Raw genomic sequence first — 56871 nt, 5'->3', positions numbered from 1 at the left:
GGCGGCGGGTTCCGGAGTCCTGCTGAACAGGCCGACACCACCGTGCGACAGCCGCTGCGGGCCGTCGAGCTTGCCGTTGCGCAGCGCCCAGGACTCGAACAGCCAGGTGAACAGCGGCGGGATGCTGGAGAGCAGCGCGAGGATCAGGGTCTTCGGGCGCCAGCCGAGCGGCTTCGCCACGGACAGGGAGACCAGCACGTAGAGGACGAACACGACGCCGTGCACCATGCCGAGGACGGGAACGCCGCCCTCGCCGAGCTTGACGGCGTATTTGAGGAACATCCCGACCAGCAGCCCGGCCCAGGAGAGGGCTTCGGCTACCGCGGCCACGCGGAATACTAGAGCGGCCTTGCTGGACACTTCTCCTCCTGTGGGGTCTCACCACTACGTGTGTGCATATGACTACGTCCGACGAGCACTGTCCAAGGCGGACTCGCCAAGAACGTCAACAGCGCTGTCGGACGTGGTAATACCAGTGTGAGGCGTGACCGCCCTCACCGGAACACCGGGGGCCGTGATGCTCCTCACGACCCCCGGCATGAACCGGTCTAAACCACTCGGATCACCCGGCGCAGGGCGATTTCGGCGCTCCTTCGGGGCCGGTCGCCCACGTCGCCTTCGCGGCGGCAGCGTTGTCCAAATCTGCGAGCCTGAAGTCCAAAGTGGTCCCGCGAGTCAACTGCTCCAATCCGACATAAGCCCGCTGCGAGCCGGATCCCAGTCCCTGGACGTACTGGAGTTTCGACGGGTCGGCACCGTCGGCCTTGATCGTGATGTCGCGGCCGTTCTCCAGATGCACCACCGACTTCCCGAACCGCGGCGCGTTGAGCACGAACTGCCCGGTGCCCGGCACCGCCGGATACAGGCCGAGCGCGCTGAAGACGTACCAGGCGGACATGGTCCCGAGGTCGTCGTTGCCGGTCACACCGTTGGGCGCGTTGGTGAACAACGTATGCGCCGCGCGCACCACGGCCGAGGTCTTCCACGGCTGCCCGGTCAGCGTGTACATCCATGGCGCATGCAGATCCGGCTCGTTGTTCGGGTTGTAGCGGAACTGGTTGTAATAGTTGTACGGGCCGACGACCCATTCCTCGCGCACGGTCTTGGCCGGATCCTTCAGCAGATCCCCGTAGGCGAAGAAGTCGTCGAGCCGCTTGCCGACGTTGTCCTTGCCGCCCATGCGCTCGACCAGACCGGGGACATCCTGCTGGGTCAGCCACTGGTACTGCCATGAGGTGCCTTCGTGGAACCCGTCCTGGCTCTGCGGGTTGAACGGCTTGCCCGCCGGGCTGAACCATTCGCCCCCTTCGAGCTTGGGCCGGTAGAACCCGGTGAAGCCGCGGTCTGTCACCGACGGGTCCCACAGCGTGCGGTAGCTGCGTCCCTTGTCGGCCAAGGCTTTCGCGTCCGCCTTCTTACCGAGGGCATCGGCCATGATGGACAGTGAGCAGTCTGCGAGCGCGTATTCCAAAGTGGCCGAAGCACCGTGGTTCGGGTCGGTGTCCTGTCCCTTCTTCGGGAAGTCCTTGTCGTACTGGACGAACCCGTCCTTCTGATAGCTCGCGTTGCCCGAACGACCCTGGAACGGCGAAGACGCGGGCGGGATCTCCCGCGAGTTCTGCAGAAGTGCCTGATAGGCCTTGAATTCCTGACCGGACAGCGCACCGAAGCGCCACAGGTCGACCAGGAACGGCGTGACCGGGTCGCCGGTCATCGTGTTCGTCTCCTGGTTCGCATACGCCCAGCGCGGCAGCCAACCACCCTGGTCGTGGATCGCGAGCACGGACTTCGCGACATCTTTCGCCCGTGACGGGCGCAGCAGCGCGAGCAACTGATTCTGCGTGCGATACGTGTCCCACAACGAAAAGAACTCGTAGTAAGTCCAGCCCAGCGCACGATGGATCTTGTCGTCGAAGCCGCGATAGCGGCCATCGGCGTCGTTGCCGGTCAACGGTTGCAGCAGCGCGTGATAGAGCGAGGTGTAGAACACCGTGCGGTCGTCCTTCGCCCCGCCCTTGATGTCCACTGAGGACAGTTCCTTGCGCCAGGCGCGCTGGGCGCCGTCGCGGACCGCGTCGAACGAACGCGCCTTCTCCGAGGCCAGGTTGAGCTTGGCACCGAAAGCGTCCACATGGGAGATCGCCGTCGTCGCGGCGACCTGCCCGCCGCCGAAGGTCAGCCAGGCGCCGCGCAGTCCCTCACCACCGGCGGATTCCTTCGAGCCCGGGGTCCCACCGGTGGGCGACCAGGTGCCGAAAGACTTGAAGGGCTTGTCGAACGTCGTGGTGAACCAGGTCTTGTACGGCTTCCCGCCGCAGAACGCCTGCGACTCCACCATTCCTTCGACCGTCCGGTCTCCGACGACGCGGATCTGGCTGGCCGTCACGGGTTCCTTGTCGTTGGCCTGCCCGACGTTGACGAAAACGTTTGCGTCACCCGGTTTCGCGAAGGTGTACCGCTCGACACCGGTCCGCGTGGTCGCGGTGGTCTCCGCGTCGACGCCGCCGTAGCCGGTGAGCCGCACCTTGTAGTAGCCGGGCTTCCCGACCTCGCCCTCGTGCGTGTACGGCGAGGCGTACTTCTTGTGGTCGAAGGTGTCGGCCTTGGTCGTGTCGAACGCCGCGCCGGGACCGACCGCGCCGGTGGTGGGCAAGGACGACACGAGACCGCCCTGCTCCCAGCAGCCCGCGCCGGACAGGAAGAAATGCCCGAAGCCGCGGATCGCGGTGTCGTCGTAGCGGTACCCGGCGTAATGCGACGAGATCGGGCTGACCTGCGTCATCCCAAAAGGTGCAGAAGCGCCGGGGAAGGTGTTTCCGTCGTCCTTGGTGCCGATGAAGGTGTTGACCGCGTCCACGGGGTCGCCACCGGGTGCCGCCGCCGCGACGGGGGTGAAGAGCCCAGCGGGCACAGTGAACACAGTGAACGCGGTGAGCAACCCGGCGACGCGGGTCGAAGTGCGTGCAGGCATGGGAAAGGCCGCCTCCTGACAACGTTGTCGCTGCCTGCTCACCTTCGACAAGAACAGACCACCTGGTCAAGAGGTCCGCCAAACCCTGTCCGATTCAAGACAGCGGCAGCACGAAGGCGGCGACACGGACCGTCCCCGCCCCCGACTGCCTCAGCCCCTCCAGGACGATCTCGGTCGGCTCCTCCTCGGCGTCCAGTTCGACGACCTCGCGCGAGACAGCCGCGGTCGCGCCCAGTTCGGTCGCCAGGGAATCGCCGTCGACCAGTAACCGGACCCGGCCGACGGTCCCCGCGCCCGCGACGGTCTCGATGATCAACCGCACGCGCCCCGCGGTGACAAAGGCGCGGAGCAGCGGTTCCCACCTCGTCGATTCCGTGCCGGGCCAGTCCTCCGGCCGGGCAGGCGCGAACGGCTCGCCGAGTGACGGCCCCGCGGGCACCGGCCGGTAGAACTCGCTCATCCCCCCAGTATCGCGGCCATCCGGCAGTAACGGTTCGAACTCGGAATGCGTCTTCTCGGCAAACCGGGCATTGACATCATCGCGTCGCTCGCGTTCAATTCCCGCCACTATGACAACGTTGTCTTCCAGCGGACCGGACAACGGCCACCGCACCACCAGCCGACGGGCCACGATGAGCGACGTGGCCCGGCTCGCGGGCGTGAGCATCAAGACCGTCTCGCGGGTAGTGAACGACGAGCCCGCCGTCCATCCGGACACCGCGGAGCGCGTCATGGCGGCGATCGAGCAGCTCGGGTTCCGGCGCAACCTCGGCGCCCGGAACCTGCGGCGCGGCTCGACGACCGGGACGATCGGCCTGATCGTCGAAGACGTCGGGAACCCCTTCTACTCGGAGCTCAACCGGGCGGTCGAACGCATCGCGACCTCGTTCGGGCGCCAGGTGCTGACCGGTTCGTCGGAGGAGAACTCCGACCGCGAACGCGAACTGGTCCTCGAGTTCTGTTCCCGCCGCGTCGACGGGATCCTCGTCGTCCCGGCCGGGATGCAGCACGGCTACCTGGTCCCCGAGATGCGCGCGGGCACGCCCGTCGTGTTCCTCGACCGGCCCGCCGGCGACATCGTGGCCGACACGGTGCTGGTCGACAACATCGGCGGCACCGTCGAAGCGGTCGCCCACCTCGCCAGACACGGTCACCGCCGGATCGCGTTCCTCGCCGACAGCCCGGACATCTTCACCGCGGGCGAACGTCTGCGCGGGTTCCGGGAAGGCTGTGTCCGCAACGGGATCCCCTACGACGAGAGCCTCGTCGTGCTGCGGACGCCGACGGCCGAGAGCGTCGGGGACGCCGTGAAGCGGCTGCTCACCGGGCCGAACCCGGCCACCGCCGTGATCGCGGGCAACAACCGCGTCGCCGTGCACCTGCTGCGCGCGCTGGCGCACGCCGACCGGCGGCCCGCGATGATCAGCTTCGACGACTTCGAACTGGCGGATCTGCTGGATCCGCCGGTCTCCGTGATCGCGCACGACGTGAGCGCACTGGGCAGGGCGGCGGCGGAACTGCTGTTCGCCAGGGTCCAGGGAGATCAATCCGCACCGAGAAAGGTAGTTCTGCCCGTGCATCTCGTAGCCCGTGGTTCCGGGGAGGTCGCGCCTTCATGAGCGGTCACCTCGAACCGATCCGCCTGCCGGCGAACCAGCCGCCGCAGTTCTACCGCGGCGGCGACGCCATCGCCGCGCTGCGGGGCGCCTCCTCGGAGTCCAAGTACGGCCCGGAGGACTGGGTCGGCTCGGCCACCACGATGTTCGGCCAGGAGACCAACGGCCTGACCAAGCTGCCGAGTGGGGCTTGGCTGCGCGACGCCGTCCGCGAGAACCCCGGCGCCTGGCTCGGCGCCAAGCACGTCGAGGCGCTCGGCGATTCGACCGGCCTGCTGGTGAAGCTGCTCGACGCGGGTCAGCGCCTGCCCGTGCACTTCCACCCGTCGGACTCGTTCGCGAAGCGGCACTTCGACTCGCACTTCGGCAAGACCGAAGCGTGGATCGTGGTCGGCACCTACGGCGACGATCCGCGTGTCTACCCGGGCTTCAAGGAGACTGTCGACAAAGCGACGGTCAACGAATGGGCCCGTTCCCAGGACGCGCCCGCCATGCTCGGCGCACTGAACAGCGTCGCGGTCACCCCCGGCGACACGGTCTACATCCCGGCCGGGCTCCCGCACGCGATCGGCGAAGGCGTGTTCGTCGTCGAACTCCAGCAGCCGACCGACTTCTCGCTGACCCTGGAATGGCGCGACTTCCTGGCGGACCCGGAGAAGGCGCACCTCGGGATCGGCTTCGAAACCGCCATCGAAACGCTCGACACCTCGGGCTGGGACGAAGAACGGCTCGGCTCGATCGTCAAGCGCACCGCGGGCGACGAAGCGTCCACTGTGGATCTTCTCGCCGACGGCAGTGACGCGTTCTTCCGCGCCGACCAGCTCCGTCCCGCTGTTTCCGGTAGGTCGACAACGTTGTCACTCGACCCGTCGTTCGCGGTGCTGGTCGTCATGGACGGTTCGGGCACGCTCCACACCGAACACGGCGGCGAGTACGCACTGCGCAAGGGCGAGACCTACGTGGTCCCGCACGACGCGGGCCAGTCCACTGTGGACGGCGACGTCACGGTCATCCGCTGCCGTCCACCGGCACCCGAGAAGAGGGAGCGATCGTGAGCGAACTCCTGCTCGACGCACAGGACCTGGTCAAACGCTACGGTTCGGTGGAAGCACTGCGCGGCGCGTCGTTCCAGGCGCGCGCCGGCGAGGTCACCGCGCTGATCGGTGACAACGGCGCCGGGAAGTCCACTTTGGTCAAATGCCTGTCCGGCGCGGAGCAGCCGACGTCGGGCAAGATCCTGCTCGACGGCGAGGAAACGCACCTCGACTCCCCCACCACCGCCCGGCGAATGGGGATCGAGACGGTGTACCAGGACCTCGCGGTCGCGCCGGAACTCGACCCGGCCGCGAACCTGTTCCTGGGCAGGGAAATCCACCGCAAGGGGATCCTCGGCAAGCTCGGCATGCTGGACAAGGCCGAGATGCGGCGTCAGGCCGTGGAAGAGTTCCAGCGGCTCGGCGTGACCTTGCAGAGCACCGATGTGCCGATCGGCTCGCTCTCCGGTGGGCAGCGGCAGAGTGTCGCGGTGGCGCGGTCGGTCGTCTGGGCGTCGAAGGTCGTGTTCATGGACGAGCCGACCGCCGCGCTCGGCGTCGTGCAGCGCGAACGCGTGCTCGACGTGATCAAGAAGGTGCGGGACAAGGGCATCGCCGTCGTGCTGATCAGCCACAACATGCCAGAGGTGCTGTCGGTGTCCGACCGCATCGAGGTGCTGCGGCTCGGCAAACGCGTCGCCCGGTTCGCCGGTGCCGACACGAAACTCGAAGACCTGGTCGCCGCGATGACCGGAGCACTGGTGCAAGAGGAGGCGGCGTGACCGTGTCTACTCCGATGAAGAAGGACCCCGAGATCCAGACCACAGTGGACGGTGGCTTCGGCAAGCGGTCGATCGGCCAGCGGCTGATCGGGGCCAACACGTTCTGGATCGCGCTGGTGCTGCTGGCGCTCGTCATCGTGTTCACCGCGATCGCGCCCGCCGAGTTCGCGACGGTGTTCACCTTCCAGACCTTGCTCATCGAGACCTCGGTGCTGCTGGTGCTCTCGGTCGGCATGACGTTCGTGATCATCACGTCCGGCATCGACCTGTCGGTCGGCTCCGTGCTGATCTTCGCCGGCATGGTGGCCGGTAAGACGATGGAGGCGCTGAGCCCGGACGGTGACGCGACCAAGGCGGGTTGGGGCATCATCCTTCTGGGTCTGCTCGCGGCGGTGGTCGCGGGCACGATCTGGGGCCTCATCAACGGTTTCCTGATCGCGGTGGCCAACATCCCGCCGCTGATCGTCACGCTCGGCACGATGGGTGCCGCGCTCGGCGCCGCGTACCTGCTGAACAACGGGTCCGACGTGCGCAGCGTGCCGACCGAGCTCAACAAGACGCTCGGCTACGGGACGTCGTTCGGCGGTGTGCCGAACCTGGTGCTGGTGGCCGTGGTCATCACGCTGATCGGCGCTTGGCTGTTGCACACCACCAAATTCGGCCGCTACACGTTCGCCGTCGGCTCCAACGCCGAGGGCGCGCGCCGGGCGGGTATCGGGGTGACCGCGCATCTGCTGAAGGTGTACACGCTCACCGGTTTCCTCGCCGGTGTCGCCGGATTCCTGTCGCTGGCGTACTACGCGTCGACGACGATTTCGGCGCACACCACCGACAACCTCAACGCCATCGCCGCCACGGTGATGGGCGGCACGAGCCTCTTCGGCGGTGTCGGTTCGGTGCTGGGCACGGTGATCGGCGTGTTCATCCCGGCCGTGCTGAAGAAGGGCTTCAACATCACGCAGGTCCAGGACTTCTGGCAGATGATCGCGGTCGGCGCGGTGCTGATCGCCGCGGTCTGGTTCGACCAGCGGCGCCGTCGTCGCCGCAACTCTCGCTGAATCCCTACGCACAAAGAGGTGCTACTCCCATGAAGAAAACCCTGCTCGTTACCGGTGCCGCCGTTTCCGCGGCGCTCCTGCTGACCGCCTGCGGTGGCGGCACGGTCGGCGGATCGTCCTCCGGTGACACCGCCACCAAGACCAACAACAAGAAGCTGTCGCTGATCCCGGGCGTGCAGGCCGAGCCGTTCTACATCTCGATGCAGTGCGGCGCCGAGGCCGAGGCCAAGAAGTCCGGCTACGAGATCACCACGCAGGCGCCGCAGAAGTTCGACGCGGCCATGCAGACCCAGCTCGTCAACGCGCTGGGCTCCAACCCGCCAGCCGCGCTGCTGATCGCGCCGACCGACGCGCAGGCGATGCTCGCGCCGATCCAGCAGGTCAAGACCCGCGGCGCGAAGATCATCGAGGTCGACACCGCGCTGAAGGACACCAGCGTGGCGGAGTCGTCCATCTCCTCGGACAACGCCGAGGGCGGCAAGCTCGCCGCCAAGACGATGTCGGAACTGGCCGCGGGCAAGACCGGTTCGGTGCTGGTGCTCGACACCATCGCGGGCACCTCGACCACGAACACCCGCGCGAAGGGCTTCGAGGACGAGCTGAAGAACTACCCGAACCTGAAATCGGCGGGCGTGCAGTTCACCCAGAACGAGCCCGACCAGGCCGCGTCCAAGGTGACCGCCGCGCTGGCGTCCACTCCGGACCTGATCGGCATCTTCGCGACCAACCTCAACACCGGCGAGGGCGCCGCGACCGGCCTGCGGAACGCGGGCAAGATCGGCGCCGTCAACCTGATCGGCTTCGACGCGTCGCCGTCGGAGATCGAGGGCCTGAAGAAGGGCGAGTACCAGGGCCTCATCGCGCAGGACCCGGCCGCCATCGGGCAGCAGGGCGTGCAGCAGGCCATCGCGGCGCTGGAGGGCAAGCCGGTCACGCGCAACCTGACCGCTTCGCTGCACTCCATCACGAAGGCGAACATGGACGCTAACGCGCAGTACTTCTACAAGCAGAGCTGCTGACGCGCCACTCTCAGTGCTATGAACGGCCCGTTACTTGCAAATTTTGCAAGTAACGGGCCGTTCATAGCATCCGGGACCTGCTCACTCCCGCAGCTTCCCCGCGTGAGATGAAGGGGCTGGGCCCGTGCTCATGTCGCGAAAGCCACTTTCGGGACATCAGACGCCGCGAAAGTGGCTTTCGCGACATGACACCTTTGCCTTCCCCCTCAAGAGAACCCGAAACGCCACTCACGACCCTCGACCCGCCGCGGCCCAGCTCACTCCGCCAGCTCAACCACCCCAGCAGGAGCGAAGCGCGCCAGCGCCGCGTACAGCGCAGCGCCCCCACCCAGGTGCCCCAACGCGTACACGTACTCACCGTCTTCAAGCAGCACCTCGGGCCCCGAGCCGGACCACGAGAGCCGGTAGTGCCACCAGTGCATCCACCGCCCCACTCGCCGCTTCTCCCGCCACACCCGCAGCCTCGTCACCTCGGTCCACCGGACCTCGAAAACGCCCGGCACCGAGAACCCCGAAGCGGAAATCACCAGAGAAGCGGCCGAACGCCGGAGAGCCAGCAGGATCAGCCCCGCGAAAGCCAGGCTGAGCAGCCCGAACACCACCTGCGAGAACAGCCACACGACGCCGCCCACGCCGAAGACCACGAAACCCGCCCACGCGAGCCGTCGCATCACGACGTCCAGCCGGAGCAGCACGGCATCCTCACTGACCATGCCCGGAGCGTAACCGCCGAAACCGCGCTCCGACGTTAGGATCTAGCCCTCGACGTCGCGGAGGAGGCCGGATGACCACCCGTCTGCCCTGGCGTCCCGCCGTGAGCGCGGATCCGGTGCCGGTGCTCGCCGCCGCCCAGCGCGTTTCCGACGATCTCATGGACGGCCTCGCCGGGCCCCGCGTCCGTCACGCGACGCACGGGCTCCGACGGCTGTTCGGCGTCCCCGGTCTCGGGCTCACCGACCTCTCCGGTTCGCTCATCTGGTCCGGCCGCCCGGCAGCCGACGACGTCGTGGTCTCGGCGCTCGACGAGGTCCTCCACTCCGAGACACCGGTGTCCGAACCCGGGCTGCTGGCGCTGCCGCTCCACGTGCACGACGAACTGGCCGGGGTACTCCTGATCACCGAAGGAAAACACACCGTTGCCCGCCAGGCCGCCGAACTCGTCGTCCACGCGCTCGAACGCGGGCGGCTGGAGGCATCCGCCGAGCAGGCCGCGGAGGCCGAACTGCGCGCGCTGCGCGCCGAGATCTCGCCGCATTTCGTCTACAACGCGCTCACCGTGATCTCCTCGCTGGTCCGCTCCGACCCGGACCGCGCCCGCGACCTGATGCTCGACTTCGCCGAGTACACCCGCTACAGCCTCGCGCGGCACGGCGAGTACACGATGGTCGCCGAGGAGTTCCGCGCCATCGAGACGTATTTGGCGCTGCAACGCGCGGTGCTCGGCGAGCGGCTTCGGGTGCAGGTACGGGTGGCGCCGGAGGTGCTGGCCGTCGCGGTGCCGTATCTCGTGCTGGAACCGTTGGTGGAGAACGCGATCCGGCACGGGATCGAGCCGCGCTCCGAGGCTGGGTTCATCCAGGTGCAGGGAATGGCGGAAGGGAACGACTGCGTGATCAGCGTCGAGGACGACGGTCTCGGCATGGACCCCGCGCGGGCGGCGGCGATCCTGGCCGGGCGCGTGGACGACGGCGGTGTCGGACTGGCCAATGTGGACAGAAGGCTGCGCAGCGTCTACGGGCCCTGGTACGGCCTGACGGTCGAGACCGAGGTCGGCGCGGGCACCAGGGTCGTGGTGCGCGTGCCCCGATTCCAGCCGGGGGTGCTGCCGTGACGAACGGACTGCGGGTGCTGGCGGTCGACGACGTCCCGCCCGCCCTCGACGAACTGTGCAGCCTGCTGCGCGAGGCACCGGAAGTCGCCGAGGTGGTCGCGGCCGGTGACGCGCTCAACGCACTGAAGATGTTGCAGGGCAGTCATTTCGACGCCGTCTTCCTCGACATCTCCATGCCCGGCCTCGACGGGCTCGAACTCGCCTCGCTGCTGGCGCGGCTCAACGAACCGCCGGTGATCGTGTTCGTCACCGCGCACGACGGCCACGCCGTCGCCGCGTACGGCATCGGCGCTGTCGACTACCTGCTCAAACCGGTCCGCGCGGAACGGCTGTCCGCCGCACTGTCCAAAGTGGTCCGGATGGCGGGCAACCATGCCGACGAACCGAAACCCGCGCCGGACGCGATGTCGGCGCTGCCGGTGGAATCCGGCGGGCGCACGCGATACGTCCGGCGCGATGACGTTCAGTTCGTCGAGGCGCATGGCGACTACGTCCGGCTGCACACGAAATCCGGCGTCCATGTCACGCGGATGCCCATCTCCCGGCTCGAAGAGTATTGGGAGGGAACGGGTTTCACCCGAGTGCACCGGGGCTTCCTGCTCGCCGTGGACGCGGTTCTCGAACTGCGCAGCGACACCACCGGCGGACTGCTGGCACATACCGAAGCGGGCGATGTCCCGGTGAGCCGTCGTCACGCGCGCGACCTGCGCGACAGGCTCCTCGCCGCCGCGCAACGCGGCGAACTGGGCCGAGGGAGTCGCGCGTGAGCCGCGTCAAACGGGTCGCCGTCACGAGCCCACAGACGCGGCTCGCGCATTCGCGGCGCCGGGCGCGCGGACGCTGGCGTGTCCCCCGGCTGGCGGCGAGCGACGCCGAACGCGCGGACCTGCTCTACCGTGCCCAGCGCCGTCGCGGGCTCCCCGCGCTGGCCGGGATGTTCGGGCTGGTGTTCGGTCTCCCGCTGGTGTTCGGGCTCTTCCCCGGGCTGGATTCGGTCCGGCTGCTGGGTATCCCGCTGTCGTGGCTGATGATCGCGGTCCTCCCGTACCCGGCCATGGCCCTGCTGTCGTGGTGGCAGCTGCGCCGGGCGGAAAAGATCGAGGACGACTAGTGGTCGCGGCTTTCGCGGTGGCTCCCGTCGTGCTGATCACCTTGCTGATCGGGCTGCGCGGTGTCGCCGCCATGCGTACGACGTCGGACTTCCTCGTCGCCTCGCGCCGGATCTCGCCGCTGGTCAACTCCGCCGCGGTCTCGGGCGAATACCTGTCCGCGGCGTCGTTCCTCGGGGTCGCCGGGCTGGTGGTGAAGGACGGCATCGGCGCGCTCTGGTATCCGGTCGGGTTCACCGCGGGATACATCGCGATGCTGGTGCTCGTCGCGGCACCGATGCGGCGCTCCGGCGCGCTCACCGTCCCGGACTTCGCCGAGGCCCGGCTCGCCTCCCCCGCGCTGCGCCGTCTCGCCGCGATCGTGGTCCTCGTGATCGGAACCCTTTACCTGGTACCACAGTTCCGCACCGCGGGGCTCGTGCTGACCGCCGTGGGCGGGACACCGTACTGGGTCGGCGTCGTCATCGCGGGCACCGCCGTCAGCGCGACACTGGCGCTCGGCGGGATGCGCGCGGCGACCTACGTCCAGGCGTTCCAGTTCGTGTTGAAACTGCTGCTGTTCCTCATCCCCGCGATCTGGCTGGTCTCCCAGGTCTCCCCGGAGGAGCGGTCGGCTTCGGTGCATCCGGTGGAATTCACCCACTTCGCGCGTGACACCCAGCTGTCCTTCGAGATCGACGTGACGCTGACCCTGCGCGAGCCGACCACCCTGCTCACCCCGGAAAAGCACGTCGTACCGCCGGGAGAACTGGTGGCCAGGAGCGGGGAAACGCTGGTATTCGCCAACGGCACACCGGTTCCCGCCGTCCGGGGCGGTGCCCCGCTGGGCGGGCCGGACTGGCAGCGGCCGCTGCTGGACCTCGGCGACCACGGCTACCCGCTGCTCGGCACCTGGGCGATCCTGATCGCGACCATGCTCGGCACCATGGGCCTGCCGCATGTCCTGATGCGCTTCCACACCAGCCCGGATGGCCGCGCCGCCCGCCGGACCGCGGCGATCACCGTCGCCCTGCTCGGCGTCTTCTACCTGTTCCCAGGGGTTTACGGCGTCCTCGGCCGGGTGCTGGTGCCCGAACTGTACGTCTCGGGCGCGACGGACACCGTCGTCGTCGCGCTGCCGGCGCAGGTCGACGACGGCTGGGCGGGGTCACTGTTCACCGGGCTGCTGACGGCGGGGGCGTTCGCCGCGTTCCTGGCGACGTCGCTCGGGCTGCTGCTGGTGATCTCCGGCGCGATCGCGCACGACCTGGCGCCCGGTGGCCTGCGGAGACTGCGGTGGTCGGTGCTCGGGGCGGCCGCGGTGATGGTCCTGCTCGCGCTGCCATCGGCCAGATTGGACGCCGGCGTCCTCGTCACCTGGGGCTTCACCGTGGCCGCGTCGACGTTCTGTCCCTTGCTGGTGCTCGGCATCTGGTGGAACCGGCTCACCGCGGCGGGCGCGATCAGCGGTGTCCTCACCGGACTCGTCGCGTCGTCGGGGTCGATCCTGGTGGCCCTGTTCGCCCCCACGCTGAGCGGTCTGCCCGCGATCCTGGTGTCGCAGCCCGCGCCGTGGTCGGTTCCGCTGGCATTCGGCGTAATGATCGTGGTTTCCTTACGGGGCAGGCCTCCGGCCTGGTCAACGGCCGCCATGCTGCGGCTGCATTTGGACGATCGCGAAGCAGAGGCCCCTTCGTCGTGGTCCGAGTACCGTTCGTCGACCGTTCGTCGTCTCGGCAGACGTTTGAACCGCTGAAGGTTCCGGTCCCCCAGCCCTCTCCCTAACGTGTCGCGGAACACATTCGCGGCGCAAGGAGAGCACCATGAGCACCGAAACGGACGCTCCGAGTCCGCCTGAAACGGACTGGGACAAAGCCCACGACAGCCCCGAGTTCAAGGAGCTGCGCAGGCGGCTGCGCCGGTTCGTGTTCCCCGTGTCGGCGCTGTTCCTCGTCTGGTACCTGCTCTACGTGCTGCTCGCCGACTACGCGCACGGCTTCATGAGCACGAAGCTGGTCGGCAACATCAACGTCGGCCTCGTTTTCGGTCTGCTGCAGTTCGTTTCGACCTTCGTGATCACCGGGCTCTACGTCCGCTACGCGAACAAGAAACTCGACCCCATCGCGGAGAAGATCCGCACGGACATCGAGAGTGAGACCAAATGACGCTCGCCGCCGGAGTCGAGGGAAGCAACCCCGCACTCAACATCACCATCTTCGGCCTCTTCGTGGTGGTCACGCTGTTCGTCGTGTTCCGGGCCAGCCGCAACACGAAGACGGCGTCGGACTACTACGCCGCGGGCCGCGCGTTCACCGGTCCGCAGAACGGCGTCGCCATCGCGGGTGACTACCTGTCCGCCGCGTCGTTCCTCGGGATCGCGGGCGCGATCGCCATCTACGGGTACGACGGTTTCCTTTACTCCATCGGCTTCCTGGTGGCTTGGCTGGTGGCGTTGCTGCTGGTCGCGGAGCTGCTGCGCAACACCGGCAAGTTCACCATGGGCGACGTGTTGGCGTTCCGGATGAAGCAGCGCCCGGTCCGCGCCGCCGCGGCGACGTCCACCCTTGCCGTCTCGTTCTTCTACCTGCTGGCGCAGATGGCGGGCGCCGGTGGCCTCGTCGCGCTGCTGCTCGGGATCGAGAGCAAGGCTGGGCAGGCCGCGATCATCGTGATCGTCGGCATCATCATGATCGCCTACGTGCTCATCGGCGGGATGAAGGGCACCACGTGGGTGCAGATCATCAAGGCGGCGCTGCTCATCGTCGGCGCGCTGGCGATGACGCTCTGGGTACTCGGCATGTACGGCTTCAACCTTTCCGCGCTGCTGCAGGGCGCCGTGGACAAGGCGGGCAAGGCCGGGGAAGCGCTGCTCGGCCCGGGTAACCAGTACGGCAAGACCGGTACGACCAAGCTGGACTTCCTGTCGCTGGGCATCGCGCTGGTGCTGGGCACCGCGGGTCTGCCGCACGTGCTGATGCGCTTCTACACCGTGCCGACCGCGAAGGAAGCTCGTCGTTCGGTGGTGTGGGCGATCGGCCTGATCGGTGTGTTCTACCTGTTCACGCTGGTGCTCGGCTACGGCGCGGGCGCGCTGGTCGGCGCGGACAAGATCAAGGCCGCGCCGGGTGGCGTGAACTCGGCGGCGCCGCTGCTGGCGCTGGAACTCGGTGGCCCGATCCTGCTCGGCCTGATCGCGGCGATCGCCTTCGCGACGATCCTCGCGGTGGTCGCGGGCCTGACGATCACGGCGTCGGCGTCGTTCGCCCATGACGTCTACGCCAGCGTGATCAAGAAGGGCAAGGCGTCGCCTGCTTCGGAGGTGAAGGTCGCCCGGATCACCGCGCTGGTGATCGGCGCGGTCGCGATCCTCGGTGGCATCCTCGCCAACGGGCAGAACATCGCCTTCCTGGTGGCGCTGGCGTTCGCGGTGGCGGCGTCGGCGAACCTGCCGACGATCCTGTACTCGCTGTTCTGGAAACGCTTCAACACCCAAGGCGCGCTGTGGAGCATCTACGGCGGCCTCGCGGTCTGCGTCGTCCTGATCGTCTTCTCACCCGCGGTCTCCGGCAAGCCCATCGATCCGAAGACCGGGAAGAGCGCCTCGATGATCCAAGGCGTCGACTTCCACTGGTTCCCGCTCGACAACCCCGGCATCGTCTCGATCCCCGTCGCGTTCTTCCTCGGCTGGCTCGGCACCGTGCTCTCCAAAGAACACAACCAGAAGAAGTACGCCGAGATGGAGGTCCGCTCCCTCACCGGTGTGGGCGCCGAAAAGGCGGTCTCCCACTAAGTCGCCGGGACGGTGCGGCCGGCATCCAACGCCCCCGGCCGCACCGTCCCGGTTCCCATTTCAGTACGGCAGCTTCCCCGCTGCCAGCCCGGCCAGTTTCGCCTCGACGTCGGCGCGAACCGACTTCCACAGCCCGGTGCCCAGCGAGATCCGCGCCACCCCCAGTGCGGCGAGCGCGGAGAGATCGGGGCCTCCCGGCAGCGGCGCGACGTTGACCGCGCCGGGCGCGACCGCCTTCACGAACTCGCCCAGCACCTCCGGCGACTTCACGAAGATCGGGTAGACGCAGTCCGCCCCCGCCTCGAGATACGCGTTGGCCCGCGCGACCGCGTCGCCGAGAACCGCCCGCTCGTCGGACGCGCCGAGGAAGACGTCGACACGCGCGTTGATCACCAGCGCGTCCCCGGCGGCCTTGCGCAGCTGCGCGACCCGTTCCGCCTGCGCCTCCAGCGGGCGGATCCCGCCGTTCGCGTGGTCGGTGTCCTCGTAGTTGCAGCCGACGGCGCCGGCCTCGGCCAGTCTCTCGGCGAGCACCCCCGCTTCGAGGCCGTAGCCGGATTCCGCGTCGACGGTCACCGGCACCGAGACCGCCCGCGCGATCCTCGCGGCCGCGGCGAACATCTCGGCGGCGGGCGCGGCTTCACCGTCCTCGTAGCCGAGCACCTTGGCGATGGCGAAGGAACTCGTTGCCACCACGGGGAATCCGGCCGCCTCCACCAGACGCGCGCTGTCGGCGTCCCACTCGTTGGGCAGAAGCAGCGGTGTGCCCGCGACGTGCAGTTCCCGCAGCCGCGCCGCGGTCATTCGGCGCGCTCGGGCAGCGGCGCGTGGCTGATCACGCACATGCGGTTCCAGCTGTTGATCGCGATGGCCTCCCAGACGATGGTGCGGTACTGCTCCTCGGTGAAGACGCGGGTGGCCTCTTCGTAGACGTCGTCCGGGACCTCGTGCAGGGCCGCCAGGTTCGTGATCGCTTCGGTGAGCGCGAGCGCGGCGCGCTCCTGCTCGGTGAACAGTTCCGTCTCGCGCCAGCCCTGCAGCACGAACAGCCGCCGAGGCGACTCGCCCATCTGCAGCGCGTCGTGCGAGTGCATATCGAGGCAGAACGCGCAGTGGTTGATCTGCGACGACCGCATCTTCACCAGTTCGAGGATCTTCTGGTCGACACCGGCGTTGGCGGCGGCCTTCTCGACTTCGGCCTGCAATTTCGCCATCGCCTGGTAGATCTCGGGCACTCGTTTGCCCACGTGGATTCGTTCGGTCATACGGTCGAATCTAGCGACAACTGGCCCACGAGTATGGTCCAGTCACATGGCAGAATCATGGTCCAGTTCAGGTATGGACGTCCACCTGGACTGGCGTCCCGAAAGCGGCAGGACCGGGCTCGCCGCCGCGATCCGCGCCGCGATCCGGGAAGGCCGCTGGCAGGCGGGCGCGGCCGTGCCGTCCACCCGGGCATTGGCACAGGACCTCGGCGTCGCCAGGGGAACGGTCACCCGCGTCTACTCCGATCTCGCCGCCGAGGGGTACCTGCGGACCGCGCAGGGCGCACCGACCCGCGTCGCGACGGCGGGCGCGCTGCCCGCGTCGCCACCGAGGCCCGTCCCCCGCGACCCGGCGCCACGCTGGGACCTGCGGCCCGGCAGGCCGAACCTGTCCGCGTTCCCCCGGTCGGCCTGGCTCGCGGCGACCCGGCGGGCACTGCACCAGGCGCCGATGTCGGCTTTCGACTACACGGCCGAGTCGGGCGCCGCGGAACTGCGGGAGACGCTCGCCGCGTATCTGGCCAGGAGCCGCGGCGTGGTCGCCGATCCCGAGCGCATCCTGGTGTGCGCCGGGTTCTCGCACGCGATCGCGATCCTGGCACGGGTCCTGCGCGCACGCGGCGCGGAAGAGATCGCGTTCGAGAACCCGTCGCTGGACATCTACCGGAACATCGCCGCGGCGAACGGGGCACGGGTGGTCGGCGTCCCCGTCGACGACCACGGGATCACGGTGTCCGCTTTGGACAGTCCGGCGGTGGTGGTCACCCCGGCCCACCAGTACCCACTGGGCGTCACCCTCGCCGCCGCGCGACGGGCGGAACTCACCCGTTGGGCGGCGGAAACCGGCGCCATCGTCATCGAAGACGACTACGACGGCGAGTTCCGGTTCGACCACCAGCAGGTCGGCGCGTTGCAGGCGCTGGCACCCGAACGGGTCGTGTACGTGGGGACGACGAGCAAGACGCTCGCGCCGTCGCTGCGCCTGGGCTGGATGGTGCTGCCGCGGTTCCTGGTCGAACCGGTGCGCGCGGAGATGTACACGAGTGGGGCGCGGCCCGCCATGCTGGACCAGCTGGCGATGGCCGAACTGATCGAATCGGGCGCCTACGACCAGCACATCCGCCGCTGCCGCACCGAGTACCGCTCCCGGCGCGACCGGCTGCTCGCCGCCCTGCCGGATTCCGTGCTGCCGCAAGGCATCTCGGCGGGGCTGCATCTGGTGCTCCAGTTCCCCGGCGAAGTTCCCGGGGAGATGGAGGTGCTAGCCTCCTGCCGCCGTCGCGCGATCGGGCTCGAAGGGCTCAGCGGCTACTGGATCGGCGAGCCACAGCGCGAAGGGCTCATCATCGGGTACGGCGCCGCCGCGAAACACGCTTTCGGCGGCGCCACCCAAGCCCTGCGCGAAGCCATCTTCGAAGTCACCTGATACCCCGCAATTCGGCACCTAGTTGCGATGGTTCGTGATGTGAACTACCGCAAGCAGGTGCCGAATCGCGACGGGGGGGTCAGCAGTACCAGGGGCGGGCGCGGAGGATGTCGGTCTTCCGGACGGGGGCGCCGTCGACCGGCGCGGGGTTCTCCGGCGTCGGCTTGATGCCGCCCGCGGCGACGTCGTCGAGGGTTTCGAGGCCTTCGTGGCCGACGGTGCCGAAGATCGTGTAGTTCGGGCGCAGCGCGGAGTCGCCGTACACGACGAAGAACTGGCTGCCGTTCGTCGCCGGGCCCGCGTTCGCCATCGCGAGGACGCCGCGCGAGTACACCTTTCGCTCGCCGGTCGGGTCGGTCGGCGCGGGCGGCAGGCCGACGGGCAGTTCGTCCTTGTACTTGTAGCCGGGACCGCCCTCACCGGTGCCGCTCGGGTCGCCGCACTGAAGCACCTTCAACGTCGGGTACGCCGTCAGCCGGTGACACGTCGTGCGGTCGTAGAACCGGTGCATCGCCAGGTGCAGGAAGCTCTGCACCGTGCAGGGCGCCTTCGCCCGATCGAGGGTCAGGTCGATCTTGCCCTGGTTCGTCTTCAGCTGCACCGGCACCTTGCCCCGGTTCGGCGTACGACGGGGGTCCGGCGGCAGCGGAACCGGCCGCGCGGCGGGCTCGTCCGGTGTCTGCGTGTACTGGCAGGGCCCCTTCGTGACCTTCGGCGGAACGGCCTCGGCCGACGCCGTTCCGGTACCGGCCGCGAGCATCAGCCCGGCCCCCAGCACAGCCACAAAGACTTTCGCGATCCTCTGCACGGTTCCTGCCTCCCAGCCGTGGACGAAGAAGAGAGCATAGGGTGAATCCCCACCGCTTACACAGGTCCGGAAGTAGGTCCGCGGTTAGGGTCGAAGTCGTGGAGATCGCCGAACGACACCAATGGCAGCTGAACGCGCTGACCTTCCTGTACGCGTACACGCAGTACGTCCTGGTGCACGAACGCGTCATGGCGGGCCTGCCGCCGGACAAGCCGGCCGAACTCGACAAACCGCGCGTCCTCAAACTCGCCAAGGTCGTCGACGACATGATCCTCGACTTCCGCAAGGAGGACGGCCTGACCGATCTCGAACGCCGCCGGGTCGTCCGGCTCGCCAGGGAGATCAAGTCGCACGTCCGGGACAAGTGGCCGCGCGGTGACGCGTCGCTGACCGAGTGGATCGCCTCGGCCGCGGCGCACTTCTACTGCGAGGAGCATGTCAACAACGGCTACGTCCGGATGGGCCGCGTCTTCGATCCCGACATGGCGGACAGGTTCCTGGAGCGCGTCGAGTTCTGCCGGGGGCAGACCGTCACGATCACGAACTACGCCAACAAGGTCGCCGACGGCGAAGAACTCACCTACGGCGAGGCCAACCAGCTCGAGGTCTGGAAAGAGGACGCCGTCAGCCATTTGGACAATCTCGACAGCGACTTCGGCGACATCAAAATGTACGTCGAATTCTGACCGCTGCACGGATGGACAAACTTGGTTGTCCGTCCTTACCCGTGAAACAGCGGGCAATTGACAACCGTCGCCGGCGATCGGGATGCTCGGTGGTGAAGCTCCTTTTTCGGCTTTCTACCGAAGGAGAACCTGTGATTTCGAGCAAGAAGAAGGATCGGCGCATCCTGGCCGTGGCGGCCGCCGCTGCCGCCACGTTCAGCATGCTCGTGCCGACCGGAACCTCGTTCGCCATCGACCACATTCCTTGCAAGGACGGGGAGAACTACCTGAAGATCTGGTCACACCTCGGCGGGGGAAGCAGTGTCGACTGCTACGCCAACGGCGGGAGGATCAGCTTCGGGGGTTGGTGGATCGACCGGATCTACACCGGCAACAACGACCTGGTGTACTACGACAGCAATGGTTCCGACGTGAGAATCAACCGCTGGACGGATATCAGTTTCCCGAATCGCCCGCCGAAGGTCCGCGTCATCGAAATCCTCTGAATAGCTCGCGGGGCCCTACCGCAAGTAGAGGACTACTTGCGGTAGGACCATTCACGAGCGGAGGTCGGCGATCAGTTCCGCGGCCGCCGCGAACGGGTCGATCTTCCGCGCCACCACGCGTTCGGCCAGGTCGGCGAGCTGGTCGCCGTGCCGCAGGTCGACGATCTCCGCGCGCAGCCGCTGGACGGCGATCGCCTCGACTTCGTCGCGAGCCCGCGCCGCCCGCCGCCGCGGCAGTTCGTCCCGCTGGACCAGCCAGTCGTGATGTTCGCCCAGCGCGCGGACGACGTCATCGACGCCCTCGCCGCGCGAGGCCACCGTTCGCACGATCGGCTGACGCCAGCTCGGACCGCGGATCTCCCGGCGTACCAGGGAGATCATCTGCTTGAGGTCGTGCACGCATCCGTCCGCGCCCTCGCGGTCGGCCTTGTTGACCACGAACACGTCCGCGATCTCCAGCACCCCGGCCTTGGCCGCCTGGATACCGTCGCCCATCCCGGGCGCGAGCAGGACCACCGTGGTGTCGGCCAGTTTCACGACGTCCACTTCGGACTGACCGACGCCGACGGTCTCGATCAGCACGACGTCGAACCCGGCCGCGTCGAGGACGCGGACCGCCTGCGGGGTCGCCCACGACAGCCCGCCGAGATGCCCGCGGGTGGCCATCGAGCGGATGAACACACCGGGATCGGTGGCGTGCTCGGTCATCCGGATCCGGTCGCCGAGCAGCGCCCCACCGGAGAACGGCGACGACGGGTCGATCGCCAGCACGCCGACCCGCAGGCCCTGCGCCCGCAAGGCCGTGAGCAGTGCGGACGTCGATGTCGACTTGCCGACACCGGGCGGTCCGGTCAGCCCGATGACGCGCGCGTTGCCGGTGTGCGGCGTCAGTTTCGCCGCGACCTCGGGCAACCGCGGATGGGCGTCCTCGACCAGCGACAGCAACCGGGCGATCGCGCGGGGAACGCCGTCCCGCGCGCGACCGACCAGTTCGTCGATGTTCAGATTTACCGGCAAGGGCTTTACGGAACGCGAAGCAGCAGCGCGTCGCCCTGGCCGCCGCCACCGCAGAGGGCGGCCGCGCCGAGGCCGCCGCCGCGACGGCGGAGCTCGTGGATCAGGTGCACGGCCAGCCGCGCGCCGGAAGCGCCGATCGGGTGGCCGAGAGCGATGGCGCCGCCGTCGACGTTGACCTTGTCGATGCCGACGCCGAGCTTGTCGCTGGAGACCAGGCCGACGGCGGCGAACGCCTCGTTGATCTCGATGAGGTCGAGCGCGTCCGCGGTCAGCTTCTCCTTGGCCAGTGCGGCCAGGATCGCGTTCGACGGCTGCTCGTGCAGGCTGGCGTCCGGGCCGGAGACCACGCCGTGCGCGCCGATCTCGGCGAGCGCGGTGAGGCCCAGTTCCTCGGCCTTGGCCTTGCTGGCCACGACGACCGCGGCCGCGCCGTCGGAGATCTGCGACGCCGAACCGGCGGTGATCGTGCCGTCGGAGGCGAACGCCGGACGCAGCTTCGCGAGGCTCTCGGCGGTGGTGTCGGCGCGGACGCCTTCGTCCTTGGAGAAGACCACCGGGTCACCCTTGCGCTGCGGGATCGACACCGGCGCGATTTCGACGTTGAAGCGACCCTCCGCGATGGCGGCGGCGGCGCGCTGGTGCGAACGCGCGGAGAACTCGTCCTGCTGCTCACGGGTGATTCCGTAGCGGGTGTTGTATTTCTCCGTCGAGGCGCCCATCGCGACCTGGTCGAAGGCGCAGAAGAGGCCGTCGTAAGCCATGTGGTCGACGAGCGTGGTGTCGCCGTACTTGAAGCCGGCGCGCGACTTCGGCAGCAGATGCGGCGCCTGGGTCATCGACTCCTGGCCGCCCGCGACGATCAGGTCGAACTCACCCGCGCGGATGAGCTGGTCGGCGAGCGCGATGGCGTCGAGACCGGAGAGGCAGACCTTGTTGATGGTCAGCGCCGGGACGGTCATCGGGATGCCGGCGGCGACCGCGGCCTGGCGGGCCGGGATCTGACCGGCGCCGGCGGTGAGCACCTGGCCCATGATCGTGTACTGGATCGCGTCCGGTGAGACACCGGCCTGTTCGAGCGCCGCCTTGATCGCGAATCCGCCCAGTTGAGCACCCGAGAAGTCCTTCAGGGAACCGAGCAATCGCCCGATCGGTGTACGGGCGGCACCCAGGATCACGGAACCGGACACGGCGTCCTCCAAGCATCGGCGCAAGGGCAAAGGCGGTCTTCGCGACCATACCCGGGGCACGGGCCTCTTGATGGAGCCAGTGTGAGGCGGCGCACGCCGGTTCGCCCGCTCGCGGACCTATCCTGCTCTGCATGAACCAGGCGCTGAAACCGTTCGTGACCGCCATCGACCACGTCGGCATCGCGGTACCCGACCTCGACGCCGCGATCGCCTTCCACGCCGAGCATTTCGGCCTGGAGGTGGCGCACGAGGAGGTCAACGAGGAGCAGGGCGTCCGCGAGGCGATGCTGCGCGCACCGGGCGCCGCCGGGACCGAGACCGCGATCCAGCTCCTCGCGCCGCTGCGTGACGACTCGGCGATCGGCAAGTTCCTCGCGAAGAGCGGCCCCGGCTTGCAGCAGCTGGCGTATCGAGTGTCCGATGTGGACGCCGCCGCGGCCGCGCTGCGCGCGCAGGGACTCCGGCTGCTCTACGACGAGGCGAAGCGCGGCACGTCCAACAGCCGGGTGAACTTCGTCCACCCCAAGGACGCCGGCGGCGTACTCGTCGAGTTGGTCGAACCCGCGAAGAGCTGAACGGGACCATCCCCGCATGCGACGCGGTGAAGGACGCTTTCAGCTCCCGTCAGCGCGCGACCTAGAACACAGCGCCTCGGCGATGAAGGCGACCTCGCGGTCGATCTCGGCGGGGTCCCCGTCTTCGTTGTGCCGCGCCGTCGCGTGGCGATGGCTGACCGCCCGCGCGAGCAGCCCGGACGCCGAGTCGACGTCGGCGATCGCGAGTTTGCCGCCGGTCGCGGCGACGATCACCGCCTTCACCTGGCGGACGAGCTGCTGGAACCGTTCGGCCAGCGCGTCGCGGACCGCGCGATGCGTGTCGGCCTCGCGCCACAACAGGTGTGACAGGGCCAGCGACCGGTTGAACCGCCGGTCGAGTTCGCCGACGAGGCCGCGCAGGCTGCCCGCGAGGTCGCCGGGGACCACCACGACGGCCGGTTCGATCCGGGCGTCCGGCAGTTCGGCGACCAGGGCGGCCAGCAGGTCCGACTTACGCCGGAAGTAGTAGTGCACCAGGCCTTTGGGCACACCTGCCTGTTCGGCGATCCGGGACGTGGGGGTGGCGTCGAAACCGGATTCGGCGAAAAGCGCCTCCGCTGCCCGCAGGATGCGCTGTTTCGCCGAATCCTCTTTCACGTGGTCTCCTTGCGCGTCAGTGCTGCCCCGCCGTCTTGTGTGTCGCCTGGGCGATCGGCATCGCCGCCGCCCCGGCCACCACGGTCAGGACGCCGCCGATCCAGGCGGTCCAGGACGCGCCCATGAAGTCGGCGTAGCCCATCACCCATGGCGAAATGAACAGCAGCGCGCCCAGGACGATCTGGACGCCTTCGCCGTAAACCATGCCAGGCATCGCAAGCGACGCGAGGCCGTCGAGGGCGATCAGCACGCCGAGGACGACGAGCGTCCACATCGCGGTGTTGTCCGTGGTCATCCAGAGGGGTGAAAGCGCGACCACGACACCGATGGCCACCTCCGCCCAGTCATGGGGACGGCTCCAAGGGCGCGTCGTGGGTTCATTCATGCGTGCTCACCTCCGAAAATCGGCTGAACCTGCAGGTCGGAGAGATCTCCACCGCCCATGCTCCGCTTGATTGGCCGGCCGGTCAAGACCGGTCGGTAACACTTCGGGATGTGTACGTGCTCCACGTCTCGTACAGTTGTGGACCGGGTTACCCGTGAGTAATTTGTTGCGCCTACGCCGTCACCCCAATCGCGGAGGTTCCGATGACGCAGCTCGGCGAAATCCAGCAGGCCATTCTGAACGATGACCTCGGCGCCGTGGCGTCGCTCGACGTGCCGGAGACTTACCGCGGCGTCACCGTGCACAAGGACGAGGCCGACATGTTCCAGGGCCTCGAAAGCCGGGACAAGGATCCGCGCAAGTCGCTGCACGTGGACGACGTCCCCACGCCCGAACTGGGCCCGGGCGAGGCGCTGGTCGCGGTCATGGCGAGCGCGATCAACTACAACACCGTCTGGACCTCGATCTTCGAGCCGGTCTCGACCTTCAAGTTCCTGGAGCGCTACGGGCGGCTCTCGCCGCTGTCGAAGCGCCACGACCTGCCGTATCACGTCGTCGGCTCGGACCTGTCCGGCGTCGTGCTGCGCACAGGCGCCGGCGTGCACAACTGGAAGCCGGGCGACGAGGTCGTCGCGCACTGCCTCAACGTGGAACTCGAGGGTCCGGACGGGCACAACGACACGATGCTCGACACCGAGCAGCGGATCTGGGGCTTCGAAACGAACTTCGGCGGACTCGCCGAGATCGCGCTGGTCAAGGCGAACCAGCTGATGCCGAAGCCGGACCACCTCACCTGGGAAGAGGCCGCGTCCCCCGGTCTGGTGAATTCCACGGCCTACCGCCAGCTCGTTTCGCGCAACGGCGCCGACATGAAGCAGGGCGACGTCGTGCTGATCTGGGGCGCTTCGGGCGGTCTCGGCTCCTACGCGACGCAGTACGCGCTCAACGGCGGCGCGATCCCGGTGTGCGTGGTCTCCAGCCCCGAGAAGGCGGAGATCTGCCGCAAGCTCGGCGCGGAGCTGATCATCGACCGCAACGCCGAGGGCTACAAGTTCTGGAAGGACGAGAACAACCAGGACCCGAAGGAGTGGCAGCGGTTCGGCAAGAAGATCCGCGAGCTGACCGGCGGCGAGGACCCGGACATCGTCTTCGAGCACCCCGGCCGCGAAACCTTCGGCGCTTCGGTCTACGCCGCGCGCAAGGGCGGGACGATCGTCACGTGCGCTTCGACGTCCGGGTTCATGCACCAGTACGACAACCGCTATCTGTGGATGAACCTGAAGCGGATCATCGGCAGCCACTTCGCCAACTACCGCGAATCGTGGGAGGCGAACCGGCTGATCTCGAAAGGTCTGGTCCACCCGACGCTGTCGAAGACCTACGCGCTGGAAGACACCGGCCAGGCCGCGCTTGACGTGCACCGCAACGCTCACCAGGGCAAGGTCGGCGTGCTCGCCCTTGCGCCGGAAGAAGGTCTGGGCGTCCGGAACCACGAATTGCGGGCGAAGCACATCGACGGGATCAACGCGTTCAGGAACGTTTAGCGCGCCAGAACGCACTTTCGCCGCGCGTTGCGTGGGTGCTCACCCTTCCGTGACTCCAGCTCGACTACGGTAGAAGGATGAGCCTTGGCGAGGAACGGGAGCTAGTGCCGCTGGGAGCCGGCTTCGACGTGGCGAAGCGCGGTTACAGCCGTGCGCAGGTCGACGAACATCTGGAACGGCTGGACGCCGATCTGAAGATGCTCACCGCCGATCGCGATGCCGCCATCGGACAGGCGGGCGACCTGGCACGGCAGCTGGAGACCGCGCGCGGCGAGATCGCGGACCTGCGCGGTCAGGTCGACAGGCTGGCCCAGCCGCCGACGAGCGTCGAAGGCCTTTCCGAGCGCTTGCAGCGCATGCTGCGGCTCGCGCAGGACGAGTCCGCCGACACCAAAGCGCGCGCGGAAGCCGAAGCCGGGCACATCCGTGCCAAGGCGGAGACCGACGCGAGCGCCATGCGTGCCCGCTACGAGCAGCTGCTCAACGAGCTCGACCTCCGCCGCAAGGAGATGGAGGCCGAGCACCGCCGTGTGCTCGAGACCGCGCGCGCCGAGGCGAAGGACATCACCGACAAGGCGAAGGCCGAGCGAGACAAGCTCGACGCCGAGTCGCAGCAACGCCGCACGCAGGTCGAAGAGGACTTCGAAATCGCGATGGCGTCGCGGCGCACCGAAGCCATGCACGCGCTGGCCGAGCAGGAGGCCGCGAGCAAGGCCGAGGCCGCCCGCCGCGTCCGCGAGGCCACCGAGGACGCCGCCGCCATCCGCGCGAAGGTGCTCGATGAGGAGACAGCGGCCAAGGCCGACATCGAGCGCCGTCAGCGGGAGTCCGTCGCGGACGCCAACAAGCGCAAGCAGGACTCGATCACCGAGGCCAACGCCCGGCTCGCCGAGGCGGCCGACGAGGCTCGCCGCCGCGTCCGGCAGGCCACCGAGGAGTCCAACCGGCGCATCACGCAGGCCACCGAACGGGTCGAAGCACTCCGCAAGGTGCGCTCCAGCCTTGCCGAGCAGGTCCGCACCGCGCGGACCGCGCTCGCCGAGGCGACGCACGTGCTCGGCGACGAACCGCACGTCCCGGCGGATCTCAAGGCGAAGCCGTCGCCCGACTCGGAAGCCACCGTGCAGATCCGGACAGCCGATGTGCCGAAGGCCACATCCGGCGCGAAGCCTTCACCTCGACCTGCGGCAGCGCAGAAACCGACTGGCGAGTAACCTTCTCATCCGACCGAGCTCACGACACCCTGCGGGACCGTCGGCGAGCGGTTATCGTCGCTGCTCGCACGCGGGTGCGGCAGACAGATCGGTGGAGGTTGCGGATGGCTGCATATCGGACCGTGGTCGTGGGCACGGACGGCTCGGATTCCTCGTTCGCCGCGGTAGACCGGGCGGCGGGCGTCGCCGGGGACTCCGGAGCGACCCTGGTCGTCGTGTGCGCCTACTACCCCGCCAACAAGGGTGACGTGGAGAAGGCACAGGACGTCCTCGGCGACGAGGCGTACCAGGTCGTGGGCTCGGCACCGGCCGAGGACACCCTGCTGTCTGCCCGTGACCGGGCCGCCAAGGCCGGCGCGAAGAACATCGAGACCACCGCCGTCGTCGGCGACCCCGTCGACGCGCTGCGCAAGGTCGTCGCGGACCGTTCCGCGGACCTGCTGGTGGTCGGCAACCGCGGACTGAACACCCTCGCGGGCCGCATCCTCGGTTCCGTGCCGTCCGAGGTGGCGCGGAAGTCCGGGGTGGACGTGCTCATCGTTCACACCACGTAGTGGCCGATTCCGGCGAGCCCGCGCCCGACGCGCTTCAGCAGCGTCTCGAACGGATCCTGCTCGGCGGCAGACGCAAGTACACCCGGCTCGAAGTCGCCGAGAAGGCGGGCGTTCCCGAAGAGCGTTCTCGGCGGCTTTGGCGTGCGCTGGGCTTCGCGACCGTCGATGACGACGAGGTCGTCTTCACCGACGCCGATATCGACGCTATCCGCACCGCGGACCAGCTGATGAACTCGGGCCTGATCGACCCTGGCATCGAGCTGGCGGTGACGCGCGCGCTGGGCCAGCACCTTTCGCGGCTCGCGGAATGGCAGGTCCACATGCTGTGGACGATGATCACCGAGAACAAGGACGTCGGCACCAGCGAACGCCAGATCGCGCGACTCGTCGACAGGTTGCTCCCCGAGCTGGAGAAAGTGCAGAACTTCGTCTGGCGACGGCACCTCGCGGCCTACGCCGGGCGGGCGTTCGCGTCCCCGGACGAGGATTTGGAGGCCAGGACCGAGGTCGTCGGATTCGTCGACATGGTCGGCTACACCCGCCTGACCAGGCAGATCGGCGAAGACGAGCTGAGCGCCGTCCTCGACCGGTTCGAATCCGTCGCCACCGAGGTCGTCGCCGAGCACCACGGCCGGATCGTGAAGATGATCGGCGACGAGGTGCTGTTCGTCGCCGATTCCGCCGTCGACGGCGCCGAGATCGCGCTCGCGCTGTCCGAACGCGCCGACGCCGACGAAACCCTGCCCGCCGTGCGCGCCGGCCTGGCGTCGGGCCGGATCCTCCTCCGGTTCGGCGACGTCTACGGCTCGGTCGTGAACCTCGCCGCCCGCCTCACCTCGACCGCGCGGCCGGGCACCATCCTGGTGGACAAGGAACTCGCCACCGAACTCCTCGAGTTCCCGGAGTACGAGGTGCGGACCCGGAGGCCCGTTTCGGTGCGGGGGTACAACCGGCTGCGGCCTTCGTCCTTGCGGCGGGCGCGGGATCGGCCTTCGGGCATGTTCGCCACTTCGCAGCAGCTCGCCGCGGAGATGCTGGGGCTGGCGCCCGGGGTCGCTCCGGATTCAGAACCGGCAGCCGTCGCCGATGAGGTCGAGGACGCTACGGCGGACTCGTTGCCGCCCCGACCTCGGTCTCGGTCGAAGCGCCGACGGCGCTGACCCCTGTTGGTGAGAGCAAGGGACCTTTGCTATCGCGCCCGCTTCGGGTTGGCAGGCTGTGTGGAAATAGGGACGTTGAGTGTCCCTATTTCCACACAGCTCCGCCCTCCGACGCGGCGGGGTCGAACTCAGCGTCGCTCGTAACCAGGACTGTGTGGATTTTGGGACATCTGACGTCCCAAAATCCACACGGCCAGGTCGCCAGACCCCGTCGCGGGAGCAAGGGACCATCCGCGAAGGAGCGCCCGCGGTCAGGCGGGCAGGACGGCGTACTGCCGCACGTAGAGGTCGGTGTAGGTGACCGGGCCGCGCGGGCCCGGGACCTTGTCCAGGTTGATGCCGGTCTCGGGGACGGCCAGGAGCTTGAAGCCGTCGAGCAGCCGGGTGGGGGCGTTCCAGAAGACGCCGGTGCCGGTGTAGGCGTCGAAGAACGCGTCGGCGGCTTCGCTGCTTTCGGTGGCGATGCCTGCGGCCAGGCCTGAGGTCTGCTCGTTCGCGATCTCCGCTGCCTCGGGCAGGCTCGCGACCTTCGCGACAGTGACGGTGGCTTCGCGATCGGAGTCGAGCGCCCATTCGTAGCCGATGGCGTGGTCGTGCGGGGCGAGCGACGGCGTGACACCGCGTTCGGCCAGCGCGCCGGAGATGCCGGGCCAGACGCGGTCGTGGGCGCCCTCGTGGATCAGCAGCAGGTTCAGCCGGTTGCAGACGCCGAGCCGGTCGAGGCTGTTGAAGACCAGGTCGCGCGCCTTGTCGGTGTCGACGGCCTCGTCGATGTACAGCACGCCGCCGCCGTCGGCGTGGGCCAGCGTGCGGACGCCGTGGACGGCCGCCTCGGTGGCGAGCGCCCGGGTGCTGTCACCGCTGCCGCGCAGGATGACCAGCGGCACGAGCGCGGGGAAACGCACCAGCGCGGAAGCCGCTTCGCGTTCGGCGCGCGGCACGAGCTGGATGACGTCCGGGTCGATGCCCGCCTCGGCGAGCGCGGGCGCGATCACGGTCTCGCGCAGGCGCTGGGCCGAGCCGAGCGCGGCGGAACCCGTGCGGAGCACACCACCGTTACGCGACTTCACCAGCTGCGAGGCGACGTCGACCGTGACGTTCGGGCGCGCCTCGTAGTTCGCGCCGATCACGCCGACCGGACGGCGGCGTTCCACCAGCCGCAACCCTCCGTCCAAAGTGGACACGTCGACGGAGCGTTCCTGGTGCGGCGCACCGGCAAGCAGACGGAGCTGCTCGGCCATGCCGGTCAGCCGCTCGGGTGTGATGGTGAGCCGGTCAAGGAGCCCGGCGCTCATCCCGTCCTCGCGTGCCTTGGCGATGTCGGCCTGGTTCGCCTCCAGCACCGCGTCGGCGTGCTCGACCAGCTTGCCCGCCATGGCGTTCAGCGCGGCGTCGATCGCCTCCGCGGAGGCTGCGGCCAGTGACGGCGCGGCCCGTTTCGCCGATCGAGCGCATTCCTCGACGGCCTTGGCGACCTCGTCCATCTGCTGACTCCTTCCACGCGGAACGAGCCATCAGTCTGCCGTACCACCCCGGTCAGGCGACGGTCGGCTCCAGCAGCCACAACCCGCCCGCGAAGAGACAGCTCACCGTCAGCACGGCCATCACCAGCACCCACAGCACCGCGGGCATCCCGGTGAGCCTGCCGAGCTGATCGGCGTCGGAATCCCTCGCCGAGCCCCGTCGCCGCTTGATCTGCAGCTCGATCACCGGCCGGACGCCGCCGAACAGGAGGAACCAGGTCAGCAGGTAGACGAAGATCGCCTGGAACCACGACGGCGCCACCAACGCGACCAGCCCGAGCACCACCGAGCTGGCGATCACGGTGAACACGCCGTAGGTGTTGCGCACCATCACCAGCACACCCAGCAGCATCAGGGCCATCACGATCAGCACGACGGTGATCAGATCCGACGAGAGGAACCCGGCGAACACCAGTCCGAGCACCGCGGCCGCCGGATACCCGGCCAGCGCGGTGAACGCCATCCCCGGCCCCTCCGGTTTCCCGCGCGAGACGGTGACGCCTGAGGTGTCCGAGTGCAGCTTGATGCCCTGCAGCCGACGGCCGACCAGCACGGCAGCCAGCGCGTGGCCCGCCTCGTGGACGAGCGTGATCAGGTTGCGGGCGATCCGCCATGGCCTGCCCGACAGCACCACGAGCAGTGCGAGACCACCGGTGACCAGGGTGATCGTGCCGGGCGGGGTGGACTGGGCGATGTCGGAAACCGTTTCGGCGGGAGACGAGCTCACCGCACCAGCTCACCACAAGCCGGATACGTCCCGTGTCAGGCGGTCATCGAACCCCCGATCTCGCGCGTGCGAAACTCCCGGTCGTTCCGCAGGGCGAAGGCCACCCAGCTGCGGAACGGCCGCCACACCGCGGACAGTTCCTCCAGTTCCTCGGGCGGCGCCAGCGGGAGGTCGTACGCGACCCGCATGGCCTCCTGCAACCGAGGCTCGTCCCCGGGGAAGACGTCCGGGTGCCCGGCGCCGCGGATCAGGATCAGCTGCGCCGAGAACGGCCCGATCCCCGGCAGCAGCTGTAGCCAGCGCAACGCGTCCGGGACCGGCATCGCACGCAGGTACGCGGCGTCGAGCAGTCCGTCCTTGGCGGCGTTGGCCACCGCGCGCAACCGCTCGGCCTTCACCTCCGGTAGACCGCGCACGGCTTCCGGCCCGGCCAAGACGTCCGGCGCGGGGAACGACATGAGGATCTTCCCGCCGACGTCCACCGGCCGGCCGAAATCCTCGGCGAGCCGTCGTTTCACCGTGGCGGCCTGCGACATCCGGGTCCGGTGACTCAGGATCGCCCAGCAGGCCGCTTCGTAGGGCGAATGGAACAGCACGGGCCGCAGACCGGGGAACGCCTGCTGAAGGCGGCGCACCACGGGATCGGCGGTGCCGACCTTCGCGAAACCGACGCCGTCGACGTCCACCGAAAGGATCCGCCGCACCTGGGCGCCGACCTCGACGGCGAGCCCTTCGTCGGCGAAGACCTCCACCTCGATCGTGCCGGGCGATCTCTGTCTGACGGCCGCACCGACGTGCTCCCAGCCCGCTTCGGCGGGGAAGGCGAGGCGCAGGGTGCCGGGTTCGACGTCGGCGTCCGTGCGGCACGCGGGCGGGAAATCGGTCAGGAACCGGATGGACTTGTCGAGGTCGAACGGGCCGCGCACCGGGATGCGAAGCGTGGTCGTGGCGGTGTGCTGCAAGATCGAGCCGGTCATTTTCGGGCTCCTTCGGCTGGGGAACGGCGACTCCCTCCGACGTTAGAGATGGCCACCGACAGTTTCGGGTCGCGGTGGCGGGAATGTCGCGAACGGGCCGGTCATGGCAGATTCTCGGGTGACCACCGTGAAGGGAGCAGTCATGCCGGACCATCGCGAACGTCTCTTGGGCCTGCTGCGGCCGGGCACCACACCCACCGGGGCAACGGAAGGTTTTCTCGATCTGCTGGGCGAAATCCCGCAGGCGGGGCCGCCGACCGGGCTCGCGCAGCGGCTGATGCGCACCTCCGCCGTGCCGATGATCTACGAGCGGTACTGGCGTCCGACCCTGGGCAGGGTCGCGAAAGGACTCAACGGGCCGACCATGGCGGACGAGGTCCGGATCGCGATCGAGGCGCTCGGCCTCCGCCCCGGCCAGGTCGCGTTGGACGTCGCCTGTGGCACCGGCCGCTTCACCCGCGCGTTCGGCGAAGCGGTCGGCCCGGACGGGCTGTCGATCGGACTCGACGGTTCGGTCACCATGCTGGAGAAGGCACTCACCGCGCCCAACCCGGCTTCGGTGGCCTATCTGCGCGCCGACGCCGTCGACCTGCCGCTCGATGATTCCACTGTGGACGCCGTCTGTTGTTTCGCCGCGCTGCACATGTTCGCCGACCCGGACGCCGCACTGGATTCGTTCGCCAGGGTGCTGAAACCCGGCGGCTCACTGGTGATGCTGACCAGCGCCCGGCACAGCGACCAGCCGATGCGGCTGGCCGACACCGTCCTCGGCAGGCTGAGCGGACAGCGGATGTTCGATCGCGGCGAGATCGCGGCGAAACTGTTCCGGCGCGGCTTCGACCACGTGGACGAGCGGTACTCCGGTGTCACGCAGATCGTCACGGGCGAGCTACCGGTTAACATCCGGAAATGATCCACTCTGAGCACGCTTCGCCGACTCCCCCAGACGACAGCTACCTCCGTTCGCTGGTCGAAGCGACCGCGGACGCCGTCGCCGCGGCCGAGCCCCTCGGCTCGCCGCACGAGGGCGCGGATTCCGCCACGCGGGACGCCGTCGGCGCCGAGATCCGCGCGCTGACGGCGGAACTGGTGGAACTGAGCCGAGACCTGCACGCGCATCCCGAAGAGGGTTTCGCCGAACACCGCTCGGTTCGCGCGCTCGGGGACCTGCTCCAGCGGCACGGCCACGAGGTGACCATCGGCGCGGGCGGGCTGGACACCGCCTTGGTCGCGAGCACCCCTGGAAGCGGCCCGCACATCGCGGTCCTTTCCGAGTACGACGCTCTTCCCGGGCTCGGCCACGGCTGTGGGCACAACGTCATCTGCACGGCGGGCGCGGGCGGTTTTCTCGGCGCGGCGGCGGTCGCCGAACGGCTGGGCGGCCGGGTGTCGCTGATCGGCACACCGGCGGAGGAAGGCGGCGGTGGCAAGGAAACCATGGCCCGCGCGGGTGTTTTCGACGACGTCGACGCCGTGATCATGCTGCACCCATTCAGCCACGACATCGCCATGCACCCGTTCCTCGGCAGGCGACAGCTGGAGATGGTGTTCCACGGCGTCGGCGCGCACGCCTCGGCTCAGCCGTTCATGGGACGCAACGCGCTCGACGCCGCCGTCGCCGCGTACCAGGGCGTCGCGGCGCTTCGGCAGCATCTGCCGTCCAGTGATCGCGTCCACGGTGTCTTCAGCGACGGTGGCGCGCGGCCGAACGTCGTTCCCGAACGGGCGGCGCTGCTGTTCTACCTCCGCTCCGCGCAACCGGACACGCTGCGCGACCTGGCCGAGCGGGTTTCGGCGATCGCGCGTGGCGCGGCGGAGATGACCGGCTGCGGCGTCGAACTGTTGTGGGACGGGCAGCCCGCGTACCTGCCGATCCGGTTCAACACCACCCTCGCCGGACGCTGGTCGGCGCATCAGGTCGACGCCGGCCGCAAACCGCTGCCGCCGGGGATCGTGCCCGAATTCCTCACCGGCTCGACCGATCTCGGCAACCTCTCCTACCGGATGCCGGCGATCCACCCGATGATCGCCATCGCCGGGCCGACGACCGCCTTGCACACCAAGGAGTTCGCGGCCGCGGCCGGTTCGCCGGACGGCGATCGCGCGGTCGTCGACGGCGCGTTGGGGCTGGCGATGACCGCCGTCGACTACCTCGCCGACGCGGAACTCCGCGCCGCGGTGCACGAAGAGTTCGAGGCTTCGGGTGGGGCGTTGGACGTGCCCGCGTTCTTTGACTGAGCTTTCTCAGGTAATTCTTCTTAGGAAAGCACAGGGGTTTTCCACAGGCGGTTCACAAGTACGGGCGCGAATCTTGTTCCATGACCGAGAACGAGAGTCGGCCCGGCCCCGCCTCCACCGGTGGGCACCAGCCGCCGCACCAGCAGCAGCACCCCGGTTACACCCCTTGGCAGGCCGCGCCGAATCCGCTCTTCACCCCGCAGCCCGCCCAGACGCCGGTCCCGCCGCCTCGCAAGAAGGGCGGCCGGGTCGCCGTCCTCGTCAGTGCGACGGCGCTCGCCGCCGCACTCGTCGGCGGTGTCGGCGGAGCGGCGCTCATGGGCATCGGCTCCGCGTCGTCGGGGTCCGGCACGGGTTCGTCCGCGGTCGCCAACGGGCAATTGGTCGGGAACAACACTTCGGGTGACGTCAGCGGGGTCGCCGCGAAGGTGACGCCGAGCGTCGTCCAGGTGAACGTGGCCACCGCGCAAGGTGACGCTGTCGGCTCCGGCGTCATCCTGACGGCGGACGGGCGCATCCTCACCAACGCCCACGTGGTCAACGACGCCCAGGGCGACGTGACCGTCACGCTTTCGGACGGCAAGCAGTACAAGGCGAGCGTGGTCGGCGCCGACACGAAGGCCGACATCGCCGTGCTCCAGGCGAAGGACGCGAGCGGGCTGACCCCGGCCTCGCTCGGCGACTCGAGCAAGCTCGTCGCGGGACAGCAGGTCGTCGCGATCGGCTCGCCCGGCGGCTTGCAGAACACCGTGACCACCGGGATCGTGAGCGCGCTGAACCGCAAGCTCGACGAATTGGGCGGCGGCCAGGACCGTCGCTCGCCCTACAGCAGGACCACGAACGAAAGCGGGCCGAGCTACACCGCGATCCAGACCGACGCCCCGATCAACCAGGGCAACTCGGGCGGGGCGCTGGTGGACGCGCAGGGGAACGTCATCGGCATCAACTCGGCGCTGTACAACCCGGCTTCGACCGGAAGCATCGGCATCGGCTTCGCGATCCCCATCAACGACGCGAAGAAGATCGTCGAGCAGATCGTCGGCTGACCCGGCCGTCTGGACCGCTGTCAGGGGGCGGCCCAGCAGGCACCGTCCGTGAGGGCCTCCTTCGCCGAAGGAGGCCCTCACGAACTTTCAGAGTTCGTAGGTGAGGGTGAAGGTGTGGTTGCCTTCGTCGTCCTGGACGATCTCCGCCGTTCCGGTGATGCCCGCCAGTTCGCCGTGACCAGAGCCCGGCAAGACGATCAGGTGATGCCCGTTCTCCCCCGCCGAGTGATGCAGGACAAAGCCGCCCTTCCGTCCATCGACGGACACGGCCAGCCGCTCGAAGGCGACGTACGCCGAGGACGTCTCGTTCACCGCCGTGAGCATCTCGACGGCGCTGGTCCCCTCGACGGCACCGGTGAATGTCTTGGTCAGCCACACCCGCGAGAACTCGGTGTCTTCGGGCTTGTCGGTGTTTTGCGGATCCCAGCCGTCCACGGTGAACGACGCAGTCGCGGTGTTGGTCATGGCGTCAAGCCTGCCGTACATACCTGACAGAACGCGTCAGGTATTCCTCACCGCCTCCGGTTCCCGAACAGGCCGCGCGTGATCTCCCGTCCGAGCGCGCTCGCCGCGGAGCGGAAGAACGACTTCACCGCCGGGTTCTTCATCGCCTGCTCCACCATCCCCGGCCCTTCTTTCTCCGGTTTCGGCGCCGGGAGCGCTTCCGGCGGAGCCTCACCGGCCGGAGGCGCGGCCACCTTCGCGGCGAGCTTCTCGTAAGCCGACTCACGGTCGATCGTCTCGGCGTACTTCGCGTGCAGATCCGAAGACGTCGTCGCCGCGGAGATGGCTTCGGCCCCGATGGACCCCATCTTCGACCGCGGCGCGCGAAGGCGCGTCCACGCGACCGGCGTCGGCGCGCCCCGCTCGGAAAGCACGGTCACGATCGCTTCGCCGATGCCGAGCGACGTCAGCGCCGAGTCCAGTTCGTAGTGCTTCGTCTTCGGGTACGTCTTCACCGTCTTCGTCAGCGCTGCCTGGTCTTCGGGCGTGAAGGCGCGCAACGCGTGCTGGACCCGCGCGCCCAGCTGCGACAGGACGTTGTTCGGGATGTCCGTCGGCAGCTGCGTGCAGAAGAACACGCCTACGCCCTTCGACCGGATCAGCTTGACGGTCTGCTCGATGCGCTCCAGGAACGCCTTCGACGCACCGTTGAACAGCAGATGCGCCTCGTCGAAGAAGAACACCAGTTTCGGCTTGTCGAGGTCGCCCTCTTCGGGCAGTTCCTCGAACAACTCGGCCAGCAGCCACATGAGGAACGTCGAGAACAGCGCGGGCTTGGACTGGAGGTTGTCCAACTCCAGCAGGGTCACCATCGCCTTGCCGTCGTCCTGGCGCATCAGGTCGTGGACGTCCAGCTCGGGTTCGCCGAAGAAGTCCTCACCGCCCTGAGCCTCCAGATTGGACAGCGCGCGGAGGATCACCCCGGCCGTCGCGGCCGAGACACCGCCGATGCCCTTCAGGTCCTCCTTGCCCTCGTCACTGGTCAGGTGCGTGATGACCGAACGGAGGTCCTTCGTGTCCAGCAGCGCGAGACCGCGCTGATCGGCCCAGTGGAAGATCAGGCCGAGCGTCGACTCCTGGGTTTCGTTGAGCCCCAGCACCTTCGACAGCAGGATCGGGCCGAAACTCGTGATCGTCGCCCGGATCGGCGCCCCCTTGCCACCCGTGCCCAGCGACAGGAACTGCACGGGGAACGCCGCAGGCTCCCACTGGTCACCCAGTTCCTCCGCGCGTTTGGCGATCTTGTCGTTGCTCTCGCCCTGCGCCGCGAGCCCCGACAGGTCGCCCTTCACGTCCGCCAGCAGGACCGGAACCCCTGCGGCCGACAACTGCTCGGCGATCAGCTGCAAGGTCTTCGTCTTACCGGTACCGGTCGCTCCCGCGACCAGCCCGTGCCGGTTGAGCGTCGCCAGCGGCAGGCGGACCGCGGCACCCGAGTCGGCCTTGCCGTCGATCACGACGGCGCCCAGCTCGACCGCCGCCCCCTCGCTCACGTAACCCTGCGCGATCTCCTGGGCTGGACCCTGTTCGGCCACTGTCGCTCCCTGGTCTGTGATACGGCTCACCTGAGGATGCACACGCTGCCAGTTACCCGCCGAACCCGCACGTCGCGCGCCCCGAATCCCCGGGTCGGGTTAGGGTTCCGGGGTGAACGACCGCCTAGTCTGGATCGACTGCGAGATGACGGGGCTCGACCTCGGCAAGGACGCGTTGATCGAAATAGCCGCACTGGTGACCGACGCCGAACTCAACGTCCTCGGCGAAGGCGTCGACATCGTCATCCACGCCGACGACGAAACCCTCGACGGCATGCCCGAGGTCGTCCGCGAGATGCACGCCCACTCCGGCCTCACCGAAGAGGTCCGGCGCTCCACGGTCACCATGGAGGAGGCCGAGCAGCGCGTCCTCGAGTACATCCGCGCGCACGTCCCCGAGGCCAACGTCGCCCCGCTCGCCGGCAACTCCATCGCCACCGACCGCGGCTTCATCACCCGCGACATGCCCTCCCTCGACGAGCACCTGCACTACCGCATGGTCGACGTCTCGTCGGTCAAGGAACTCGTCCGGCGCTGGTACCCGCGGATCTACTACGCCAAGCCCGAGAAGGGCCTCGCCCACCGCGCGCTCGCCGACATCAAGGAATCCATCGGCGAACTCGACTACTACCGTCGCGTCGCCTTCGTCCCGCAGCCCGGCCCGACCACCGAACAGGCCAAGGCAGCGGCCGCTGAAGTGCAGGAACGCCACGAACCGTAACCCGTTGCGAGCCCCGGAAACGGGCACGCTAATATAGTGCGGCCGAGGTGATGGGGAAGCTTCCCGAGCCCGGCGATGGTGGGCGTAGCTCAGCTGGTAGAGCACCTGGTTGTGGTCCAGGAGGTCGCGGGTTCGAAACCCGTCGCTCACCCCATTATCCCAGTCTGTTCAGGGGCCTTGCGGCCCCTTCCCAGCGGGCTGGGGTTTCGCTTTGCCCGGGACTGCCGTAACACGGCGTGGCGTTCGCGCGAGTTCAGAGAGAACTCGCGCGGAGGATGCCATGGGACGGTGGCCGGTCTTGCTGGTCTTGGGACTCTGCGTGCCGTCCGGAGCCTGTACAACCGCTCCGCCGGGTCAGGCACCCGCGCCGTCGGCAACTCCCCCTCCGATCACGACGGTTACCGCGGCACCGTCCACTTCGACGGCTCCACCGGTGACGGTCACGACGACCCCGGCCTCACCGCCCCCGAAGACCTCGCCCAAGAAGTCACCGTGGCGCTGCGAGCCCGGCTATCCGAACTGCACGAAGGCGCAGTCCCAGAAGTACCTCGCCGAACTCGAGCACCAGAAGTGCCGTCGCGATCCGGAGAAGATCTGGGACACCCGCACGCAGAAGTGCCGCTACAAGACCAGCGGCGAAACGCAGTGGGAGTACCTCAACGGGACCTCCGGAATGTCATGAGGGGTCCCTATGGGACGGATCCGTCCCATAGGGACCCCTCATGGCGTCGCGTCAGTTGCGGTCGCCGCCGGTCTTCCAGTCGTCCCACGACATCTGCCACACCGACCAGCCGTCGGTCGGCTGCAGCACCTGCGGGCCCGAGTTGGCGACCGTGATGATGTCGCCCTTCTTCGAAGTGTCCATCAGCCACTTCGCGTTCTCGGTCGACAGGTTGATGCAGCCGTGGCTCACGTTCCGCTTGCCCTGCGATCCGACCGACCACGGCGCCGAGTGGTAGAAGATGCCGCTGTTCGACATCCGCACCGCGTACTTCACGAACGTCCGGTAGCCGGCCTTGCTGTCCGAAGGGACGCCGTAGGTGCTCGAGTCCATCGTGTACCCGGTGTGCTCGCTCATCACCGTGTAGGTCCCGGCGGGGGTGCTGCTCGACGGCTTGCCCATCGAGATCGGCATCTGCTTGACCTCTTGGTCGTTCACCACGACCTTCATCTGGTGCGTGCCACCGTCGGCGGTCGCGACCAGCTTGTCACCGACGACCACCTGGGCGGGCTTGTCCTCGCGGCCAAAGGTGTTGTTGCCCAGGTTCTTGCCGTAGATCGCCGCATTGACCGAGATCTTCGTGCCCGGCTTGAAGTACTCCTTGGGCCGCCACATCACGGTCTTCTCACCGAACCAGTGGAACGCGCCCTCGGCCTGCGGCTCGGTGACGATCTTCAGCGCCTTCTCCGTCGCCGCCTTGTCCGGCACGTTGCCGGTGAAGGTGAAGATCAACGGCAAGCCGACGCCGACAGTCTCACCTTCGACCAGATTGATCGAGACACCGATCTGACGGCCTGCCTTGGCCGTGGAGAACGTAGAGGTCGCGGTGACCGGCTTGCCGTCGGTGCCGGTCGCGGCCGCGGTCACGGTGTAGGTCTTGCTGTAGCCGAGCGGTTCCGACGACTCCCAGCCCGAACCGTCCTCCTTCGGCTTGCCCGCGACGACCTTGCCGTCGGCGCCGGTCAGCTTGACCTCGCCCACCTTGCCGTCGGCGACGGCGACGGACACCGGCTCGCCGGGCGCCACGTCCGCCGCGCCCTGCGCCGGAGTCAGCGTCATCGCGGCAGGCTTCGGAGCCGGAGCAGCCTCGCCACTCTGCTGCGAACCACCAGGAGCACCACCCGGGGCCGGCGATTCACCCGACGGTGTACTGCTGCACGCGGCGAGTGTGAACCCGGCCACCAAAGCCACCAACGCCACCCGCGACCGACCTGTCGCTCCCCAGACCCTCATGCACACCGCCCGTTTCGCGTGGTACCAACCCCAACGTCTGGCTATAGTCTGCCTGACCGGCCGCAACGCCCGCGGCCGGATGGCCGAATCCGTCCCCGCGACGCCCACGGCGACCGAAGGGGGACCCCCTGAAACGGGCCCCAGCAACCCTGTGTTAATGTTTTCCACGTCGCCGAGGGGAACACCAAAGCGGCGAAACAAGCAGGCGCCATTAGCTCAATTGGCAGAGCAGCTGGCTCTTAACCAGCGGGTTCGGGGTTCGAGTCCCTGATGGCGCACTCTCAGACCCCACGTTTTCGGTTTCGATGACGTGGGGTTTTGTGTTATGTGGACGCATTTCTTCCACTTCCTTACTGTCCATTGTGGTCTGATCCGCGCCCGAGACGAGCCCGAGCTGTCGGGCGGAGTTCCTGGGGATGAGGTTCGCCGTCGCCTCGGCTGCCGCGAGTGCGATCTCGGGTAGGACGGTGGTGTACGTGTCCATGGTCACGGTGATCGAGGAGTGCCGAAGCATGGCCTGCACGACCTTCATATCGACACCGGCGGCGAGGGCGAGCGTGGCGGCACCGTGCCGGAGGTCGTGCAGGCGGATGGGCGGCAACCCGGCTTGGCGGACGATCTCGTAGAACCGCTCGGTGACATCGGCCGGATGCAGAGGGCTCCCGTCTGGCTGGGTGAACAACAGCCCGCTGTCCACCCACGCGCTACCGAGACGAGCCTTGTCCGCGTCCTGGCACGCGATGTGCCGACGCAGGACGAGGACGGTGTTCGCGTCGAGCGCGACCAAGCCCTCCGACGAGGTCGTCTTCGGCGCCGACTGGCCGGTCTCCCACCCGTACTGCACGATCTGATTCGCCACTTCCAACGTCGCTGCGGGGTTCCACAAGTCTGCCGACGGCTCTGACCAGAAGGGTTATGCCGCCCGTTCGTACTCGTTGATCAGGCCTCCGAGAAGCCGCTGTCGCCTGATCCGCTGAGAGTTGAGGTCTGCCACGGGGTGGGTCGGCTGTGGTGGGCGAAGCTCGCGGGAACGGTGCGGCCGTCGACCGTTGTAATGCCGGACGTACTCGGCGAGCACGGCGCGCAGATGCCGTTCGCTCAGAATCAACATACGGTCGGCGAGCTCGGTTCTGGCCGTGAGCACAAACCGTTCGGCGTAGCAGTTCGCCCGCGGGTAGCGCGGAGGAATCCTTACCGCCTCGATACCGACGTCGGCCAGAACGGCGTCGAACGACGCCGTTCTGGCCAGCCCGGTCACGGATGAGAAACCTGAAGTCGTCGCCTCGATCACCAAGATCCAGCATGAGATTGCGGATCTGCTGAGTAGTCCACCGGCCGTCCGGATTCGTGGTCGTGCCCAGGATATGGACGTAGCGGCTGCCGACCTCCAGCACGAAGAACACATAGATCCTCCGGAGGGTGAGCGCACAGTCGATGTGGAAGAAGTCGCACGCCAGCATCGTCGAGGCCTGCGTGCGCAGGAACTGCCGCCAGGTCGTGTCGGTGTCCCGGACCGGCGCGGGAGGTACGCGTGCCCGCTTCAGGATCCGCCGGATAGTCGACGCGCCGACCCGGTGTCCAAGCTTGAGCAGCTCACCCTGAATCCTCTTGTAGCCCCAGCTGTGGTTCTCCCTGGCCATCCGTTCGATCAACCTAGCGATCGCGTCGTCGACCGGTGGACGGCCAACCCGGTGTGGATAAGTCCACTTCGCAGCCACCAGGCGCCGATGCCAGCGCAGGACCGTGCCCGGGGTGACCAACCGGTGCAGCCGCAGCGCCTTGGGCAGCATGCGGACCAACGCGGCGAACACAGCCCGGTCAGCCCAATCGAGGCGAGGTTTCGGGTTGCCTCTGCGCAGCACGGCCACCTCATGGCGCAGTACCAGCAACTCGACGTTCTTCGACGCTGACGACCGGCCGAGCAACACCACCAAACCCGCCAGCCGCAAGAGGATCAGATACAGCAGACGCAACGACATGGCCGACGATCATGCCCTACCCGCCGAACGCGCCTGTCGCATGAACCGACTTCTGGAACCCCACACGATCAGATCGTCTGCACCGCGCTCGGCGTCCATGTGCAGGGGGCGGTGCGCGCACAGCAAAAGTGCGGCTCGGATTCACCATCGGGACCACCGAAGCGGACGCGTCGCGGACATGCCCCTTGATCAAGTCACCGACCGAGCGGGCAAGAGATCGCCACCGACAAAGCCGCAATCGTCAGGTCGACCGCGGGTGCTCCCGAAGGGCGCGCCCCACACCACTCTTATCCAGCGGGTTCGGGGTTCGAGTCGGTAATGTAGGGCCACGCGCTATAACGACTCGACACGATCGGTTCCCGGCCACAGCGGTCACCCCCAGAGCCGTCCTGACCACCAGCTGATCCCGACCCGACTTCAGCGGCCCTCCAGCAGGTTCAAAGCCCGTTCGATCGGCTCCAGCTTGGGGTTGCCCTCCCCGAACGTCTCGATCGCCCGACTCCGCAGCTCGGTCAGGGTGAGGGCCGCGGCCGCGCTGTCACCGCTGTCGTGCTCGAAGGTGGCCTGCCTGATGGCCTCCATGATGTCGGCTTCGGTGAGAAAGTCACGCCGCTCTCGAGCGCGGAATGGGCGCACGGAGGTCGAACGGTGACCGGCGACCGCTTCCGGCGGGCTGACAGCATCCGGAGTGCGGTACGGGATCGTCACGTCGGGCAGGGACACCGGGTTGGGTTCAGGTGCGCCGACCGTCGGCAAATGAGGACGCAGTACCTCAAGCACCGTCTCGATACCGGGCCGGTCTTCCATCTTCTTCTCCAGCAGGGCCAAGGTCAGGTCCGCCAGGCCCGGATCGACGTCGGCGACAAAGCGTGACGGCGGTGCCGGACGGTCCTCCAGGTGTTGCTTTTCGAGCGTCTTCCTGCCGTCCACAACGAACGGAGGCCGCCCTGTCAGCAGGTGGTAGAACACGCAACCCAGGCTGTACAGATCCGATTGTTCGACCGGCTCGGCTCCCAGGAAGCGTTCCGGCGCCGAATAGTCGTCGGTCCCGACGAAGTTCCTCGTGTACCTCGACGTGTCCTTGTTCAACGGCAGCGCGATCCCGAAGTCGATCATGTAGACGACGCCGTTGTCGCCGACCAAGAGGTTGTCGGGCTTCAGGTCGCGGTGGACGATTCCAGTCGAGTGACAGGCGGCGAGCGTCTTCGCGACAGACGAGCCGATCGCGGCGAACTCCGTGAGCCGGGGCACGGTGGTCTGGCGATACTTGGTCAGCTTGTCCCCGTGGATGTAGGTCATCGCCAGGTACGGGACAGAGCCATGCTTGTCCCGATCGATCACCGCCGGGATGTTCGGGTGCTTAAGATCGCTCAAGTACCTGCCCTCTTTGTCGAATCGGCCCATGATTCGCCGCCGAGCTTCGAAATCCAAATCAACCGTTGCCGGAAATTGCGGAATCTTGACAATCACCTGCTTGCGCGTTTCCAGATCGAGCGCACGATACGCGACGCCCATCCCCCCGGCGCCCTTCTGTTCGACCACTTGGAAACGCTGCCCGAGCACCACACCGCACATAAGGCTCGCCCCAGGATTGTCAGCCATACTCGTCATGCGCGGGAGGCTACTCGGGCAGGTTGTCGCCCCCTGCGCGACCGTCCCGAATTCCCGCAATTAAGCTTCTTGCGGAACCAAAGGGGTGCGGAACCGGATAAGAACGGGACGGCGTGACAAATTCTGGACAGATTGTGCGGGTCGGCGCGTCCGACACCGGCTCGGCGGGTTGCCCTCGCGCGCTGGCGCACAAGGCCCGGCGCCGCGCGGAGATCCGGAGGTCGACTTGGACCGACTTCACTTTGGGCCCACTCATGGCCGCGGTGGACCTCTCGGAATTCGGCGGCCAGGACGACGCGGCGGTGATCGACGAACTGGCGCGGACTCGGGGAACGTTCGAGACCGGCCGGCCACCGGCGCATCCAGGACTGGTGGCTTGGTCGATCGAGGCGTTCCACAACTACCGCGCGGCATGGCAGGCGCATCAGGACGCCATGAACACGCCGTGCCCGATTCCGGTGCGATTCCCGTGGAAGATCTCCCATCGCCGGGATCCGGTGGACGAACGTGGAGTGCAACGGTACGAGCAGACTTGCTGGGGACGCCGATATCGGTCCGAGGACGACTCGATCCGGGAAATGTGGCTGATGGGCTTGACCGCTCCGGCGGAACGGCCCGAGATCGTCACCACCGCGGCAGCCAACGTGGCCACGTTCGGCGGGGGGACCGCCCCTGATCGAGTGCGCGTCATCCTGTTCGGCGCCAGGTCACCTGTCGCGGTGCCGGTTCTCGAGTGGCCCTCCGCTCAAGTCCGTCAACAGGCACAGGATCTCATCGCGCCGAGGCTCCTCGAGATCGTCGACGGCACTGCGCGGCGAGCGGGCCGCAACTGCGCCGAATGCCCCGACACAACCGACTGTGCCGCTCTGCCGTCGGCGCAACTCCTGCCGAAAGTTCCTCCCGTGCCCGGCCCGCGGCGGACACTGTCGGTCACTGACTTGCGTTACCACCAGGGCTGCCCGGCGCGTTACCACTTGCAAAGGCAGCTGAAACTCCGCGACACCGCCCTTGTCGAAGGCCAGCCGATCCAAATCGGTCGCGCGGTCGACGCCACCTTGCGGATACGGCACACCGGCCACCCCAGCCGATGCAGGCCCGGCGACCCGGCGGGCGAAGAGGTCGCCGCGCTCCCGGAGGACAGCCAGCGAACTGCGGTGGAGATGCTGGCTCAGCACGCGGCGTTGTGCCCCTTCCCCGATGTCGAAGAAGTCCGTGGCGAGCAGGACCGGTTCGTGGTCGCCCATGACAAGAGCCTGGATGTGGTCTTCGGCGGCACGCCGGATCTTCTGTACCGGCGAGCCGGCGGGTGGGTGTGGAGGGAGACGAAAACGTCACGTCACAGGCTGAGGCGCGACCGGCCTTTGCTGCGCCAGGTCCCCCAGCTGGCACTGGCGATCCTGATCCTGTCCGCCGGGGCACCGGAACGTTCTCCGGGCGGATCCCGGGTCGAACTGGAACACCTGCGATCCGACGGGTGCGCTCTCGAAGAGCTGGACCCCGCCAGCCCGGCCCTCGTGGCGGAAGCCCAGGAAGTCGTCGGAGAGCTGGTGAGGCCGTTGCTTGGCGACACCATGTACGCCCCGAACCCTGGCGACGGCTGTGCGGGTTGCGAGGTCCGCCGGTGGTGCTCGCCGGGTGTCGAGTATCTGACCGCGGGCGGGCGAGCCAAGCCGTGACCACCCTCGGAGAGGAGGAGCGGCTGCTCGGCGCGGTCGCCACAGCCCTCGTGACCCTGGATGAGCTGCGCGATCTGACCGCCTTCCGGATGCCGTATCCGGCGAACGTCCAAAGCGCCTTGGACTGGCTGGCCCTGTATTGCCTGCGCCGGGGCGCTCGCCCACCGTCCTCGGTGCCGGGGTTGGTCCGCTGGGGTTACCAGCGCCCGCTGGGATCCTGGCCCTTGGTACTCCCCGAGGGCGTCTATCCCGAGGACGGCTTTCTGGTCGACAAGCATTCAGGCGCGCCGACCGCGCTGTGCCACGAGATCGCTCTCTGCGCGGAGGCGGCCAATCCGTTCCTGGAGGTGTCGCGCCAGGTCGCGGAGATGGCGGCGTTCGCGGCGGAACGCGGGCGGACGCCGGCGTACGGCGCCACGCGGAACGTGCTGGCGGCGCACCCGGTCCTCACGGAGGAGCAGCTCAGGGACATCGTATTAAAACCCGGGGTCCGCGTTCTCGACGAGTACCTTGGCAAGTTCTACGTCAAGATCGGACCTGGTTTCGCCATCGACGGGGGGATCCACGCCTGCGACGGCTGTGGTGGCCTCCTGCTGCCCGCCGGCGAGGAAGGCTGGTGGTGCGAGCGGGAGGAGTGCGCGACCAAGAGTCTCGTGGCTCCCGGTGAGCGTTGGGACCACGACGTTCGGATCCTCGTTCAGGGGGATCGCCGGCATCGACAGTTCGTCTCCGGTCCCGCCAAGACGGTCCGGCGTCTCGGCGATGAAGTGAGACGGTCCGGGGCCTGGGTCGATTACTGGCCGTTGACCGGTACCGGCGATCTGCGGGTGACCGTGCCCGACGGGGAGACCAGGGCCGTGCGGATCGTCGATTGGCACAGCCCCGCACTGCTCGGCCGGGCGATCGCGGCGTCGGTCGCGGGCACCGGCGCCGACGTCGTGTGCTGGGTCATCGCCCAGTACCGGATCGACGCAGATCCCGGCTACCAGCGGATCGCGACAGAACACGCGAAGTCGTCCCGGATCTTCTCCGAGGACGAGTTCGCCGACATGATCCGGCAGGAGGCAGGCGACCATGCGTAGCAAGAAGTGGTACGCCGAGCTCATCGAAGAGCTAAGGCAGACCACCTTGGAGCTGCCCCTGGAAGTGCTCTGCCCGGTCGAACTGGGCCTGACCCTGTTGTCGCGCCTCGACAAAGCGCAGCCTCCGACCTCGGTCTGGCCACTCCTCGGTGGTTACCCGTTCGCCAAGGAGAGCGGGCTGGCGGACGACCCGGCGCAAGCCTGGATGATCACCTGCGTCCGGCACCGCCTCTGGCCTCTGCGCAGACCGGAGTCCTGGCTCGAAGCCCTGCGTAACTACCAGGAGGTGGACGCTGACCTGCGCGCGTTCCGGATCGCGGAGGATTTCGCCTCCTTCGAATGGACTGGGACGACCACTCTGACCACACGCTTCCCGGTGTACGAACAGGCCCTGAGCACCCTTCCGGACTACGTCGACAGCAAGCCCGCTCCGGCGAAAGCGGGCAGCTACTTCTACTACGACCGTGATGAACGCGTCGAGGTGGAGATCCCGGCCGACATCGCGGACCGCGCACGCGACGTGCCGGGACACGACCTCACGTCCCGCACGGTGACGAACGGAGAGCCCCTCGACATAACTTGGGCGGCGCTGGGCGAGACCGCCCGATGGATGGACACGCACGCCCCCAAGGGCGAACGAGTGAACTGGCAGGCCAGTATCGAATCGACGCGACTGCTCGTCCGTGACGTTCACGGACACGATTTCATCGAAGGCGACAGGCTGCGGTTTGACGGGCTCCTCCACGCGGTCGGGGTCGTCGGGGTCGGGAAGAGCACCCTCATGAAGGTGCTCGCGGTCTGGGCGGTGAGACAGGACAAGCCACTGCGGATCACGCTCGTGGTCGGCGATGTCGCGGAGCAGCTCGCCACGGCCCGGGAACTGCGAAGCTTCTTCGACGACGGGGTGGTGGTGCCGATCATCGGTTCCTCCAACCGCGAGCAGCACGTCGAAGGACTGCACCGACGGCTCGCCTCGAATGGCCATGTGCGGTTCGCCGGGCACCACGAGGACGAGGGGTTCGCCGACCTCGGCACGGCTTGCCCACTCGATGCACTTCGGGCGGCGGAAACGCCGGTGCGTTCGGTCGACGCGCCGTGCACAAAGCTCTATGCCGTGGACAGCGAGGTCACCGACCGGAAGCGCCCGAGCCCATCGAGCTGTCCTCTGTGGCACGAATGCCCGCGGCACGTGAACGCCCGCGACCAGGTCGACGCACGGGTGTGGGTCGCCAACATGGCGTCGCTCGTGGCCAGCCCGCTCCAGACCCACGTGGGCGGAGTACGCCTGCGCCAGCTCGAACTGGCCTGTCTGCGCAGCGACCTCGTCGTCATCGACGAAGCGGACCGGGTGATGATGAACCTCGACATGGTGTTCGCGCCGACCGCCACACTCGTCTCCCGCGAACCTCATTCGTGGCTGGACACCTTGTACAGGCACAACATCCTCGAACTCTCGCGGGCCGGGCGCCTCCAGTTGTCCGACCGTTACGTGCGGAACTGGGAGGTCGCACTCTCCGTCGTTTCCGGCGCCACGAACCAGCTCTACTCGATGCTGATCGCGGATCAAAGCCTCCGGGATTGGGTGGGAATCGAGTACTTCAACTCCTGGACGTTGCAGGGAAAGCTCCTGAAAGAGCTGTATCGACCCGGAACCGCCGGGACCGATGACGAGGAAGACGAGGAAACCCCGGCGACCGAACCAGGGGTCTCCCACGCCGAGGCCGCGAAAGTGTTCGACCAGTTCCGCGACGACCCGTTGGGCGACAACGGCCCCTACGAAACTCTCGCCGACCTGTTGGCCGCGACGACGCAAGACCTGCTGCACACCCTGAACCGCAAGGCCGTCGCTCATCGGCTGGCCGCGGTGATCGGCGAGCTCCAGGTGCTCGGCACGCCGGAAAGGCCGGGTCACGTGGCCGAAACCGACCCTCAGGTACGCAAGCTGGAGTTCGTCCTGCTGCTGTCGGCGTTGCACCACCGGCTGGACCGCCTGACGCACCTCTGGCCACTCGTCGAAGAGGCAATGCGACTGGACGCCAAGGACAACGAGCTGATCCGCCGCCCACCGATGGACTACCTGCCGCTCGTACCCGAGTCGCCGATGGGCAACGTGCTGGGTTTCCAGTACGTCGTCGAGGACGGTGACGGCGACCGCGACGAGGTGACCGGGACGCTGCGTTTCTTCCGGTGTACCGGTGTCGGGCGGGAACTGCTGCTCTCCCTGCCGTCGCTCGGCGTAGACACCACCACCGGCCGCGGCGGGCCGCATGTACTGCTGCTTTCGGGAACCAGCTGGGCCGGGACGTCCACCCGCGCGCATGTGGTCGCACCGGTCGGCGCGGTCCTGCGGCCCTCACACGAAGCCGAGGAGCGTGTGCAGGAAACCGTTTTCAAGATGCGGTTCTTCCACGACGCCGACGGGAACCCCATCAGCCTGTCGGGGCGGCCGCCCAGGATCAGGTCGTCACTGCTGCGCTCGCTCGTGGACAAGCTCGGCAAGCCCGGCCCGAGTGGCATTTCGCCGCTGGAAGAGGAGATCCGGGCTGTCGGGAACCCGAACCGGCAGCGTGCGCTACTCCTCGTCGGGAACTACCAGGAAGCCCGCGACGTGGCGGATCAACTGGACGCGATGCCCGGGTGGCACGGCCACGTCAAGGCGCTCGTCCGGGACAACGCCGATCTTGACGACGCGGTCGCCGACGGGACCGACGACCTCGACCGCGCCGGGGTCGTCCGTCGCGGGAACGCGGGTCTCTTCGCCACCGACGCCATGGCCCGGGTGCTCGTCGCACCGATGCTTGCCATCGAGCGCGGGTACAACATCTTGAACCGGGACAACGACGCCGCGCTCGGGGTGGCCCTACTGCTCACCCGGCCTCATCCGGTGCCGACCGACATTGGGCTCTCCGTGCTCGCCATCAACGACTGGGAGAGCCGCTACACGCGAGGCCTGCCCACGGCCGAGGACACCGATCCGGCTTCCTTCGCCGCCCTCGTGGCATCCCACGACACGCTCGACTCCGCCGGGCGGGCGTTCCGTGCCCTGGCTCGCAGCAAGTGGGGCCGGCTTCTGATCCGCAAGTACGCGTATTCCGTGCTGAGCAAAGACGAACAGCGCTCGTTCGCCTGGGACCAGCTGGTCGTGCTTTGGCAGGTGATCGGTAGGCTCGTCCGGGGCGGAGTCGCTGCCCGGGTCGTCTTCGTCGACGCGAAGTTCGAACTCGCGATCGCCGAAGCGCGGTCGCCGAACGCACAGAAGCACGCTCGGCGAAGGCAGCGCGACCACTCTCGGGCAAGCCTGCTCCACGGCATCCGGGACGCCCTGCGCCCGTACTTCGAACCTCGCCCGGACGACAACCCGGTCGCTCCGGCGGACATGCGGCTCGCCGAGCTCCTGTACAAGCCTGTTTACCTGGCGCTCTGCCGGATGCTCGACCAGGTCGAACCCGTCGACCTGGACGGCCCAGACCTTCTCTCCAGGAGGACATGACCTTGGCTTCGCGCTACACGGCGATCCGCCGGGCGGCCTACGAAACCGCAGTGGACGGAGACGGACTCACCGTGGACTTCCACACCTTGCAGTTCCCCGAAGCTCTCACCACCGGCGTACTCGACCTGGTCAATCTCGAACGGACGGGCCGGGCCCGATGGCAGACGCCGCCGACACGGCGGCTGGATTCGCTTCTCCAAGCCCTGGATGTGCGTCTCGGGGTGTTGCCACGCCAGGTCGCGGCCGGCGAGGGGCCGCGGACCTGGTTGTACTGTCCGGAAGACGCGGGGAAGCCGCTGCCGGTCTCGATCCTGCTACGGCTGCTGGAGTTCTGGATCGAGGAGCTCGGCTCGGATCATCCTGACGAGGCGAACCGGGTCCGTGACACGCTGCTCGCCAATCCCCCCGTGTGGCAGGAGAAGAAGGCGATTTCGCTTACGCGATGCGGTGTCAGCAAAGGAGGTACCGCGCAACCGGACGGCCCCCAGTACCTGCTGACGACGCAGCACTTCGCCCGCCGGATCCAGGAGCTGGAGCCGTACGACTCCGGCGAGCAGGTACTGCGTTTTCGGTCTGTCGCGCGGCGGTCGCGTCAGCAGGGGGCGGAGCTCATGTCCCAGCCGCTCTTCCACGACGACAAGCACGGGAGGTGGTGGTTCTCGGTCGTCGCCACCGTCACCCTCCACACGGTGCCGTTCCATCCCCGGCCACGGGTTCACCTGCATTTCGGGGTGCGCCGCTGGGCCACCCACCCCGACCCGAAGACCGGGCTGGTGCGTTTGGGATACCGCCGGGCCAGTGCCGTCTACCTGCGTCCGGTCGCGCCGTGGCTGCCCGGTGTCCCCGTCAGCGAACGCTACAGCGTGGCACACGTTGCCAAACGCGATGACGACTTCATGTGGCGACAGGGAGATCTCACGAAGCTGATGGAGCGGCTCGCTCTCGGCACCAGACCGTTTCCGGATCCTGCCGGACTCCTCGGCGATCCTGAACGGTGGTTCAAGGGTGAACGAGGCGTCGACGCGCTGATCGCGTACAGCTCACCGATGGGCGAGCACGGTGTGGGCGCGGGTTTCATGTCCCATGAGCGCTCGCGCCTGGTCGAGTGGGCCGAGCAGGCTCTGCTGCCGGATCTGGCGAGGGTCGCCGACCTCACCCGGTCGGAGCTACCCGCGAACAAGCCCGCCAATGTCCGCAAGGGCGGCTCCAGCGAACGCACGGCGGAGGGCAAGGCGGAGCTCCGGTTGACCCGCCGGACGTCGCTGGCCGCCCTGTACACGGATTGGTCCGGCACTCCCGAGTTCGCCGCGCGACTGTTGTGGCGCACCGACCGGACCCGTGACGAAGCGATCGTCGCGCTTGCCGAGGTGCTCGGTCTCGAAGGTGACGGCGGAGCGAGTGAGGTGGGCACGCAGGCTCACGATCGCAGTGGCCGCGGAGAACCCGTCGTGTTGCGGTGGCGGACTCGAGAGCTGGTCGTGACGTTGAGTTGTCTGCGCATGGACAACGGGTTGACGGAAAGCCTGGGTGTGCCATCGGAACCGGTCAAAGGCCGGGCGGATCGCGCGGCAAGGGCGCTGGCCAAGCGCCGGGCGGACATGGGCGAGTTTCTCGCCAAGAACGGCGCGGATGCGGCGGTGCCTTCGGTCGCCTTGGTGGAGATCCACGGCCGCATCGTGTTCCGCGGCCGGAACGATCCCAAGTTCGCGTTGCGGCTCGGTGCGGCCGACAGCGGGGTCGTCACCCAGTTCATCACCTCGCCTGGATCGTCGCGCGGGGAGAAGACACTGTCCGTCGCGGCCGAGTCGTCCTGGGTGGACGCGCTGCGGCAGCTGGGAGCAACGGTGGTGCCGCGCACCGACGTCCCGACAGGCCTGCCCGCCGGAACCCAGTACCTGGCCGTCTGGACGGCGACGAAGGCACGGGGCTCCACCGCCCGGTCGGCCAAGGGCAAATTCCCGGTCGCGGTGCTGGTGCGTCCCGGCGCCGGCGGTCCCGGGGAGATCTTGGCCTGGGACGCCGAAGCTGTCGAAGGAATGGGGGCCTGGATCGCGTATCCGCGTTACCTGGCCCGGCTGCCCGCGCTCGCCGCGGTCTCCGAGCACGACCTCGCCGATGACGGCGAGCATGAGAAATCGTGGTTCGATTGGCCCCGAACCCGTGACGAACAACGGTCCGCCACAGAGGAGTTCCTGCACCGGGTGCTCTCCTCGGATGAGATCCGCGGTACCCCGACCGTCGTCCTCGTCGACGCGCAGAACATCAGAAATCTCTGGACCTGGGTGCAGGACGGTGAGGTGCGCCGGGATCTCATCCGCACCGGCGTCGCGCCGGCCGGACGGCCCAATCCCTGGCTACGGCTTGTCCGGATCCGCACCGGGGAGCGACGGGAGACCCCGCAGTGGTGGGGTCTCGCGGACGGCAACGGGGTGAACGGCCTGCCCGCCAATCTGTGGAAGAGCGCCGAGACGGAGAACGACAGGATCTTTTACAGCACCACCCCGAAGGCTTCCACAGCGCAAAGTTCCGCGGTAGGAGCGCACAAACTGCAGAACCGGCCGATCCGTCTGGGCGACCGGGTGGATCTGCCGACGATCGACATCGACAAACCCGCGTGGAATCCCGGCCTCGTCGAAATCGCGGTGCTCAGCCACAACCGTGACGAGGAGGACGATCCGCACGCCCTGGCGATGGCCGTCCACCAGCTGAGGCAGGCGCCGGACTACCGCGACGCGCTAAGCAGGCCATTGCCGCTGCACCTCGCGCAAAAGGCTCAGGAGTACATCCTGCCGATGCGGAACTCGGACGAGGAGGACGAGACTGATGCGCCGGACGGCCCCGCAACGGAGGCTCCCGTGAGCTGAGCGCCTCAGGCACCACGGGCAGCCAGCCTGCTTTTCACAGTGGTATACAGCTGCCGGTCTTCGGGTTCTCGCTGTCGCAGCCTGCCGTAGCAGGTCATAAAGTCTCGCAGTACGCGTAGCTCGTCTTCGGCACGGCCAGCCGCGCGATATGCCCGGGCCAGCACGGCCAGCACCCGGACCTCGTTGGTCGGCGCGCCGGACTCGAGATAGCAAGCGCGGGCAGTCTCTCCGTGGAGGACCGCATCTTCGAAACGTTCCAACCTGAGGTGACAATCCATCAGGACGCGGTGCAACGCGCCCCGGTTGTACGGAGTGCTCGCCCGAGTCATCAGGTCGACAGCGAACGACTCGCGCTCAAGGGCCCGCCCCGGCTCTCCCAGTTCTAGGTAGCAGTGGATCTCGGTGGGTAAAGTCGCCGCGACCCCGCGTGCGTCCGCCAAAGCTTCGTAAAGGCGGCCTGCAACCGTCGCGTGATGCCGCGCTACCTCCCACTTCTTCATATCTTCCTGCAAGACACTCATTTGCTGGTGACCATTCGCGGTTTCCAGAGGGTCATCGATGCCTTCGGCCAGGGTGATCGAAGTCTCCAGGCTGCGCTCTGCGGCACCGAACTTCCGCAGCTTCCGCTGGATGTTGCCCAGCACCCGATGGCAGACAGCCTGGTAACGCGTCCGTTCGGGCTCGTCCAGCTCGTCCTTGGTGATCTTGGAGGCTGAAGTCAGCAGTCGCTCCGCCGTGGGCCACGGGCCGTTGCGGGTGTGATAGCAGCACAGGGCGAGCGGTAAGCGCCACCGGTATGTTTTATAGGGCAGGAAATCTGGCGAATCCAGCACCGCGAGAAGGGTGTCATGCTCGCTCTCGAACCACCGTCGCCCTTCTTCCTCGTTCGCTGGATCGGGCAACGGCGCACCATCGGAGACAACGAGATCGCCGGGCAGCTCCCTGCCGGAGCGGAGGGCACGGTCACAAAGCCGCGCGGCGGCCAGCAACCACCCCAACAGCTCCTCCCTGATCATGGACACCTCGTCCGGCGACAGCTCTGCGAACGCACGTTCCCGGGCGAAGGCGCGGACCAGGTCGTGGAGTCGAAACCGGCCCTCCGGAAGCGGATCGAGCAGGCTGCCTCGCAGCAGTTCGTCCACAGCGTCCTCTGCGGAGGATGCAGGCAGCCCTGACAAGAACGGGATCACGTCCAGGGAGATCTCGGGTCCAGGGTGGAGCGCGCTGATCTGCAGGACCCGGGCAGCCTCGGCGGACAGTGGCCCGTACGACAACGCAAGTGAGTCACGCAAGGCGGTCTCTCCTTCGGGTTTTGCGCCCAGTACCGCCGACGCCGAGCCCAGCCGGTCCAGCAGCCTTTCCAGGCTTACGCCTGGATTCAGCTGTGCCTGCGCGGCGACCAGCCGGACAGCCAACGGGATTCCGCCGCACGCCGCCATGAGCTTCGCTGCCGCGAACGGCTCCTCCTTAATCCTCGCCTCGCCGATGGCTTCGCGCAGGACTTCCAGGCTTGCTTCGGGAGTGATCGGGCTTAAGGCCAGCACCCGCCCGTCAGCCACAGCCGGCGCGGTGACGGCAGCACGCGTCGTGATGACCGTGCGGCTGTGTTCCCCAGCCGCCAGGAGTTCCGCCGCGTGCTGGTGATCACGGGCGTTGTCGAGAACGACCAAGATCGCACGTGTGTTCACCGCAGTCCGGTAGGCGGAAAGCACGTCATCACCGACCGGGATCCCAAGCTGCCTGGCGAAATCCGTCAGAACCACCTCGAGCTGGGCCGGACCGGACGGTGAGAAGCCTCCCAGGTCGGCGAAGAGGACACCGTCGGGAAATTGTGCGACCACACGGTGTCCCCAGCTCACCGCCAGCTCGGTCTTGCCCAGGCCTCCGAGCCCGCGCACCGTGACAACCCGGGTCTCGCTGTCCTGGTCAGTCAGGCTATCGAGAAAGACAAGCTCGGCGTGACGGCCATGAACCTTCGACCGCACTGGCGGCAGCAGGTGAGGCATTCGAGCCGGAACTGCCTCCGACACCTGTCGGGCCTCGGCGATCCGGGCTTTGGCTTCCTTGCGCAGCACCATGAGCGACGGCCTACCGAGACCCGCGGGTAGCTTTTCGCGCCGATCGAGGTCGTCGGCAATCGCCCTCACGCGCCCGCATCGAGCCCATGTCCACCACAGCGCAGCCCGGATCTCGTCGTCGTCCGGGAACAGTTCACTTGCCCGCTCCGCGTGGCCTGCGGCGGGTTCGGGCCCCTCATGTTCCAAGGAAAGCCCTATCAGCTCTAGAAAGGCACGGCGTCCCGTCGTCCGCAGCTCCGCCACCTCGTCGTGCACCCAACGCGAATCCAGTCCGTCCAGCGGCGGTCCTTGCCAGCACTCGGCGGCCTCGCGCAGGAGCGGCAACCGTCGGTGCGGGGGCAGTCCGACACAGCCGGCGATCTTGGTTTGGAACCGCCATAGATCAACTGCGTCCCGCGCGACCAGCAGCTGCTGCATCGCGTGCTCATTCCTCTTCACCAGCTCCAAACCCGCGCTGTCCCGAAGCCTCGCTCGATAAGACCGCAGTGTCGCCGAGCCGTTCACCCCGAATCGACCGGCCAGCTCCGTGGAAGCGACCTCGCCACCTGCGGCGGCGATGATCGCCAAAACGGTGGCCTGGCGAGGTTCGAGACGTATAGCCGTACCGTTCACAGTCAACTGCACTGCGCCGAGAATCCGCAGGTCGATTGCCGGTTCGCCCATGGTTCCCAGTGAACCAGACCAACGTCCGACAGTCCTCGCCCGATCGGTTGCAACGCTTTTCGCCACGGCTTCCGCAACGCCGAGCCGGGACGTTGACAACGTCCAGAACAACGCTCAGGGAGGAACCCATGGGATATTCGGCCCTCGAAGACTTCGCGCCGCGTTGGTCAGCAGGATATGGCGCACAAACCTGCGAAATACGCCGAGTGGTCCTGGCAGTGGTGCATAGTGTGGCGGCAGCCGAGCGCGTGAGCGCGGCGGTACGAGCGATCGAGTCAGAACCGGGTATCCAGGTCGTCTTCACACAGCCGCCGGGTCCCGCCGAAGAACTCGTCCGGGACTACCTCGCCATGATCGGCGCGCTTACCACGCCGTGGGAACGCGCGATCCGAGGGCGATCCGATCTGGTGATCACCGCGGATCCGGCCGAGACCGGCTCCCTGAATTGCGCGTTGCTGGTGCTGCCTGCGGTTTCAGGGGACGGCGAGATCGTCGGTCGCAACGGTCGGTGCTGCGTCGCCGCGCTCGCGCGCTTACTCCGGCAACGGCCGGACCGCGCCGGACCTGTGCTTGTCGGTCTGCCGCATCTCCAGGCAATGACCCGGCTCCGAGTCACAGCCCCACAGGTGGGCCGGCACGCGGTTGTCATCGGCGCCCCGGAGTACGACAAGCTGCTTGAGGCCTGCCACGAGCAGGCCGGGATCCACCGCGGCCAGCGGCTGGGCCTCGTGCTGTCGGCCCTTGGACCCGACTCGTTGTTTGGCAGGACGCCAGCTGTGCTCCGGCGGCTTGCCCTGGAGCTGCCATCACATCGGGTCCGCCTGGTTTGCCGGCTCGACCCGGACATGTGGGCGCGCCACGGCAGGCGGCAACTGCTGGCCTGGGCCGGACGAGTGGCGCGCGAGCGAGTGGAGTTCCTGCGACCCGAACACGACTGGCAGGCCGTCGCCGCGGCGGCTGACTTCGTCGTGGGGGACCACGGTCACGACACCGCATGTGCCGCCGCGGCGCAAAAGCCGGTGTACCTGGCCAACCCGATTCGCAAAGCCGAGGTCGGTTCGCTCAGGGAAGCCGTCGCCAGGTACGGGACGGTCTTGGATCCCACGGTTCCGTTGGCCTCCCAGTTCCGCTGGGCACCGCGCCCCGGCACTCAGGTCGCGCGACGGGTCACATCCGCCCCAGGAGAATCGTTCTCCCTGATACGCAGGCAGTGCTTCCGCCTGATGCAGTTCACCAGCCCCACTGTTAACTAGAAGAGAGAATGTTCCATGTCCACTATCTGCAGGTTCAACTATCAAGCTTCGGAAGAAGGCGGCACTGGCGACCGTGTCCGGCCGTCCAGCGCCGACTGACGGCTGAGTCCACTACCCGGACAGGGTGGCCCTGAAACCCTTATCCAGCCGTGCTGTCCGTGAAGGCCTCCTTGCCTACCTTGAGAGTAGGAAGGAGGCCTTCACGGAGCACCACCCAGACCCGACGGCTTGCCTTACCCCTCTATACAAACACAAATCAAGCCGCAGCCACACAACGAGGATCGGTGCAGGCGCTGGGCCTGGCTCGCGCGCCCGAGACGTGCCCGAGAGTTCTGAAACAGTCCGACGCTGGGCGACACACCCCGACGCAGAGGCTTCCTCCCGACCAGACGAAAGGTCTTGTCCGGCATTACTCGACACCGTCCGGCACGCCCAGGTGCCGACTCTTAACCAGCGGGTTCGGGGTTCGAGTCCCTGATGGCGCACAGTTCTGAATCGAAGCCCACCTGCAGGATTTCTCCGCAAAGAGGATCTTGCCGGTGGGCTTTGATCTTGGGTGGGACCGACGTGGGGCCGAATGAGGCCGTACCCGTCACTCCTTTATTTCTTGGCCCTCTTGCCTCGGCTCCGGCCTCCTTTCCGTCGCCGGGCATGTTTCTTGCCTGCCTGGCCTCGCAATGAGGTCGCAGCTTTACGGGCCGCTTCCAGTACTAGGGCCTGTTTCAGATGTTAGAGCCATTCGTTGATCGCGGCGATGGTGACGGTGGTGTCGTAGCGGACGGCGAGTTTGTCGTATCTGGTGGCGACGGCTCGGTAGCGTTTGAGCCGGTTGATGCC

The 56871-nt window shown here is 67.8% G+C and carries 50 protein-coding genes, 2 tRNA genes and 2 pseudogenes (1 of these 54 only partly in view); 32 read left to right on the top strand and 22 right to left on the bottom strand.

Going from position 1 to position 56871, the window contains the following annotated elements; all coding sequences use genetic code 11:
• The 3 genes from ACLARN_RS38585 to ACLARN_RS38575 form a co-directional block, all read right to left on the bottom strand.
• Positions 1 to 360 carry the 5' portion of a DUF3817 domain-containing protein gene (locus ACLARN_RS38585; RefSeq protein ID WP_409496425.1) on the bottom strand. The gene continues 6 nt to the left of window position 1, outside the view, so 360 of the gene's 366 nt are visible here — the first part of the coding sequence; it begins with the start codon at positions 358 to 360; the stop codon falls past the left edge of the window.
• Between the two features lie 202 nt (positions 361 to 562).
• On the bottom strand, positions 563 to 2971 hold the full coding sequence (locus tag ACLARN_RS38580; protein WP_409496424.1) for a GH92 family glycosyl hydrolase: 2409 nt from the start codon (positions 2969 to 2971) through the stop codon (positions 563 to 565).
• Positions 2972 to 3065: 94 nt separating this feature from the next.
• Positions 3066 to 3431, bottom strand: a complete 366-nt coding sequence (locus ACLARN_RS38575; RefSeq protein ID WP_409496423.1) for a hypothetical protein — start codon at positions 3429 to 3431, stop codon at positions 3066 to 3068.
• Between the two features lie 172 nt (positions 3432 to 3603).
• Here ACLARN_RS38575 and ACLARN_RS38570 point away from each other — a divergent pair, with 172 nt between their 5' ends.
• Genes ACLARN_RS38570 through ACLARN_RS38550 form a run of 5 tightly spaced genes read left to right on the top strand, consistent with a single transcriptional unit; the run spans position 3604 to position 8480 of the window.
• Positions 3604 to 4590: a LacI family DNA-binding transcriptional regulator gene (locus ACLARN_RS38570; RefSeq protein ID WP_076162635.1), complete on the top strand. Its 987-nt coding sequence runs from the start codon at positions 3604 to 3606 to the stop codon at positions 4588 to 4590.
• Positions 4587 to 5642 carry a class I mannose-6-phosphate isomerase gene (locus tag ACLARN_RS38565; RefSeq protein WP_409496422.1) on the top strand — a complete coding sequence of 352 codons (1056 nt, stop codon included), beginning with the start codon at positions 4587 to 4589 and terminating at the stop codon, positions 5640 to 5642. The genes ACLARN_RS38570 and ACLARN_RS38565 overlap by 4 nt, the downstream gene beginning before the upstream one ends.
• A complete protein-coding gene (locus tag ACLARN_RS38560; RefSeq protein ID WP_409496421.1) occupies positions 5639 to 6403 on the top strand; it encodes an ATP-binding cassette domain-containing protein in 765 nt (254 codons plus the stop codon). The genes ACLARN_RS38565 and ACLARN_RS38560 overlap by 4 nt, the downstream gene beginning before the upstream one ends.
• A complete protein-coding gene (locus ACLARN_RS38555; RefSeq protein WP_409496420.1) occupies positions 6400 to 7461 on the top strand; it encodes an ABC transporter permease in 1062 nt (353 codons plus the stop codon). Before ACLARN_RS38560 ends, ACLARN_RS38555 begins: the two co-directional genes overlap by 4 nt.
• A gap of 29 nt (positions 7462 to 7490) precedes the next feature.
• A complete protein-coding gene (locus tag ACLARN_RS38550) occupies positions 7491 to 8480 on the top strand; it encodes an ABC transporter substrate-binding protein (RefSeq protein WP_409496419.1) in 990 nt (329 codons plus the stop codon).
• Between the two features lie 257 nt (positions 8481 to 8737).
• On the opposite strand, the gene ACLARN_RS38545 is transcribed toward ACLARN_RS38550, so the two are convergent.
• Positions 8738 to 9193, bottom strand: a complete 456-nt coding sequence (locus ACLARN_RS38545; RefSeq protein ID WP_409496418.1) for a hypothetical protein — start codon at positions 9191 to 9193, stop codon at positions 8738 to 8740.
• A gap of 71 nt (positions 9194 to 9264) precedes the next feature.
• Between ACLARN_RS38545 and ACLARN_RS38540 the strand changes: the two genes are divergently transcribed.
• From ACLARN_RS38540 to ACLARN_RS38515, 6 genes are all read left to right on the top strand, one after another.
• The gene (locus ACLARN_RS38540) at positions 9265 to 10311 is read left to right on the top strand and encodes a sensor histidine kinase (RefSeq protein ID WP_409496417.1); all 1047 of its coding nucleotides are present in this window, start codon (positions 9265 to 9267) and stop codon (positions 10309 to 10311) included.
• The gene (locus ACLARN_RS38535; RefSeq protein ID WP_409496416.1) at positions 10308 to 11078 is read left to right on the top strand and encodes a LytR/AlgR family response regulator transcription factor; all 771 of its coding nucleotides are present in this window, start codon (positions 10308 to 10310) and stop codon (positions 11076 to 11078) included. Before ACLARN_RS38540 ends, ACLARN_RS38535 begins: the two co-directional genes overlap by 4 nt.
• Positions 11075 to 11422: a hypothetical protein gene (locus ACLARN_RS38530; protein WP_409496415.1), complete on the top strand. Its 348-nt coding sequence runs from the start codon at positions 11075 to 11077 to the stop codon at positions 11420 to 11422. The genes ACLARN_RS38535 and ACLARN_RS38530 overlap by 4 nt, the downstream gene beginning before the upstream one ends.
• Positions 11422 to 13155: a cation acetate symporter gene (locus ACLARN_RS38525; RefSeq protein WP_409496414.1), complete on the top strand. Its 1734-nt coding sequence runs from the start codon at positions 11422 to 11424 to the stop codon at positions 13153 to 13155. Before ACLARN_RS38530 ends, ACLARN_RS38525 begins: the two co-directional genes overlap by 1 nt.
• Before the next feature lie 67 nt (positions 13156 to 13222).
• A complete protein-coding gene (locus ACLARN_RS38520) occupies positions 13223 to 13564 on the top strand; it encodes a DUF485 domain-containing protein (RefSeq protein WP_409496413.1) in 342 nt (113 codons plus the stop codon).
• Entirely contained in the window at positions 13561 to 15189 is a 1629-nt protein-coding gene (locus ACLARN_RS38515) for a cation acetate symporter (RefSeq protein WP_409496412.1), read from the top strand. The genes ACLARN_RS38520 and ACLARN_RS38515 overlap by 4 nt, the downstream gene beginning before the upstream one ends.
• A gap of 60 nt (positions 15190 to 15249) precedes the next feature.
• Here ACLARN_RS38515 and ACLARN_RS38510 read toward each other — a convergent pair whose 3' ends face one another.
• Both ACLARN_RS38510 and ACLARN_RS38505 read right to left on the bottom strand, forming a co-directional pair.
• A complete protein-coding gene (locus ACLARN_RS38510; RefSeq protein ID WP_409496411.1) occupies positions 15250 to 15993 on the bottom strand; it encodes an isocitrate lyase/phosphoenolpyruvate mutase family protein in 744 nt (247 codons plus the stop codon).
• Positions 15990 to 16454, bottom strand: coding sequence for a carboxymuconolactone decarboxylase family protein (locus ACLARN_RS38505; protein WP_409496410.1), 465 nt, complete (start codon positions 16452 to 16454; stop codon positions 15990 to 15992). Before ACLARN_RS38505 ends, ACLARN_RS38510 begins: the two co-directional genes overlap by 4 nt.
• A 46-nt stretch (positions 16455 to 16500) precedes the next feature.
• Between ACLARN_RS38505 and ACLARN_RS38500 the strand changes: the two genes are divergently transcribed.
• The gene (locus ACLARN_RS38500) at positions 16501 to 17880 is read left to right on the top strand and encodes a PLP-dependent aminotransferase family protein (RefSeq protein ID WP_409496409.1); all 1380 of its coding nucleotides are present in this window, start codon (positions 16501 to 16503) and stop codon (positions 17878 to 17880) included.
• A 79-nt stretch (positions 17881 to 17959) separates the two neighbouring features.
• On the opposite strand, the gene ACLARN_RS38495 is transcribed toward ACLARN_RS38500, so the two are convergent.
• A complete protein-coding gene (locus tag ACLARN_RS38495; protein ID WP_409496441.1) occupies positions 17960 to 18640 on the bottom strand; it encodes a peptidylprolyl isomerase in 681 nt (226 codons plus the stop codon).
• Between the two features lie 146 nt (positions 18641 to 18786).
• Here ACLARN_RS38495 and ACLARN_RS38490 point away from each other — a divergent pair, with 146 nt between their 5' ends.
• A complete protein-coding gene (locus ACLARN_RS38490; protein WP_409496408.1) occupies positions 18787 to 19374 on the top strand; it encodes a hypothetical protein in 588 nt (195 codons plus the stop codon).
• A gap of 89 nt (positions 19375 to 19463) precedes the next feature.
• Positions 19464 to 19859, top strand: a complete 396-nt coding sequence (locus ACLARN_RS38485) for a beta/gamma crystallin domain-containing protein (protein WP_409496407.1) — start codon at positions 19464 to 19466, stop codon at positions 19857 to 19859.
• Between the two features lie 51 nt (positions 19860 to 19910).
• Here ACLARN_RS38485 and meaB read toward each other — a convergent pair whose 3' ends face one another.
• Together meaB and ACLARN_RS38475 are read right to left on the bottom strand one after the other, a co-directional pair.
• Positions 19911 to 20876, bottom strand: a complete 966-nt coding sequence (meaB, locus tag ACLARN_RS38480; protein WP_409496406.1) for a methylmalonyl Co-A mutase-associated GTPase MeaB — start codon at positions 20874 to 20876, stop codon at positions 19911 to 19913.
• 5 nt (positions 20877 to 20881) lie between these two features.
• Positions 20882 to 22063: an acetyl-CoA C-acetyltransferase gene (locus tag ACLARN_RS38475; RefSeq protein WP_409496405.1), complete on the bottom strand. Its 1182-nt coding sequence runs from the start codon at positions 22061 to 22063 to the stop codon at positions 20882 to 20884.
• A gap of 131 nt (positions 22064 to 22194) precedes the next feature.
• Between ACLARN_RS38475 and mce the strand changes: the two genes are divergently transcribed.
• Positions 22195 to 22638 (top strand): methylmalonyl-CoA epimerase, encoded by a 444-nt coding sequence (mce, locus tag ACLARN_RS38470; RefSeq protein ID WP_409496404.1) that lies wholly within the window; start codon positions 22195 to 22197, stop codon positions 22636 to 22638.
• A gap of 39 nt (positions 22639 to 22677) precedes the next feature.
• On the opposite strand, the gene ACLARN_RS38465 is transcribed toward mce, so the two are convergent.
• Positions 22678 to 23256: a TetR/AcrR family transcriptional regulator gene (locus tag ACLARN_RS38465; protein WP_409496403.1), complete on the bottom strand. Its 579-nt coding sequence runs from the start codon at positions 23254 to 23256 to the stop codon at positions 22678 to 22680.
• A 16-nt stretch (positions 23257 to 23272) separates the two neighbouring features.
• On the bottom strand, positions 23273 to 23641 hold the full coding sequence (locus ACLARN_RS38460; protein WP_409496402.1) for an SPW repeat protein: 369 nt from the start codon (positions 23639 to 23641) through the stop codon (positions 23273 to 23275).
• A gap of 203 nt (positions 23642 to 23844) precedes the next feature.
• Here ACLARN_RS38460 and ccrA point away from each other — a divergent pair, with 203 nt between their 5' ends.
• The 4 genes from ccrA to ACLARN_RS38440 all read left to right on the top strand — a co-directional run bounded on the left by ccrA (position 23845) and on the right by ACLARN_RS38440 (position 28113).
• Entirely contained in the window at positions 23845 to 25185 is a 1341-nt protein-coding gene (ccrA, locus tag ACLARN_RS38455; protein ID WP_409496401.1) for a crotonyl-CoA carboxylase/reductase, read from the top strand.
• A 104-nt stretch (positions 25186 to 25289) separates the two neighbouring features.
• Positions 25290 to 26399, top strand: coding sequence for a chromosome segregation protein (locus ACLARN_RS38450; RefSeq protein WP_409496440.1), 1110 nt, complete (start codon positions 25290 to 25292; stop codon positions 26397 to 26399).
• Between the two features lie 104 nt (positions 26400 to 26503).
• A complete protein-coding gene (locus ACLARN_RS38445) occupies positions 26504 to 26953 on the top strand; it encodes a universal stress protein (RefSeq protein WP_409496400.1) in 450 nt (149 codons plus the stop codon).
• A complete protein-coding gene (locus tag ACLARN_RS38440; RefSeq protein ID WP_409496399.1) occupies positions 26953 to 28113 on the top strand; it encodes an adenylate cyclase regulatory domain-containing protein in 1161 nt (386 codons plus the stop codon). The genes ACLARN_RS38445 and ACLARN_RS38440 overlap by 1 nt, the downstream gene beginning before the upstream one ends.
• 251 nt (positions 28114 to 28364) lie before the next feature.
• On the opposite strand, the gene ACLARN_RS38435 is transcribed toward ACLARN_RS38440, so the two are convergent.
• From ACLARN_RS38435 to ACLARN_RS38425, 3 genes are read right to left on the bottom strand one after another with little or no spacing between them, the layout of a single operon-like run.
• The gene (locus ACLARN_RS38435; protein ID WP_409496398.1) at positions 28365 to 29597 is read right to left on the bottom strand and encodes an aldehyde dehydrogenase family protein; all 1233 of its coding nucleotides are present in this window, start codon (positions 29595 to 29597) and stop codon (positions 28365 to 28367) included.
• A gap of 52 nt (positions 29598 to 29649) precedes the next feature.
• Positions 29650 to 30363: a M50 family metallopeptidase gene (locus tag ACLARN_RS38430; RefSeq protein WP_409496397.1), complete on the bottom strand. Its 714-nt coding sequence runs from the start codon at positions 30361 to 30363 to the stop codon at positions 29650 to 29652.
• 35 nt (positions 30364 to 30398) lie between these two features.
• Positions 30399 to 31340, bottom strand: a complete 942-nt coding sequence (locus ACLARN_RS38425) for a DNA-3-methyladenine glycosylase family protein (RefSeq protein WP_409496396.1) — start codon at positions 31338 to 31340, stop codon at positions 30399 to 30401.
• Positions 31341 to 31482: 142 nt separating this feature from the next.
• Here ACLARN_RS38425 and ACLARN_RS38420 point away from each other — a divergent pair, with 142 nt between their 5' ends.
• From ACLARN_RS38420 to ACLARN_RS38410, 3 genes are all read left to right on the top strand, one after another.
• Complete coding sequence (locus ACLARN_RS38420) at positions 31483 to 32253, top strand: class I SAM-dependent methyltransferase (protein WP_409496395.1); 771 nt, start codon at positions 31483 to 31485, stop codon at positions 32251 to 32253.
• Positions 32250 to 33578, top strand: a complete 1329-nt coding sequence (locus ACLARN_RS38415) for a M20 family metallopeptidase (RefSeq protein WP_409496394.1) — start codon at positions 32250 to 32252, stop codon at positions 33576 to 33578. The genes ACLARN_RS38420 and ACLARN_RS38415 overlap by 4 nt, the downstream gene beginning before the upstream one ends.
• Before the next feature lie 80 nt (positions 33579 to 33658).
• Entirely contained in the window at positions 33659 to 34624 is a 966-nt protein-coding gene (locus ACLARN_RS38410; protein ID WP_409496393.1) for a S1C family serine protease, read from the top strand.
• An 87-nt stretch (positions 34625 to 34711) separates the two neighbouring features.
• On the opposite strand, the gene ACLARN_RS38405 is transcribed toward ACLARN_RS38410, so the two are convergent.
• Positions 34712 to 35089 carry a DUF3224 domain-containing protein gene (locus ACLARN_RS38405; protein WP_409496392.1) on the bottom strand — a complete coding sequence of 126 codons (378 nt, stop codon included), beginning with the start codon at positions 35087 to 35089 and terminating at the stop codon, positions 34712 to 34714.
• A gap of 47 nt (positions 35090 to 35136) precedes the next feature.
• Positions 35137 to 36663: a helicase HerA-like domain-containing protein gene (locus tag ACLARN_RS38400; RefSeq protein ID WP_409496391.1), complete on the bottom strand. Its 1527-nt coding sequence runs from the start codon at positions 36661 to 36663 to the stop codon at positions 35137 to 35139.
• A 112-nt stretch (positions 36664 to 36775) separates the two neighbouring features.
• Here ACLARN_RS38400 and orn point away from each other — a divergent pair, with 112 nt between their 5' ends.
• From orn to ACLARN_RS38385, 3 genes are all read left to right on the top strand, one after another.
• Positions 36776 to 37384: an oligoribonuclease gene (gene orn, locus ACLARN_RS38395; protein ID WP_409496390.1), complete on the top strand. Its 609-nt coding sequence runs from the start codon at positions 36776 to 36778 to the stop codon at positions 37382 to 37384.
• A 78-nt stretch (positions 37385 to 37462) separates the two neighbouring features.
• Positions 37463 to 37538, top strand: a tRNA-His gene (locus ACLARN_RS38390).
• Between the two features lie 279 nt (positions 37539 to 37817).
• A complete protein-coding gene (locus tag ACLARN_RS38385; protein ID WP_409496389.1) occupies positions 37818 to 38066 on the top strand; it encodes a hypothetical protein in 249 nt (82 codons plus the stop codon).
• Positions 38067 to 38117: 51 nt separating this feature from the next.
• Here ACLARN_RS38385 and ACLARN_RS38380 read toward each other — a convergent pair whose 3' ends face one another.
• Positions 38118 to 39338 (bottom strand): Ig-like domain-containing protein, encoded by a 1221-nt coding sequence (locus tag ACLARN_RS38380; RefSeq protein ID WP_409496388.1) that lies wholly within the window; start codon positions 39336 to 39338, stop codon positions 38118 to 38120.
• A gap of 205 nt (positions 39339 to 39543) precedes the next feature.
• On the opposite strand from ACLARN_RS38380, the gene ACLARN_RS38375 reads away from it, so the two are divergent.
• Positions 39544 to 39616: transfer RNA gene (locus ACLARN_RS38375), tRNA-Lys, on the top strand.
• A gap of 245 nt (positions 39617 to 39861) precedes the next feature.
• Here ACLARN_RS38375 and ACLARN_RS38370 read toward each other — a convergent pair.
• Positions 39862 to 40035: pseudogene (locus tag ACLARN_RS38370) on the bottom strand (tyrosine-type recombinase/integrase); the annotation flags it as partial.
• Here ACLARN_RS38370 and ACLARN_RS38365 point away from each other — a divergent pair.
• Positions 40013 to 40189, top strand: a complete 177-nt coding sequence (locus tag ACLARN_RS38365) for a hypothetical protein (protein ID WP_409496387.1) — start codon at positions 40013 to 40015, stop codon at positions 40187 to 40189. The pseudogene ACLARN_RS38370 and the gene ACLARN_RS38365 overlap by 23 nt on opposite strands.
• Before the next feature lie 62 nt (positions 40190 to 40251).
• Here ACLARN_RS38365 and ACLARN_RS38360 read toward each other — a convergent pair whose 3' ends face one another.
• Both ACLARN_RS38360 and ACLARN_RS38355 read right to left on the bottom strand, forming a co-directional pair.
• Complete coding sequence (locus tag ACLARN_RS38360) at positions 40252 to 40629, bottom strand: integrase core domain-containing protein (RefSeq protein ID WP_409496386.1); 378 nt, start codon at positions 40627 to 40629, stop codon at positions 40252 to 40254.
• Positions 40630 to 41734: 1105 nt separating this feature from the next.
• Positions 41735 to 42859, bottom strand: a complete 1125-nt coding sequence (locus ACLARN_RS38355) for a serine/threonine protein kinase (protein WP_409496385.1) — start codon at positions 42857 to 42859, stop codon at positions 41735 to 41737.
• Positions 42860 to 43041: 182 nt separating this feature from the next.
• On the opposite strand from ACLARN_RS38355, the gene ACLARN_RS38350 reads away from it, so the two are divergent.
• Genes ACLARN_RS38350 through ACLARN_RS38335 form a run of 4 tightly spaced genes read left to right on the top strand, consistent with a single transcriptional unit; the run spans position 43042 to position 52040 of the window.
• Positions 43042 to 44604, top strand: coding sequence for a PD-(D/E)XK nuclease family protein (locus ACLARN_RS38350; RefSeq protein WP_409496384.1), 1563 nt, complete (start codon positions 43042 to 43044; stop codon positions 44602 to 44604).
• The gene (locus ACLARN_RS38345) at positions 44601 to 45686 is read left to right on the top strand and encodes a hypothetical protein (RefSeq protein WP_409496383.1); all 1086 of its coding nucleotides are present in this window, start codon (positions 44601 to 44603) and stop codon (positions 45684 to 45686) included. Before ACLARN_RS38350 ends, ACLARN_RS38345 begins: the two co-directional genes overlap by 4 nt.
• The gene (locus ACLARN_RS38340) at positions 45679 to 49176 is read left to right on the top strand and encodes a hypothetical protein (protein ID WP_409496382.1); all 3498 of its coding nucleotides are present in this window, start codon (positions 45679 to 45681) and stop codon (positions 49174 to 49176) included. Before ACLARN_RS38345 ends, ACLARN_RS38340 begins: the two co-directional genes overlap by 8 nt.
• Positions 49173 to 52040, top strand: a complete 2868-nt coding sequence (locus ACLARN_RS38335) for a pPIWI_RE module domain-containing protein (RefSeq protein ID WP_409496381.1) — start codon at positions 49173 to 49175, stop codon at positions 52038 to 52040. The genes ACLARN_RS38340 and ACLARN_RS38335 overlap by 4 nt, the downstream gene beginning before the upstream one ends.
• A gap of 5 nt (positions 52041 to 52045) precedes the next feature.
• On the opposite strand, the gene ACLARN_RS38330 is transcribed toward ACLARN_RS38335, so the two are convergent.
• Complete coding sequence (locus ACLARN_RS38330) at positions 52046 to 54781, bottom strand: NB-ARC domain-containing protein (RefSeq protein ID WP_409496380.1); 2736 nt, start codon at positions 54779 to 54781, stop codon at positions 52046 to 52048.
• Between the two features lie 230 nt (positions 54782 to 55011).
• On the opposite strand from ACLARN_RS38330, the gene ACLARN_RS38325 reads away from it, so the two are divergent.
• Entirely contained in the window at positions 55012 to 56034 is a 1023-nt protein-coding gene (locus tag ACLARN_RS38325; RefSeq protein ID WP_409496379.1) for a hypothetical protein, read from the top strand.
• A 729-nt stretch (positions 56035 to 56763) separates the two neighbouring features.
• Here the strand turns inward: ACLARN_RS38325 and ACLARN_RS38320 are convergent.
• Positions 56764 to 56871: pseudogene (locus tag ACLARN_RS38320) on the bottom strand (IS5/IS1182 family transposase); the annotation flags it as partial.

The organism is Amycolatopsis sp. cmx-11-12, assembly GCF_046269425.1.
Taxonomy (GTDB): domain Bacteria; phylum Actinomycetota; class Actinomycetes; order Mycobacteriales; family Pseudonocardiaceae; genus Amycolatopsis.
The sequence above is the reverse complement of the archived record's forward strand: the minus strand, read 5'-3'. Positions and strand labels throughout refer to the sequence as shown.

Bases quoted from the DNA above. Each gene is read 5' to 3' on its own strand.
- ACLARN_RS38580 (WP_409496424.1), bottom strand. From the start codon at position 2,971: ATGCCTGCACGCACTTCGACCCGCGTCGCCGGGTTGCTCACCGCGTTC.
- ACLARN_RS38575 (WP_409496423.1), bottom strand. From the start codon at position 3,431: ATGAGCGAGTTCTACCGGCCGGTGCCCGCGGGGCCGTCACTCGGCGAG.
- ACLARN_RS38570 (WP_076162635.1), top strand. From the start codon at position 3,604: ATGAGCGACGTGGCCCGGCTCGCGGGCGTGAGCATCAAGACCGTCTCG.
- ACLARN_RS38565 (WP_409496422.1), top strand. From the start codon at position 4,587: ATGAGCGGTCACCTCGAACCGATCCGCCTGCCGGCGAACCAGCCGCCG.
- ACLARN_RS38550 (WP_409496419.1), top strand. From the start codon at position 7,491: ATGAAGAAAACCCTGCTCGTTACCGGTGCCGCCGTTTCCGCGGCGCTC.
- ACLARN_RS38545 (WP_409496418.1), bottom strand. From the start codon at position 9,193: ATGGTCAGTGAGGATGCCGTGCTGCTCCGGCTGGACGTCGTGATGCGA.
- ACLARN_RS38540 (WP_409496417.1), top strand. From the start codon at position 9,265: ATGACCACCCGTCTGCCCTGGCGTCCCGCCGTGAGCGCGGATCCGGTG.
- ACLARN_RS38520 (WP_409496413.1), top strand. From the start codon at position 13,223: ATGAGCACCGAAACGGACGCTCCGAGTCCGCCTGAAACGGACTGGGAC.
- ACLARN_RS38515 (WP_409496412.1), top strand. From the start codon at position 13,561: ATGACGCTCGCCGCCGGAGTCGAGGGAAGCAACCCCGCACTCAACATC.
- ACLARN_RS38510 (WP_409496411.1), bottom strand. From the start codon at position 15,993: ATGACCGCGGCGCGGCTGCGGGAACTGCACGTCGCGGGCACACCGCTG.
- ACLARN_RS38505 (WP_409496410.1), bottom strand. From the start codon at position 16,454: ATGACCGAACGAATCCACGTGGGCAAACGAGTGCCCGAGATCTACCAG.
- ACLARN_RS38500 (WP_409496409.1), top strand. From the start codon at position 16,501: ATGGCAGAATCATGGTCCAGTTCAGGTATGGACGTCCACCTGGACTGG.
- ACLARN_RS38495 (WP_409496441.1), bottom strand. From the start codon at position 18,640: ATGCTCGCGGCCGGTACCGGAACGGCGTCGGCCGAGGCCGTTCCGCCG.
- mce (WP_409496404.1), top strand. From the start codon at position 22,195: ATGAACCAGGCGCTGAAACCGTTCGTGACCGCCATCGACCACGTCGGC.
- ACLARN_RS38460 (WP_409496402.1), bottom strand. From the start codon at position 23,641: ATGAATGAACCCACGACGCGCCCTTGGAGCCGTCCCCATGACTGGGCG.
- ccrA (WP_409496401.1), top strand. From the start codon at position 23,845: ATGACGCAGCTCGGCGAAATCCAGCAGGCCATTCTGAACGATGACCTC.
- ACLARN_RS38445 (WP_409496400.1), top strand. From the start codon at position 26,504: ATGGCTGCATATCGGACCGTGGTCGTGGGCACGGACGGCTCGGATTCC.
- ACLARN_RS38435 (WP_409496398.1), bottom strand. From the start codon at position 29,597: ATGGACGAGGTCGCCAAGGCCGTCGAGGAATGCGCTCGATCGGCGAAA.
- ACLARN_RS38425 (WP_409496396.1), bottom strand. From the start codon at position 31,340: ATGACCGGCTCGATCTTGCAGCACACCGCCACGACCACGCTTCGCATC.
- ACLARN_RS38420 (WP_409496395.1), top strand. From the start codon at position 31,483: ATGCCGGACCATCGCGAACGTCTCTTGGGCCTGCTGCGGCCGGGCACC.
- ACLARN_RS38415 (WP_409496394.1), top strand. From the start codon at position 32,250: ATGATCCACTCTGAGCACGCTTCGCCGACTCCCCCAGACGACAGCTAC.
- ACLARN_RS38410 (WP_409496393.1), top strand. From the start codon at position 33,659: ATGACCGAGAACGAGAGTCGGCCCGGCCCCGCCTCCACCGGTGGGCAC.
- ACLARN_RS38405 (WP_409496392.1), bottom strand. From the start codon at position 35,089: ATGACCAACACCGCGACTGCGTCGTTCACCGTGGACGGCTGGGATCCG.
- ACLARN_RS38380 (WP_409496388.1), bottom strand. From the start codon at position 39,338: ATGAGGGTCTGGGGAGCGACAGGTCGGTCGCGGGTGGCGTTGGTGGCT.
- ACLARN_RS38340 (WP_409496382.1), top strand. From the start codon at position 45,679: ATGCGTAGCAAGAAGTGGTACGCCGAGCTCATCGAAGAGCTAAGGCAG.
- ACLARN_RS38335 (WP_409496381.1), top strand. From the start codon at position 49,173: ATGACCTTGGCTTCGCGCTACACGGCGATCCGCCGGGCGGCCTACGAA.
- ACLARN_RS38330 (WP_409496380.1), bottom strand. From the start codon at position 54,781: ATGGGCGAACCGGCAATCGACCTGCGGATTCTCGGCGCAGTGCAGTTG.